This window comes from Actinoplanes sp. NPDC051343 (assembly GCF_044455125.1).
Lineage (GTDB): Bacteria > Actinomycetota > Actinomycetes > Mycobacteriales > Micromonosporaceae > Actinoplanes.
In genome coordinates, this window is the sequence record NZ_JBITEL010000001.1 from 1,196,031 (window position 1) to 1,252,916 (window position 56,886).

General features: G+C 71.5%; 55 protein-coding genes (2 of these 55 running past the window's edge). 15 read left to right on the plus strand and 40 right to left on the minus strand.

Annotated features, from left to right (window positions below):
- The 3 genes in view from ACIA5C_RS05335 to ACIA5C_RS05345 are tightly spaced (at most 8 nt apart) and all read left to right on the plus strand, a layout consistent with a single transcriptional unit that may run on beyond the window.
- Positions 1-38, plus strand: partial view of an ABC transporter ATP-binding protein gene (locus ACIA5C_RS05335; RefSeq protein ID WP_396051466.1) — the 3' portion only. It extends 688 nt beyond the left edge of the window; 38 of the gene's 726 nt are visible here — the last part of the coding sequence; its start codon lies beyond the left edge, outside the window; its stop codon occupies positions 36-38.
- Positions 35-757 (plus strand): ABC transporter permease, encoded by a 723-nt coding sequence (locus ACIA5C_RS05340; RefSeq protein WP_396051468.1) that lies wholly within the window; start codon positions 35-37, stop codon positions 755-757. Before ACIA5C_RS05335 ends, ACIA5C_RS05340 begins: the two co-directional genes overlap by 4 nt.
- Positions 758-765: 8 nt before the next feature.
- Positions 766-1,389 carry a TetR family transcriptional regulator gene (locus ACIA5C_RS05345; RefSeq protein ID WP_396051469.1) on the plus strand — a complete coding sequence of 208 codons (624 nt, stop codon included), beginning with the start codon at positions 766-768 and terminating at the stop codon, positions 1,387-1,389.
- A 58-nt stretch (positions 1,390-1,447) separates the two neighbouring features.
- Here the strand turns inward: ACIA5C_RS05345 and ACIA5C_RS05350 are convergent, their stop codons facing one another.
- Positions 1,448-2,176: a DUF2470 domain-containing protein gene (locus ACIA5C_RS05350; protein ID WP_396051470.1), complete on the minus strand. Its 729-nt coding sequence runs from the start codon at positions 2,174-2,176 to the stop codon at positions 1,448-1,450.
- Positions 2,177-2,274: 98 nt separating this feature from the next.
- Here ACIA5C_RS05350 and rpsD point away from each other — a divergent pair, with 98 nt between their 5' ends.
- The gene (gene rpsD, locus ACIA5C_RS05355; protein ID WP_396051472.1) at positions 2,275-2,883 is read left to right on the plus strand and encodes a 30S ribosomal protein S4; all 609 of its coding nucleotides are present in this window, start codon (positions 2,275-2,277) and stop codon (positions 2,881-2,883) included.
- On the opposite strand, the gene ACIA5C_RS05360 is transcribed toward rpsD, so the two are convergent.
- Positions 2,884-4,653, minus strand: a complete 1,770-nt coding sequence (locus tag ACIA5C_RS05360) for an ABC transporter ATP-binding protein (protein ID WP_396051474.1) — start codon at positions 4,651-4,653, stop codon at positions 2,884-2,886.
- Complete coding sequence (locus ACIA5C_RS05365) at positions 4,650-6,428, minus strand: ABC transporter ATP-binding protein (protein WP_396051476.1); 1,779 nt, start codon at positions 6,426-6,428, stop codon at positions 4,650-4,652. Before ACIA5C_RS05365 ends, ACIA5C_RS05360 begins: the two co-directional genes overlap by 4 nt.
- Before the next feature lie 109 nt (positions 6,429-6,537).
- Between ACIA5C_RS05365 and ACIA5C_RS05370 the strand changes: the two genes are divergently transcribed.
- Entirely contained in the window at positions 6,538-7,152 is a 615-nt protein-coding gene (locus ACIA5C_RS05370) for a TIGR03085 family metal-binding protein (RefSeq protein WP_396051478.1), read from the plus strand.
- Between the two features lie 66 nt (positions 7,153-7,218).
- A complete protein-coding gene (locus ACIA5C_RS05375; RefSeq protein ID WP_396051480.1) occupies positions 7,219-8,490 on the plus strand; it encodes an APC family permease in 1,272 nt (423 codons plus the stop codon).
- On the opposite strand, the gene ACIA5C_RS05380 is transcribed toward ACIA5C_RS05375, so the two are convergent.
- Positions 8,391-9,806: a PLP-dependent aminotransferase family protein gene (locus ACIA5C_RS05380; RefSeq protein ID WP_396051482.1), complete on the minus strand. Its 1,416-nt coding sequence runs from the start codon at positions 9,804-9,806 to the stop codon at positions 8,391-8,393. The two genes, ACIA5C_RS05375 and ACIA5C_RS05380, sit on opposite strands and share 100 nt — an antisense overlap.
- A gap of 161 nt (positions 9,807-9,967) precedes the next feature.
- Here ACIA5C_RS05380 and ACIA5C_RS05385 point away from each other — a divergent pair, with 161 nt between their 5' ends.
- Positions 9,968-11,185 (plus strand): MFS transporter, encoded by a 1,218-nt coding sequence (locus ACIA5C_RS05385; RefSeq protein WP_396051484.1) that lies wholly within the window; start codon positions 9,968-9,970, stop codon positions 11,183-11,185.
- A gap of 13 nt (positions 11,186-11,198) precedes the next feature.
- On the opposite strand, the gene ACIA5C_RS05390 is transcribed toward ACIA5C_RS05385, so the two are convergent.
- Together ACIA5C_RS05390 and ACIA5C_RS05395 are read right to left on the minus strand one after the other, a co-directional pair.
- Entirely contained in the window at positions 11,199-11,651 is a 453-nt protein-coding gene (locus ACIA5C_RS05390) for a pyridoxamine 5'-phosphate oxidase family protein (protein WP_396051487.1), read from the minus strand.
- A gap of 9 nt (positions 11,652-11,660) precedes the next feature.
- Positions 11,661-11,999: a VOC family protein gene (locus tag ACIA5C_RS05395; RefSeq protein ID WP_396051490.1), complete on the minus strand. Its 339-nt coding sequence runs from the start codon at positions 11,997-11,999 to the stop codon at positions 11,661-11,663.
- A gap of 78 nt (positions 12,000-12,077) precedes the next feature.
- Between ACIA5C_RS05395 and ACIA5C_RS05400 the strand changes: the two genes are divergently transcribed.
- Positions 12,078-12,938, plus strand: a complete 861-nt coding sequence (locus ACIA5C_RS05400) for a sigma-70 family RNA polymerase sigma factor (protein ID WP_396051491.1) — start codon at positions 12,078-12,080, stop codon at positions 12,936-12,938.
- A gap of 105 nt (positions 12,939-13,043) precedes the next feature.
- Here the strand turns inward: ACIA5C_RS05400 and ACIA5C_RS05405 are convergent, their stop codons facing one another.
- Positions 13,044-14,864 carry an AMP-dependent synthetase/ligase gene (locus ACIA5C_RS05405; protein WP_396051493.1) on the minus strand — a complete coding sequence of 607 codons (1,821 nt, stop codon included), beginning with the start codon at positions 14,862-14,864 and terminating at the stop codon, positions 13,044-13,046.
- Positions 14,865-15,026: 162 nt separating this feature from the next.
- Here ACIA5C_RS05405 and ACIA5C_RS05410 point away from each other — a divergent pair, with 162 nt between their 5' ends.
- Both ACIA5C_RS05410 and ACIA5C_RS05415 read left to right on the plus strand, forming a co-directional pair.
- A complete protein-coding gene (locus tag ACIA5C_RS05410) occupies positions 15,027-16,610 on the plus strand; it encodes a methyl-accepting chemotaxis protein (protein WP_396051495.1) in 1,584 nt (527 codons plus the stop codon).
- 10 nt (positions 16,611-16,620) lie between these two features.
- On the plus strand, positions 16,621-16,776 hold the full coding sequence (locus tag ACIA5C_RS05415; protein WP_396051497.1) for a hypothetical protein: 156 nt from the start codon (positions 16,621-16,623) through the stop codon (positions 16,774-16,776).
- On the opposite strand, the gene ACIA5C_RS05420 is transcribed toward ACIA5C_RS05415, so the two are convergent.
- Positions 16,773-18,230 (minus strand): PLP-dependent aminotransferase family protein, encoded by a 1,458-nt coding sequence (locus ACIA5C_RS05420; RefSeq protein WP_396051498.1) that lies wholly within the window; start codon positions 18,228-18,230, stop codon positions 16,773-16,775. The genes ACIA5C_RS05415 and ACIA5C_RS05420 overlap by 4 nt on opposite strands.
- Before the next feature lie 59 nt (positions 18,231-18,289).
- Between ACIA5C_RS05420 and ACIA5C_RS05425 the strand changes: the two genes are divergently transcribed.
- Both ACIA5C_RS05425 and ACIA5C_RS05430 read left to right on the plus strand, forming a co-directional pair.
- Positions 18,290-18,910, plus strand: coding sequence for a YitT family protein (locus ACIA5C_RS05425; RefSeq protein WP_396051499.1), 621 nt, complete (start codon positions 18,290-18,292; stop codon positions 18,908-18,910).
- A 25-nt stretch (positions 18,911-18,935) separates the two neighbouring features.
- Complete coding sequence (locus ACIA5C_RS05430; RefSeq protein WP_396051500.1) at positions 18,936-19,367, plus strand: hypothetical protein; 432 nt, start codon at positions 18,936-18,938, stop codon at positions 19,365-19,367.
- Between the two features lie 4 nt (positions 19,368-19,371).
- On the opposite strand, the gene hisF is transcribed toward ACIA5C_RS05430, so the two are convergent.
- On the minus strand, positions 19,372-20,133 hold the full coding sequence (gene hisF, locus ACIA5C_RS05435) for an imidazole glycerol phosphate synthase subunit HisF (RefSeq protein WP_396051503.1): 762 nt from the start codon (positions 20,131-20,133) through the stop codon (positions 19,372-19,374).
- A 14-nt stretch (positions 20,134-20,147) separates the two neighbouring features.
- Positions 20,148-21,050, minus strand: coding sequence for an EamA family transporter (locus ACIA5C_RS05440; RefSeq protein WP_396051505.1), 903 nt, complete (start codon positions 21,048-21,050; stop codon positions 20,148-20,150).
- A 72-nt stretch (positions 21,051-21,122) separates the two neighbouring features.
- On the opposite strand from ACIA5C_RS05440, the gene ACIA5C_RS05445 reads away from it, so the two are divergent.
- Positions 21,123-22,043, plus strand: a complete 921-nt coding sequence (locus tag ACIA5C_RS05445; RefSeq protein ID WP_396051507.1) for a LysR substrate-binding domain-containing protein — start codon at positions 21,123-21,125, stop codon at positions 22,041-22,043.
- Here the strand turns inward: ACIA5C_RS05445 and priA are convergent.
- From priA to hisD, 7 genes are read right to left on the minus strand one after another with little or no spacing between them, the layout of a single operon-like run.
- Entirely contained in the window at positions 21,997-22,728 is a 732-nt protein-coding gene (gene priA / locus ACIA5C_RS05450) for a bifunctional 1-(5-phosphoribosyl)-5-((5-phosphoribosylamino)methylideneamino)imidazole-4-carboxamide isomerase/phosphoribosylanthranilate isomerase PriA (protein WP_396051509.1), read from the minus strand. The two genes, ACIA5C_RS05445 and priA, sit on opposite strands and share 47 nt — an antisense overlap.
- A gap of 11 nt (positions 22,729-22,739) precedes the next feature.
- Positions 22,740-23,060 carry a hypothetical protein gene (locus tag ACIA5C_RS05455; RefSeq protein ID WP_396051512.1) on the minus strand — a complete coding sequence of 107 codons (321 nt, stop codon included), beginning with the start codon at positions 23,058-23,060 and terminating at the stop codon, positions 22,740-22,742.
- A gap of 6 nt (positions 23,061-23,066) precedes the next feature.
- Positions 23,067-23,687, minus strand: a complete 621-nt coding sequence (gene hisH / locus ACIA5C_RS05460; protein WP_396051514.1) for an imidazole glycerol phosphate synthase subunit HisH — start codon at positions 23,685-23,687, stop codon at positions 23,067-23,069.
- Positions 23,684-23,833: a hypothetical protein gene (locus ACIA5C_RS05465; protein WP_396051516.1), complete on the minus strand. Its 150-nt coding sequence runs from the start codon at positions 23,831-23,833 to the stop codon at positions 23,684-23,686. The genes hisH and ACIA5C_RS05465 overlap by 4 nt, the downstream gene beginning before the upstream one ends.
- Positions 23,830-24,441: an imidazoleglycerol-phosphate dehydratase HisB gene (gene hisB, locus ACIA5C_RS05470; RefSeq protein ID WP_396051519.1), complete on the minus strand. Its 612-nt coding sequence runs from the start codon at positions 24,439-24,441 to the stop codon at positions 23,830-23,832. Before hisB ends, ACIA5C_RS05465 begins: the two co-directional genes overlap by 4 nt.
- Positions 24,438-25,502, minus strand: coding sequence for a histidinol-phosphate transaminase (locus ACIA5C_RS05475; protein WP_396051521.1), 1,065 nt, complete (start codon positions 25,500-25,502; stop codon positions 24,438-24,440). The genes hisB and ACIA5C_RS05475 overlap by 4 nt, the downstream gene beginning before the upstream one ends.
- Positions 25,499-26,869: a histidinol dehydrogenase gene (gene hisD / locus ACIA5C_RS05480; protein WP_396051523.1), complete on the minus strand. Its 1,371-nt coding sequence runs from the start codon at positions 26,867-26,869 to the stop codon at positions 25,499-25,501. Before hisD ends, ACIA5C_RS05475 begins: the two co-directional genes overlap by 4 nt.
- 134 nt (positions 26,870-27,003) lie before the next feature.
- Here hisD and ACIA5C_RS05485 point away from each other — a divergent pair, with 134 nt between their 5' ends.
- Complete coding sequence (locus ACIA5C_RS05485; protein ID WP_396051525.1) at positions 27,004-27,714, plus strand: LON peptidase substrate-binding domain-containing protein; 711 nt, start codon at positions 27,004-27,006, stop codon at positions 27,712-27,714.
- A 74-nt stretch (positions 27,715-27,788) separates the two neighbouring features.
- Positions 27,789-28,553 carry a hypothetical protein gene (locus ACIA5C_RS05490; RefSeq protein ID WP_396051526.1) on the plus strand — a complete coding sequence of 255 codons (765 nt, stop codon included), beginning with the start codon at positions 27,789-27,791 and terminating at the stop codon, positions 28,551-28,553.
- Positions 28,554-28,586: 33 nt separating this feature from the next.
- On the opposite strand, the gene dnaE is transcribed toward ACIA5C_RS05490, so the two are convergent.
- From dnaE to mraZ, 23 genes are all read right to left on the minus strand, one after another.
- Positions 28,587-32,123, minus strand: coding sequence for a DNA polymerase III subunit alpha (gene dnaE, locus ACIA5C_RS05495; RefSeq protein WP_396051528.1), 3,537 nt, complete (start codon positions 32,121-32,123; stop codon positions 28,587-28,589).
- A gap of 76 nt (positions 32,124-32,199) precedes the next feature.
- A complete protein-coding gene (locus ACIA5C_RS05500; protein ID WP_396051530.1) occupies positions 32,200-33,771 on the minus strand; it encodes a MinD/ParA family protein in 1,572 nt (523 codons plus the stop codon).
- A gap of 170 nt (positions 33,772-33,941) precedes the next feature.
- Positions 33,942-34,931, minus strand: a complete 990-nt coding sequence (locus tag ACIA5C_RS05505; protein ID WP_396051531.1) for a hypothetical protein — start codon at positions 34,929-34,931, stop codon at positions 33,942-33,944.
- 37 nt (positions 34,932-34,968) lie between these two features.
- A complete protein-coding gene (locus ACIA5C_RS05510; RefSeq protein WP_396052035.1) occupies positions 34,969-35,853 on the minus strand; it encodes an RluA family pseudouridine synthase in 885 nt (294 codons plus the stop codon).
- Positions 35,854-35,894: 41 nt separating this feature from the next.
- Entirely contained in the window at positions 35,895-36,512 is a 618-nt protein-coding gene (gene lspA, locus ACIA5C_RS05515) for a signal peptidase II (RefSeq protein ID WP_396052036.1), read from the minus strand.
- The gene (locus ACIA5C_RS05520) at positions 36,485-36,907 is read right to left on the minus strand and encodes a TraR/DksA family transcriptional regulator (RefSeq protein WP_396051533.1); all 423 of its coding nucleotides are present in this window, start codon (positions 36,905-36,907) and stop codon (positions 36,485-36,487) included. The genes lspA and ACIA5C_RS05520 overlap by 28 nt, the downstream gene beginning before the upstream one ends.
- 489 nt (positions 36,908-37,396) lie before the next feature.
- The gene (locus tag ACIA5C_RS05525) at positions 37,397-38,419 is read right to left on the minus strand and encodes a hypothetical protein (RefSeq protein WP_396052064.1); all 1,023 of its coding nucleotides are present in this window, start codon (positions 38,417-38,419) and stop codon (positions 37,397-37,399) included.
- Positions 38,420-38,466: 47 nt separating this feature from the next.
- Positions 38,467-39,282: a DivIVA domain-containing protein gene (locus ACIA5C_RS05530; protein WP_396051534.1), complete on the minus strand. Its 816-nt coding sequence runs from the start codon at positions 39,280-39,282 to the stop codon at positions 38,467-38,469.
- 42 nt (positions 39,283-39,324) lie between these two features.
- Complete coding sequence (locus ACIA5C_RS05535; RefSeq protein WP_396051535.1) at positions 39,325-39,630, minus strand: YggT family protein; 306 nt, start codon at positions 39,628-39,630, stop codon at positions 39,325-39,327.
- Positions 39,631-39,689: 59 nt separating this feature from the next.
- Entirely contained in the window at positions 39,690-40,394 is a 705-nt protein-coding gene (locus tag ACIA5C_RS05540; RefSeq protein ID WP_396051537.1) for a cell division protein SepF, read from the minus strand.
- A gap of 211 nt (positions 40,395-40,605) precedes the next feature.
- A complete protein-coding gene (locus tag ACIA5C_RS05545) occupies positions 40,606-41,313 on the minus strand; it encodes a YggS family pyridoxal phosphate-dependent enzyme (RefSeq protein WP_396051539.1) in 708 nt (235 codons plus the stop codon).
- A gap of 26 nt (positions 41,314-41,339) precedes the next feature.
- Positions 41,340-42,467, minus strand: a complete 1,128-nt coding sequence (ftsZ, locus tag ACIA5C_RS05550; RefSeq protein ID WP_396051541.1) for a cell division protein FtsZ — start codon at positions 42,465-42,467, stop codon at positions 41,340-41,342.
- A gap of 300 nt (positions 42,468-42,767) precedes the next feature.
- A complete protein-coding gene (locus ACIA5C_RS05555) occupies positions 42,768-43,538 on the minus strand; it encodes a cell division protein FtsQ/DivIB (protein ID WP_396051543.1) in 771 nt (256 codons plus the stop codon).
- A gap of 4 nt (positions 43,539-43,542) precedes the next feature.
- Positions 43,543-44,982, minus strand: coding sequence for a UDP-N-acetylmuramate--L-alanine ligase (gene murC / locus ACIA5C_RS05560; RefSeq protein WP_396051545.1), 1,440 nt, complete (start codon positions 44,980-44,982; stop codon positions 43,543-43,545).
- 144 nt (positions 44,983-45,126) lie between these two features.
- On the minus strand, positions 45,127-46,521 hold the full coding sequence (locus tag ACIA5C_RS05565; protein ID WP_396051547.1) for an FtsW/RodA/SpoVE family cell cycle protein: 1,395 nt from the start codon (positions 46,519-46,521) through the stop codon (positions 45,127-45,129).
- A gap of 72 nt (positions 46,522-46,593) precedes the next feature.
- A complete protein-coding gene (gene mraY, locus ACIA5C_RS05570; protein WP_396051548.1) occupies positions 46,594-47,697 on the minus strand; it encodes a phospho-N-acetylmuramoyl-pentapeptide-transferase in 1,104 nt (367 codons plus the stop codon).
- Positions 47,694-49,079, minus strand: coding sequence for a UDP-N-acetylmuramoyl-tripeptide--D-alanyl-D-alanine ligase (murF, locus tag ACIA5C_RS05575; protein WP_396051551.1), 1,386 nt, complete (start codon positions 49,077-49,079; stop codon positions 47,694-47,696). Before murF ends, mraY begins: the two co-directional genes overlap by 4 nt.
- Positions 49,076-50,581 carry a UDP-N-acetylmuramoyl-L-alanyl-D-glutamate--2,6-diaminopimelate ligase gene (locus tag ACIA5C_RS05580; RefSeq protein WP_396051552.1) on the minus strand — a complete coding sequence of 502 codons (1,506 nt, stop codon included), beginning with the start codon at positions 50,579-50,581 and terminating at the stop codon, positions 49,076-49,078. The genes murF and ACIA5C_RS05580 overlap by 4 nt, the downstream gene beginning before the upstream one ends.
- An 81-nt stretch (positions 50,582-50,662) precedes the next feature.
- The gene (locus ACIA5C_RS05585; RefSeq protein ID WP_396051553.1) at positions 50,663-53,224 is read right to left on the minus strand and encodes a penicillin-binding transpeptidase domain-containing protein; all 2,562 of its coding nucleotides are present in this window, start codon (positions 53,222-53,224) and stop codon (positions 50,663-50,665) included.
- 6 nt (positions 53,225-53,230) lie between these two features.
- On the minus strand, positions 53,231-54,100 hold the full coding sequence (locus ACIA5C_RS05590; RefSeq protein ID WP_396051554.1) for a hypothetical protein: 870 nt from the start codon (positions 54,098-54,100) through the stop codon (positions 53,231-53,233).
- Between the two features lie 80 nt (positions 54,101-54,180).
- Positions 54,181-54,330 (minus strand): hypothetical protein, encoded by a 150-nt coding sequence (locus tag ACIA5C_RS05595; protein ID WP_396051556.1) that lies wholly within the window; start codon positions 54,328-54,330, stop codon positions 54,181-54,183.
- 921 nt (positions 54,331-55,251) lie between these two features.
- Positions 55,252-56,322: a 16S rRNA (cytosine(1402)-N(4))-methyltransferase RsmH gene (gene rsmH / locus ACIA5C_RS05600; protein ID WP_396051557.1), complete on the minus strand. Its 1,071-nt coding sequence runs from the start codon at positions 56,320-56,322 to the stop codon at positions 55,252-55,254.
- A gap of 221 nt (positions 56,323-56,543) precedes the next feature.
- Positions 56,544-56,886, minus strand: partial view of a division/cell wall cluster transcriptional repressor MraZ gene (gene mraZ / locus ACIA5C_RS05605; RefSeq protein ID WP_396051558.1) — the 3' portion only. The gene runs 89 nt beyond the window's last position; 343 of the gene's 432 nt are visible here — the last part of the coding sequence; the start codon falls outside the window, past its right edge; its stop codon occupies positions 56,544-56,546.

Consider the following 56,886-nt stretch of genomic DNA (forward strand, 5'->3'; position numbering starts at 1 on the left):
GGCTGATCCGGGAACAGGAAGCGGTGAGCGCATCATGATCACTCTGGCGACGGCGGCGCGCATTCTGCGCCAGTTGCGGCACGATCGGCGTACGGTCGCCCTGCTGATCGTCGTTCCGACGCTGCTCCTGGCCGTTCTGTACTACATGTACCAGGGCCGGGCGTTCGACCGGGTCGCGCTGATCATGCTGGGCATCTTCCCGTTCGTGATCATGTTTCTGGTGACCAGCATCGCGATGCTGCGGGAACGCACGAGCGGCACCCTCGAACGCCTGCTGACCACGCCACTGCGCAAGGTGGACCTGCTGTTCGGCTACGGGCTGGCGTTCGGCCTGGCCGCGGCCGTGCAGGCGGCGGTCGCGACCGCCGCGGCGTACTGGCTGCTCGGCCTCGACACCACCGGCAACGCCGCCCTGGTCGTGCTGATCGCGGTGGTCAACGCCGTGCTCGGGGTGGCGCTCGGCCTGCTGTGCAGCGCCTTCGCCCGCACCGAGTTCCAGGCCGTACAGTTCCTACCCGTGGTCGTCGTGCCGCAGATCCTGCTGTGCGGTCTTTTCGTGCCGCGCGGGCAGATGGCCGGCTGGCTGCAGGGGGTCAGCGACGCGCTGCCGCTCACCTACGCGGTCGAGGCGCTGATCCGGGTCGGGAGCAGCGCCGAGGCGAGCGCCACCCTGTGGCGCGACGTGGTCATCGTGGCGGGCGCGGCCCTGGTCGCACTCGTTCTCGCTGCCGCGACGTTACGGCGGCGGACACCTTAGGAGCTTTTTTGGTACGCAGGAGCGGGCGCCGGCCCGGCAACCAGGACACCCGGTCGTCGATCCTCGAGGCGGCCCGCACCGCGTTCGCCGAGAAGGGTTTCGACCGCGTCTCCGTACGCGCGATCGCCGCCGACGCCGGTGTCGACGCCGCCCTGGTGCACCACTACTTCGGCACCAAGGACAAGCTGTTCCTGGCCGTGATGAACGCGCCGATCAACCCGGCCGAGCTGGTGCCGCAGGCGCTGCAGGGCCCCCGCGGGCAGGCCGGCGAGCGGCTGGTCCGACTGGTGCTGAGCATCTGGGACTCGCCGGCCGGCGCGGCCGCCCTGGCCGTCTTCCGCTCGGCGCTGAGCAACGAGTGGACGGCCCGGCTGCTGCGCGAGTTCGTGATCGTGCAGGTGTTGCGGCGGGCGGTCACCGAGCTGGCGATCGACCCGGCCGAGGCCCCGTTGCGCGCCGGCCTGGTCGCCACCCAGATGGCCGGCCTGATCGTGACCCGCTACGTCCTGAAGATCGAGCCGCTCCCGTCGACCGACCCGGAGCTGCTGGTGGCCGCGATCGGGCCGAACGTGCAGCGCTTCCTCCTCGACCCGCTCCCGGCGTCGGTGGATAACCGCGCGGAATTGTCGTAGGCGGGTGCTCTACTCGGCCCCGCCCGGAACCGGGGCGGGGCGCGACGGGCGCAGGCAGCTAGTCGGACGAGCAGGTGTGGCACAGCACCGGGTGGAGCAGGTGGGCCAGGTCGTGGCGGTCGGTGACCGGGCGGGGGAAGGCCATCCTCGCCAGGCGCTCGTCGAGGCGGACGACGAAGCCGTAGCGGTCGAGCCGGACTACCCGGGGCTCACCGGCCGGCTGGGCGGCCGGGCCGAGGCGCCGGCGCACGTAGGCCGCCATCTCGGCCACGTGGTGGTCGGAGAGGTCGGCAAGCAGGTCGAACTCGATTTTGCGGAGCGGGTCCGGGGTGGCTTCGGCGTACTCGTCCGGGTCGACGTCGATCAGGGTGCCGTGCCGTTCGTAGCGGACCTCGGCGACCTCCAGCCGGTGCAGCACCTGGCCGGTGCCGATGTCGAGCAGGTCGCCGGTGGCGTCGACGGCGGCGTATTGCAGAGCGGCCTCCCGCTCGGAGTCACCGGAGAGGCGGCGAGCCCAGCCGGAGACCCACACCCGGCCGAGGCTGGGCGCGCCGGCGGTCGGCGGCACGTCGGCGATGTCGAGCACCATCGCGGTGTCGTCGGTGCCGTCCTGGGGGCGCAGCGCGGTGGCCAGGGCGGCGCCGGCCGGCGAGAGCAGCAGCATCCGGCCGTGGTCGTCGGCGACGTGGCGGACCGGGAAGGGTCCCGGGCGGCACGCCACGTACGCGGTCGCGGGCAGGTGGCCGGCGGCGAGCGTTCGGGCGACCTCGGCGGGGCTGGGCTGCATGGTGGGTACCTCCGGGAGGCGTTAGGCTTGCCTTAGTAAGGTGAGGCTAACCATAACATCGCGGGGAGGTAAACCCGCGAGACCCACTCGGAGACTTGATGAACAACTCCCGACCGAAGGCCAAGCTCTCGCGTGCGCTCGGCATCCCGCTGACACCGAAGTCCGTGAAGTACTTCGAGCGGCGGCCGTTCCCGCCCGGCGTGCACGGCCGTGGGCGCCGCAAGGCGTCGGACTACCAGGTGCGGCTGCTCGAGAAGCAGCGCCTGCGGCACCAGTACAACGTCAGCGAGGCCCAGATGCGCCGGGCGTACGAGGACGCGCACCGTGGCGAGGGCAAGACCGGCGAGAACATGGTCAGCCTGCTCGAGCGCCGGCTGGACGCGGTCGTGCTGCGGGCCGGCTTCACCCGCACCATCTACCAGGCCCGCCAGCTGGTCGCGCACGGACATTTCCAGGTCGACGGCACGAAGGTGGACCGGCCGAGCTACCGCCTCAAGCCGGGCCAGGTCGTCACCGTCAAGGCGACCAGCCGGACCAAGCCGCCGTTCGAGCTCGCCGCGGCCGGCGCCCACCTCCTCGAGCGGTCGGCGCCGTACCTGTCGACCGCGATCGAGGAGCTGCGCACGACGCTCGTCAAGAACCCGGTGCGGGCCGAGGTTCCGGTGCTGTGCGACGAGCAGCTGGTGGTGGAGTTCTACGCGCGGTAGCTACCGCGTCTGCTCGAGCCACGACGCGTACAGCTTGGCGTAGATCGAGCCTTCGTCCTGGACCAGCCGGGAATGCGGGCCGCGTTGCACGACGCGGCCCGCGTCCACGACGATCACCTCGTCGGCGGCCTGGGCGGTGGAGAGCCGGTGCGCGATCGCGACCGTCGTACGGCCCCGGGTCACCAGGTCGAGCGCCCGCTGCAGCCGCACCTCGGTGGCCGGGTCGACCGCGCTGGTCGCCTCGTCGAGCACCAGCAGGTCGGGGTCGGCCACGTAGGCCCGCACCAGCGCGACCAGCTGCCTCTCCCCCACGCTGAGCGCCTCACCGCGCTCCCCGACCGGCGTCTGGATGCCGGCCGGCAGCCCGGCCGCCCAATCGGCCAGCCCGAGCTCGGTCAGCGCGTCCTCGATCTGCGCGTCGGAAAGCGACGGTGCGGCGAAGCGGACGTTCTCGGCGATCGTCGCGTCGAACAGGAAGCCGTCCTGCGGGACCATCACGACGCGGGCGCGCAGCGAGGCGAAGCGTACGGAAGTCAGCGGGGTGTCGCCGAGCAGGACCGACCCGGAGGCCGGGTCCATCAGCCGGGTCAGCAGTTTGGCGAACGTGGTCTTACCGCTGCCGGTCTCGCCGACGACCGCCACCTTGGTCTTGGCCGGAATGGTCAAGTCGACATCGGACAGTACGGTCGGGCCGCCCGGGTAGTTGAACGACACGTCCCGGAAGGTCACCGACAGCGGCCCGACCGGCAGCGGCACGCCCTTGTCGTCCGGGTCGGCCACGTCCGGCTCGATGTCGAGCACGTCGAGCACCCGGCGCCAGCCGGCGACCGCGTTCTGCGCGTCGTTGAGCACGTCGGTGGCGATCTGCACCGGCTGGATGAAGAGCGTGACCAGGAACAGGAACGCGGTCAGCTTGCCGACGGTCAGGCCGCCGTGCAGGCCGAGCAGCGTGCCGACCACGACCACCGCGGCCAGGGCCAGGCCGGCGCCCAGCTCGCCGCTGGAGAAGCTGGTCACGCTGGTGCGCAGCGCGGTCTGCTGGGACGAGCGGAGCCGGTCGATCGAGGTGTCGAGGCGCTCCTCGGTGCGGCGCGAGACCCCGTACGCCCGGATGACCATCGCACCCACGACGCTCTCGGCGACCGCGCCGAGCATGACCCCGGTCCGCTCGCGGACCGCGCCGTAGACCGAGGCGAGCCGCTTCTGGAACAGCCGGATCACGATCACGGCCGGGCTGAACGCGACCAGCACGACGAGGGCGAGCTGCCAGGAGTACACGAACATCACCACCGTCGACACCAGCAGCTGACCCGACGAGAGCAGCAGCTGCACGCCGCCGGTCTGCAGGAACTGCGAGATCTGGTCGATGTCGCTGGTCACCCGGGAGACCATCGAGCCGCGCCGCTCGGACTGCTGGTGCAGCATCGAGAGGTCGTGGATGTGCCGGAAGGTGCGCGACCGCAGGGCGCCGAGCGCGGTCTCGCTGACCGTGAACAGGCGCCGGGTCATCAGGTAGCCGGCCGCGGTCGAGAACAGCAGCGCGACCGCGGTCAGGGCCACCACCACGACGACGAAGCCCAGGTCGGGGCCGCCGGGTGCGCTGATCCCGTTGTCGATGCCCTGCTGCACGGCGATCGGGACCGCGATGCGGCCGGCCATCTGCACGATGGCGAGCGCGACGGTGCCGGCCAGCCCGGGCCGCAGCTCGGGTGAGAGCGACAGACCCCGGCGAACCGTCGCGAAGGTCCCCTCGGCAACGACGGTCGTCACGCGTCCACCCTTTCCTGCTCGGCCTTCTCGTACGCCGTCACCAGGTCGGCGTAGCCCGGCACGCTGTCCAGCAGCTGCGTGTGGGTGCCGGTCGCCACGACCTTGCCCTGTTCGAGGTAGACCACCTCGTCGGCGAGCGCGATCGTGGCCCGCCGGTAGGCCACGACCAGGATCGACGCCCCGGCGTCGCCGCTGCGCAGCGCGGCCAGGATGTCGGCCTCCACCCGCGGGTCGACCGCGCTTGTCGCGTCGTCGAGCACCAGCAGGCGCGGGTGCCCGGCCAGCGCCCGGGCCAGGGTGACCCGCTGGCGCTGGCCGCCGGAGAGCGACGTTCCGCGCTCGCCGACCGCCGTTTCCAGGCCGTCCGGGAGGTTTTCGACGAACCGGTCGGCCTGGGCGAGGCGGATCGCCGCCCAGGCGTCCTGTTCGCTCACGCCGTCGCGGTCGAGGGTCACGTTGCCGCGGACGGTGTCGTCGAAGACGAACGGGATCTGTGGCACCAGCGCCGACGTGGACGCCAGCGCCTGTTCGGAGAGGGACGGCAGTGCGAGCCCGTCGACGGCGATGCGGCCGGAAACCGGGTCGACCAGGCGTACGGCCAGCGAGGCGATCGTCGACTTGCCCGACCCCGTGGCGCCGACCAGCGCGACCGTCTTGCCCGGGGGCACGGTGAACGAGACGTCGTGGAGGACGAGCGGCCCATCGCCGTACCGGAAATCGACGCTGTCGAAAGCAAGCTCGGCCGGACCGGAACCGGCCGGGGTGGCCGAGCCGTAGGCGAGGTCGCCGCCGGCGTCGAGCACCGCCTGGACCCGCTCCCACCCGGCGACGCTGCGCGGCAGTTCGGCGACCACCCAGCCGATGGCGCGCACCGGGAAGGCCAGCACGGTGAACAGGAACGAGACGGTGACCAGCTCGGAGACGCTGAGCGCGCCGTTCTGCAGGCGCCAGGCACCGAGCAGCAGGACGGCGAGCGTGCCCAGGCTGGGCAGGGCGTCCATGGTCGGGTCGAAGAAGCCGCGGAGCCGGCCGACCGAGATCAGCGCGTCGCGCAGTTCGGAGACGAAGACGCCGAACCGGCGTGACTCGTCCTCCTCGCGGCCCATCGTCTTGACCACCAGCGCGCCGTCGAAGCTCTCGTGGGCGACCGCGCTGACCTTGGCCCGCATCTGCTGGGCCCGGATCTGCCGGGGGGACATCTTGCGCGAGTAGATGTAGTTGAGGCCGAACAGCAGCGGGAACAGCGTGATGCCGACCAGCGCCAGCACCCAGTCGGTGAAGAACAGCGCGACCACCGCGGCGAAGATCATCACGATCGTGCCGACGGCGAACGGCAGCGGGGCGATCGGCACGAACGCGGCCTCGACGTCGGAGTTGGCGTTGGACAGCAGCGTGCCGGTGGCGTGCTGCTGGTGCCAGGACGGCGGCAGCGAGAGGTAGCGCCGGGTGACCGCGCGGCGGTAGCGGGCCTGGAGGCGGAACTGCATGAACCCGGCGCCGAGCCGTCGGCCGAAGATGCTGCCCACGCGCAGGACGCTGATGCCGAGGAACGCGGCGGCGATCAGCGCCAGCTCGCCGGTGCCGACGTGACCCTTGGCGAACGAGGGCACGACGACGTGCCCGATCACCGCGCCGACGACGTACGAGTTGGCGATGACGAGCAGGCCGAAGACGCTGCTGCCGACGGCTCCGATCACGAACAGGCGCGGTTCGGTGCGGATCGCCCGGCCGAGTACCCGCAGTCCCCGTCCCAGCACATCGCGGCTGGTGTTCATTTCCTACCCGTCCGGTAAGTGTTCGCCGGACGATCCGGCCTTACACTCCCATCCTGCCGAACCGATGGCCGCCGTTTACACCCGTGACATTGTGTCTACGATCACGTATGTGACCGACTTCGCCCGTCGCGAGCGTCTGGCTCTGGCCGACCTGCTCGCCGACCTCGGGCCTGACCAGCCCACTCTCTGCGCCGGATGGACCACCGGCGATCTCGCCGCCCACCTCGTGATGCGCGACCGGCGGCCGGACGCGGCGGCCGGCGCGGTCATTCCGGCCCTTGCCGCGCACGGCGAGCGGGTCCGCCTGGCCCAGCGCGCCCAGCCCTACGCGACGACTCTGGCCCTGCTGCGCACGCCGCCCTGGTGGAGCCCGGCCAGCCATCCACCCCTCGAGGCCCTGACCAACAACGGCGAGTTCTTCATCCACCACGAGGACGTCCGGCGCGCGCAGCCGGACTGGGAGCCGCGCGAACTGGCGGCCGAGGACGCCGCCGCCCTGTGGACTCAGGCCCGTTTCCGGGCGCGGATGGCGCTCGGAAAGATCGGCGCGCCGATCACCGTGCGAGCCGACGGCTTCGGAGAGGTCTCGATAAAGGGCGACGAGACCATCCTGTCCGGGGCACCCGGCGAGCTGGCCCTCTTCCTTTCCGGCCGCCGGCAGGCCCGGGTGGACATCGCCGGTCCCGCCGCCGACAAGATCAGGAACGCGTACCTCAACCTCTGATTGGCCCATCCGGGCGACCATGGATTGGTCCATATCGCGAGCCAATCAAGACCTAGCGTCAAGAGCATGACCAAGCTGTCCGTAGCCCAGGGCACCGCACTCAGCATCGGCGCCGTCCTGGGCACCGGCGTGATCTCGATGCCCGCCCTGGCCGCCGCCGTGGCCGGCCCCGCCTCGCTGGTCGCCTGGCTCGCCCTGATCGCCCTCTCCGCCCCGCTGGCCTGGAGCTTCGCCGCCCTCGGCGCCCGGCACCCGGACGGCGGCGGCGTCTCCACCTACGTCCGGCTGGCCTTCGGCCCGCGGGCGTCGGCCGCGGTCGGCTGGTGCTTCTACTTCGCGATCCCGCTCGGCGCCCCACCCGCCTGCTCGTTCGCCGACGGCTACGTGGCCGACGTGCTCGGCGGCGGTGAGACCACCCGGATCGCCACCTTCCTGGCGATCGTCGGCTCGGTCTTCGTCATGAACTGGTTCGGCCTGCGCGTCTCGGGCCGCGTCCAGCTGTGGCTGACCGCGACGCTCGCGATCCTGCTGCTGGTCACCGTGGTCGCCGCGCTCCCGCACGCGCACCGGGCCAACCTGCACCCGTTCGCCCCGCACGGCTGGTCCGGGGTCGGCGCGGCGGCGGCCGTCCTGGTCTGGGGGTTCGCCGGCTGGGAGGCGCTCTCGTCGCTGTCGGCGGAATATCGCCACCCGCGCCGGGACGTGCCCCGGGCGACCGGCATCGCGGTGGTGGTGGTCGGCGTGCTCTACCTGGCGGTGGCCGTGACCAGCGTGCTCGTGCTCGGCCCGGCGCTCGCCGGCAGCCCGGCCCCGCTGGCCGACCTGCTGGCCACCGGCGTCGACGGCCCGGTCCGGGCGATCACCGCGGTGGTGGCGGTGCTGCTGACCGTCGGAGCGGTAAACGCGTACCTGGCCGGCGGCTCGCGGCTCGGACCGGCGCTGGCCCGCGACGGCGCGCTGCCGAAATTCGTCAGCACACCCCGGCGCTCGCTCGTCCTGATCGTCGCCGGCAGCGTGATCGGCGTCGCGCTGCCGCTCTCCACCAACGCGGCCCTGCTGCTGGTCACCGGCTGCTTCACGCTGGTCTACGTGCTGGGCACGGCGGCCGCGGTCCGTCTGCTGCCGCCCGGCTGGTCGCGGGCGACGGCCGGGGTCGCGTTCGTGGCCACCCTGGCGCTGCTCGCGCTCAACGGGAAGCCGGCCCTGTTCAGCCTGGTGGTCGGCCTCGGCGCGATTCTCTACCGGAGCAGGCGCGTGAAGATCGCGAGTCCCTCGCCGAGCAGCGCCGGGTCGATCGCCCCGAACCCGAACACGAAGCCGGCGTGCGTCGCCGAATAAGGGGTCAGATCTTCGACCGCCACCCCTTCGGCGAACGCCGCCGCCGAGATCCGCGCCGCGTCGGCCGGCGTGCCGTCCCGCAGCACAGCGGTGACGTGCAGGCCGGCCGCCGAGGGCAGCACCCGCAACGAGGGCTGGGCGGTCAGCTCACCCAGGATGCGGCTCCGCCGATTTCCGTACGCCCGGCCGGCGCGCCGCACGTGCCGGGCCAGCTGTCCCTCGTCGATGAAGCGGGCCAGCGCCGCCTGCACCGCCATCTGCCCGTACCCGTCGCTCAGCTGGCGCGCGGCCACCACCGCTTCCCGCAAGCCGGGCGGGAGCAGCGCGAATCCGGTCCGCAGCATGGGCAGCATGGTCTTGGAGAACGTGCCGACGTACAGCACCCGTCCGACCGTGTCGAGGCTGTAGAGCGGTTCGAGGGGCCGGGCCGCGAACCGGAACTCGCTGTCGTAGTCGTCCTCGACGATCGCGGCCGGCCGCCCCCGGGCCCAGTCGAGCAGTTCCCGCCGCCGGTCGAGGCTCATCGCCCCGCCGAGCGGGAACTGGTGCGACGGCGTGGTGTAGACCAGCCGCGCGTTGCCCGGCAGTGCGGAGACGACCAGGCCGTCCTCGTCGACCGGCACCCCGGTGACCCGGGCGCCGGCCGCCGCGAAAATCCGCCCGGCGGGCGGATATCCGGGTTCCTCGACGGCGACGACGTCGCCGGGCTTCAGCAGTACGCGGGCGATCAGGTCGAGCGCGTGCTGGGTCCCGTTGGTCACCACCACGTCGTCCGCGGTCGCGCGCACCGAACGGCCGTAACCCAGCGACCGGGCGATCGCCGCGCGCAGGGCCGGATGACCGGCGGGTGCCGCGTACGTCCCGGGGCCGTTGGCCCGCAACCGTAACTCGGCCGAGACGAGCCGCCGCCAGGTGTCGAACGGGAACAGCGTCGCATCCGGGATGCCGGACCGGAAGTCGTAGCGCGGCACCGGCTCCTCGCCGCTGGTCGGCACCGGCCCGAACGTCCAGCCGGCCCGCGGGCGCAGCGGATCGGCCGGGTGCCGGCGCGGCGGCCGGGTCGCCGGAAGCGGAGCCACGAACGTCCCCGAGCCGACCCGGGCGGTGAGGAACCCCTCGGCGGCGAGCCGCTCGTACGCCGTGGCCACGCTGCCCCGGGCCACCCCGAGGTCGGACGCCAGCGCGCGGCTGGGCGGCAGCCGATGCCCGGCCGGCAGCCGCCCGTCGACTATCGCAGCCCGCAGCGCGCGATAGACGAGAACCGTTTTCTCCCCCGGCCCTTTTCCGGGACCGGAGAGTTCGATCACCACATCCACCGGCCCATTCTCGCCGGTATGGCTCAATCGGTATGACACCGGCGGCGGCATTCGTCCTAGCCTCGTCACAAGGGGCAATCGGAGGAGGACGAGATGGTTTCTCTGCTGAGCGCATAGATGAGGCGATTGCTCGGATCGACGCGGATACATACTCTCCGCAAATGAGCAGCCTCTGGCGGAACCGCGAGTTCAATCTGCTGTGGACCAGCCAGTCGTTGTCCGACCTCGGCGACGCCGTCGCTCAACTGGCTATGCCGTTGCTGGTGCTGGCCGTGACCGGTTCGGCCGTCCGGGCCGGTCTGGTCGGCACCGTGGCCCAGGTCGCGCGCCTGCTGTCGCGGCTGCCGGGCGGCGTGCTGGCCGACCGGGTCAACCGCCGCCGGGCCATGCTGGCCTGCGACGCGATCCGCCTGGTCGCGTTCGCCGGGCTGGCCGCCCTGGTCGCGACCGGCCACACCGACCTGAGCGTCATCGTGGCGGTGGCGGTGGTCGACGCGATCTGCGGCACGATGTTCCAGACCACCGAGCACGCGGCGCTGCGCAGCATCGTCGACCAGTCCCGGCTGTCCGACGCGGTCGCCCGCAACGAGGCACGGACGTACGGGACCTCGCTGGCCGGCCCGCCGCTCGGCGGGCTTCTCTTCGGCCTTGCCCCGTCTTTGCCTTTTATCGGCAATGCCGTTTCTTACCTGGCCTCGCTGGCCGGGATCAGCCTGATCCGCAAGCCGCTGCAGGGCGACACGCCGCCGGAGCCGGGCGGCCACCGGGCAGCCCTGGTCGAGGGCGTGCGGTTCGTCTTCGGCAACAGCTTCCTGCGGGCCGTGCTGACCATCGCGGCGCCGCTCAACCTGGCCCTCAACGGCACCGTCTTCACGATCATCGTGACCCTGCAGCGGCACGGCGTCTCGCCGGTCGTGATCGGGCTGACCGAGACCATCATGGCGGTCGGCGGCCTGGCCGGGGCCCTGGCCGCACCGATGCTGCAGCGCTCGATGCCGTTCCCCCGGCTGATCCGCTTCATCTGCTGGGCGGCGACCGGGGTGCTGGCGATCGGGTCGCTCTTCACCTCTTCGCTGGTCGCCGCGGTCCCCCTCGCCCTGGCCGTCTTCCTCGGCCCGGCCTGCAACGCGGCGCTGTTCGGCTACCAGGCCGCGATCACGCCCGACCGCCTGCAGGGCCGGGTGCTCAGCGTGATCTTCATGGCCGCGATGTCGGCCTCGGCCGCCGCACCCGCGCTGGCCGGCCTGATCGTCGCCCACGTCAGCAGCGCGGCGGCGGCCCTGTTCTTCGCCGCGTCGGTCTCGGTGGCGGCGCTGACCGCCACCTTCGCCTCCGGCATTCGCACGATGCGCCCCCTGGAAGAGGTGGTTGCGACGTAGGGCACCGCATGCCCTAGACCAGCCAGACCCCGTCGCGCATCAGGAGGCGGCCCCGGAGCTCGTTCTCCTCGCGCCAGGCCTCGATGCGTTCGGGGCGCAGAACGGCGAAGACGTAGGGCGGCCCGGCCTCCCGCGGGTCCCAGTCGTTCTGGGTTGCGAAGGCCTCGCCGATCCCGGCCGCCTCAGCGACCGGGATCGTGCGCTCCAGCACGGCGTCGATGCGGACGACATCCCGGGTTCCGCCCAGGGCCATCCGGGCACGGCCGTGCGCTTGGAGATTCCGTACGGTGGGAGCGGCCCCCTCGGTCGCGAGGGCGATCCGCTCCCCGACCCAGGCCATGGTCAACGGCACCAGGAACGGGCGTACGCCGTCGGTCGTCGCCACCCACACGTCGGCCACCGCGGCACCCAGCCGGGCCAGAGTGTCGGCCTTGCGTTGCTCTTTCGTGCGGGGCTGCTCCGCCATCGGCCCAGACTATTCGGCCGGACCCTGGTAGAGGCCGAACAGATTGCCGTCGTTGTCACGCAAGGTGGCGATCACCGGGCCGCCGACGTCGTGCGGGGAACGCTCGATGCTCGCGCCCTTCTCGGCCAAGGCGGCGATGGTGGCCTCGATATCGTCCACGTGGTGGAAGGCGACCGGGCCGGCGGCCACGTCACCGTGCGGGTCGAGGCCGATCTCGGGCGTGCCCTCGGGGCGGAAACCTACGTAGTAGGGGCTGGTCACGTAGGGCTCGGAGCCGAGCAACGCGCTGTAGAGAGCGGTCGACGCCTCGAGGTCCTTGACCGGGACGGTGATGGTACGGATGGTCATGGGGTTGCTCCCTGAAGTCACAGCGGACCACCGCGGTCCGTCAAAGACTATGACGGGCACCGACGCGGGAGTGTGACGATGAGTGAACTTGACTTGTTGGCCGAGCGGTTCGAGCAGGACCGGGCGCATCTGCGGCTGGTCGCGCAGCGGATCCTGGGGTCGCCGCACGAGGCCGACGACGCGGTGCAGGAGGCGTGGGTCCGGCTGAGCCGGTCGGACACCTCGGAGGTCGGCAACCTGACCGGCTGGCTGACCACGGTGGTGAGCCGGGTCTGCCTGGACATGCTGCGGGCCCGGTCGGCGCGGCCGGAGGAGCCGGCCGAGGTGCCGGCCGAGATCACCGCCGACGCTCCGGATCCCGAGCATCGGGCGATGATGGCCGACGCGATCGGGCCGGCGCTGATGCTGGTGCTCGACACGCTGGGCCCGTCCGAGCGGCTGGCCTTCGTGCTGCACGACATGTTCGCGGTACCGTTCCCCGAAATTGCCACAATCGTGGGCTGCTCTCCGGCGGCCGCGCGTCAGCTGGCGAGTCGGGCCCGGCGCCGCATCCAAGGAACCGACATATCTGATAAATCGGATAAAGGCACAAGGCAAGCGATCGTACACGCGTTCCTGGCCGCCGCACACGGTGGCGACTTCACGACGTTGCTCGAGATGCTCGACCCCGACGTGGTCATGCGGGCCGACCAGCAGTCCGTACGGATGGGCGCGGACGCCGTGCTGATGGGCGCGCGGGCCGTGGCCGGCCGGTTCCAGGGTGCGGCCGGCGCCCAGGTGGCGATGCTGGACGGGCGGCCGGGGCTGGTCTGGGCCTTGAACGGCAAGGTGATGGTCGTCTTCGAGTTCCTCTTCGACGACGAGGGCCGCATCACCCGGGTCGAGCAGATGGCCGACCGGGCAGCCCTCGCCACGATGACGATCGAGATCGACGGATAGCGCAGCCTCAGACCCGCCCGCCCGTCGCGGATCCGAGCTCGCTCAGACCCGAGCTCGCCCAGACCCGAGCTCGCCCCTGGGACCAGCTCAGACCCCAGGGCGCGCTCAGATCTGGGCGAGCGAGCCCTCGTACATCTTCTCGATCTGGTCCTTGAAGTTGGTCTCGACGCTGCGCCGCTTGATCTTCATCGACGGGGTGATCTCGCCGGCCTCGATGCTCAGGTCGCGCGGGAGGATCGAGAACTTCTTGATCGTCTCCCAGCGGTTGAGCTTGCCGTTGAGTTCCTTGATGTAGCCCTCGATGAGTTCGTGGGTCTGCGGCGCGGCGCAGACCTCGGCGTAGCTCTTGCCGGCCAGCGGACCGCTCGCCCAGCCCATGATCGAGTCTTCGTCGAGCGTGATCAGCATGGTCACGAAGTTGCGGGCCTGGCCGACCACGATCGCCTGCGACGTGTAGGGGCAGACCGCCTTGAACTGGCCCTCGATCGCGCTCGGCGCGATGTATTTGCCGCCCGACGTCTTGACCAGGTCTTTCTTGCGGTCGGTGATGCGCAGGTAGCCCTCGGCGTCGAGCTCGCCGATGTCGCCGGTGCGCAGGAAGCCGTCCTCGGTGAACGCCTCGGCGGTCTCCTTGGGCATGTCGTGGTAGCCGCGCATCACCGGCTTGCCGCGCAGCAGCACCTCGCCGTCGGCGTCGATGCGGCACTCGAGGTCGCCGAGCGGCCGGCCGACGGTACCGATTTTGAGGTGGCCGACCCGGTTGACGAAGTTGGCCGCGCTCGACTCGGTCAGGCCGTAACCCTCGAGGATCGGCAGGTTGGCGGCGGCGAAGAACTCGGCGATGTCGGGGGCGAGCGGGGCCGAGCCGCTGACCAGCACGCGCAGCCGGCCGCCGAGGCGGCTCTGCAGTTTGCTGAAGACCAGCTTCTCGGCCAGCGCGTACTGCGCCTTGAGCAGGGCGCCGACCGGCTTGCCGGCCTGTTCGAGCGCGACCTTGCGCTTGCCGGTGGCGACCGCCCAGCCGAAGATCTTGGCCTTGGCGCTGCCGCCCTCGAGCGCGGTGGTGACGGTCTTGTTGTAGACCTTCTCGAAGATGCGGGGCGCCGCGCACATCAGCGTCGGGCGGACGACCGAGAGCATGTCGACCAGCTTGTCGACCCGGCCGTCGATGTAGGTCGGCACGCCGACGTGCACGATGCCGCAGAGCAGCGTCTTGCCGAACGCGTGGGACAGCGGCAGCCAGAGGTATTGCATGTCGGTCGCCTCGAAGATGCCGAGCGACTCCTGGGCCACGCCCTCCCACGCCCAGGCGCCGTGCAACAGCACGACGCCCTTGGGCCGGCCGGTGGTGCCCGAGGTGTAGATCAGGGTGGCCACGTGGTCGGGGCCGATGCTCTCGACGACGTCCTCGATCAGCTTCGGGTTCTGCCGGAGGGCGGCGGCACCGCGTTCCTCCAGCTCGGCCAGCGTGATCTGGGGCGGCGTCGCGCCGGCGTCGGCCGGGCCGTCCATGAGTACGACGTGGGTGACGCTGGTGTCGACTCCGGCGATCTTGAGGGCCTGCCTCGGGTTTTCGGCGACCAGCACCTTGGACCCGGAGTTGGCCACGATGTACGACGCGTCCTCCGGCTCGGTGGTCGGATAGACCGTGGTCGTCGCGCCGCCCGCGCAGTTGATCGCGAGGTCGATCAGCACCCACTCGAGCCGGGTGTTGGCCAGGATCGCGACCCGGTCCTCCAGGCCGACGCCGAGTTCGCGCAGGCCGGCCGCCATCGCGGTCGCGCGCTCACCAATCTGGCCCCAGGTGTGCCAGATCAGCCCGGTGTCGCCCGGGTCGGGCACCGCGAACGCCTGACCGTTCGGAGTCGCCGCGACGCGCCGGTAGAACATGTCGGGGATCGAACGGTAGGGAACGTCGAGTGCCATCGAGAGCCGCCTTCTCAAGCAGGTCCGGGGGATTGCGCCTGTGTTACCGAAGAGTAATGGCCGCCACACCAGCGGGCCAGCCCGTCGATCCTATCGAGCCCGCCCGCGCTCGGTGATCCGGGCAAAAGCCCGAACTGACGGTATTGATAGGCACATAGTGGGATGGTGTTCGCCAACCTGAGCGTCAAAGTCAAGATTCTGTCCGCCATCGTGATCGCCTCCCTGGTGGCGGTGCTTGTCGGAATCACGGGATTGATCGGGCTCTCCAAGACCAGCGCGGCCGCCACCCTGATCTCCACCGGCAACGTCACCAGCATCAACGCGGTGGCCGACCTGCGCGCGGCGGCCGAGAAGGCGCAGTCCGACTCGGCCCACCAGGCAATGGCGCCCGACGACGCGATCGCCACGAGGTTCGCCGACGACCTCACCGCCGACCTGGCCGCCTTCGACGCCGCGATGACCGCCTATCGCGCCAGCGGTCCGGCGGGCGAGTCCGCCACCATCGACAACCTGGTCACGATCTGGCAGCAGTACGCCGACATCGCCCGGAACCGGCTCCTGTCCCTGGGCACCGCCAACCGGCTCGACCAGTGGTCCACGGTCCACGAGAGCCAGGTCAAGCCGCTTGCCCAGAAGGTACGTGCCGAACTGGCCGCGCTGGACCGGGCGGAGGGCGCCGAGGCGGTGAAGAACTCGGACGGCGCCCGGTCGACCTACCGGTTCAGCCGCACGCTGACCCTGACCATCCTCATCGCCGGCGTGCTTGTCGCCCTCGGGCTGGGCGTCATCGTGGCCCGGCGGATCGTCCGGTCGCTGGCCAAGGTGCACGCGGTCTGCGACGCGCTGGCCGCCCGCGACCTCACCCGCACCAGCGGGCTCGACAGCGGCGACGAGCCGGGGCGGATGGGCCGGGCACTCGACGCGGCGATCGCCGGCCTGCGGGAGACGGTGACCACGATCGACACCTCGGCCGCGTCGCTGGCCGGCGCGTCGGAGCAGATGAGCACCACCGCGACTCAGATCTCCGCGTCCGCGCACGAGACGTCCTCGCAGGCCCAGGCCGTCTCGGCCGCGGCCGAGCAGATCTCCCGAAGCGTCGACACCGTCTCGGCGGGCAGCGAGGAGATGGGCGCCTCGATCCGGGAGATCTCCCAGAACGCGTCCGAGGCGGCCCGGGTCGCCTCCGAGGCGGTCGCCGTCACGGCCGCCACCTCGGCCACCATGAACAAGCTGGGCGACTCGTCGGCCGAGATCGGCAACGTGATCAAGGTGATCACGTCGATCGCCGAACAGACCAACCTGCTCGCCCTCAACGCCACCATCGAGGCGGCTCGGGCCGGCGAGGCGGGCAAGGGCTTCGCGGTGGTCGCGTCCGAGGTCAAGGATCTGGCCCAGGAGACCGCGCGGGCGACCCAGGACATCTCCGGCCGGGTCGAGGCGATCCAGTCCGGCACCACCGGGGCGGTCACCGCGATCGAGGAGATCTCACAGGTCATCGCCCGGATCAGCGACTACCAGACCACCATCGCCTCGGCGGTCGAAGAGCAGACCGCGACCACCGCCGAGATGAGCCGCAGCGTCTCCGAGGCGGCGAGCGGCACCAACGAGATCGCCCGGAGCATCACCGGCGTCGCGTCGGCGGCCGGGGCGACCAGCGACGGCGTCGCGCAGACCCAGGCGGCCACCGCCGAGCTCGCGCGCATGTCACATCAGCTGAGCACGATCGTCAGCGGCTTCCGCCTATAAAGTCGGTTCCGTGGATCACGAGGAACAGCACCGCGGGCGCCATCGCAGGCACGACGATGACGAGGAGAAGGCCCGCGAGACAGAACAATCGGTTGAGGCCGACCTCCCCCCGGCCGAACTGTCGGTCGAGGAGGAAGCCGCCCGCGCCACCGAAAAGAACCGTTAGGCAATGACCGCCGGTGTGCGCCACGACGATCGGGCCGCGGCCCGATCGAGGTCGTGGTGCACGCCGGCTATCCGCCGCACGGCCTCGATGAGGTCGGTCGGCGGCAGCGAGAACGGCAGCCGCAGAAAGCGCTCCAGTGTGCCGTCGAGCCCGAATCGGGGGCCGGGCGCCAGGCGTACGCCCACGTCCTCGGCCGCCCGCGCGAGCGCACTCGAGACCGGTCCGTCCAGTTCGGCCCAGAGCATCGTGCCGCCCGGCGGAACCGCGAAGCTCCACTCCGGAAGCAGCGCGTGCAGCGTCTCGACCAGGGTGTTGCGCCGATGCCGCAGCTCGGCCCGGCGGGCCGGCACGATCGTCGCCGACTGACGCAGCAGCCGCACCGCGACCAGCTGCTCGAGCACCGGGCTCGCCATGTCGACGCCGACCCGGATCGCGGCGAGCCGCTGCACCATCGGGGCCGACGCGCGCACCCAGCCGATCCGCAGACCACCCCAGTAGGCCTTGCTCATCCCGCCGATCGACACCACCCGGGAGTGCCGGTCGAAGACGGCGACCGGCGGCGGAATCACGTCGTCGTCGAGCGGCAGGTCCACGAACGACTCGTCGACCACCAGCTCGGTGCCGGCCGTGTGGGCGGTCGCGGCAAGCCGCTCCCGCAGGGCCGCGTCCATCAGGTGGCCGGTCGGATTCTGGAACTCCGGGATGACGTACGTCAACCGGGGCCGCCCCTGCCGCAGTGCGCCGAGCAGCAGCTCGCCGTCCCAGCCGGAGCCCGCGTCCATCCCGTGGGTGTTGATGCGGGCCCGGCGGGCGGCCAGCGCGGCGAGCGCGTTGGGATAGGTCGGCGACTCGACCAGCACCGGCGCACCGGCCGGCACCGAGAGACGCAGCACCAGGTCGAGGGCCTGCTGCGTGCCGGAGGTGATCAGGATCTGCTCGGGCGAGGTGGCCACGCCGCGGGCGGTGAACCCGGCGGCGACCGCCTCCCGCAACTCGATCAGTCCGACCGGGTGATAGCCGGCGGTGCCCAGATAGCGCGGTAGGTCGTCGGCCGCCTCGCGGGTCGCGGTGATCAGTTCGGGCGGCGCGGCCGAGGCCGCCACCCCCAGGTCGATCATGTCGAGGTCGTCGGGCGCCGCCCACAACCCCGAGGTGGCGACCCGGTGACCGTTCGGCAGGGCGGTCCAGCTGCCGGCGCCCCGGCGGCTGGTCAGGTGGCCGCTCTCGCGCAGCGCCCGGTAGGCGGCGGACACGGTCGTGCGGCTCACGCTCAGGGAGTCGGCGAGTTCGCGTTCGGCCGGTAGGCGTACGCCCAACGGAAGCCGGCCGTCCGCGATCAGCCCGCGCACCGCCGCCGCCAGGGCGGCATAGTCGGGCCGGCGATGCCGGCCCGGCAAGGCATGCCATTGGCCCAGCAATCGGGTCAATTGGCTCCCGCGCACCTGAGATGTCACGTCCACCTCCTGTGAATTGGCACTTCAGCCTCGCACAATTGGCCCGCAACATGACAGTCATGAGGATCACCAGTCGCCTGGTCCGGCTCTTCGCCGGGCTCGTGCTCTACGGCGTCTCGATGGCAATGCTTGTCGAGTCGCGCCTCGGGCTCGACCCGTGGGACGTCTTCCACCAGGGGCTGTCGAAGGTAACCGGGATCAGTTTCGGCCTGGTGGTGATCCTGACCGGCATCCCGGTGCTGCTCCTCTGGATCCCGCTGCGGCAGCGGCCGGGCTTCGGCACGCTCGCCAACCTGATCGTGATCGGCCTGGTCGCCGACCGCGCCCTCGCGCTGCTGCCGCCCGGCACCAACTGGCCCGCCCGGATCGCGTACCTGGCCGGCGGCATCGTGCTCAACGCGGCAGCGACCGGCCTCTATATCGGCAGCCGTTTCGGACCGGGCCCGCGCGACGGGCTGATGACCGGCATCGTCAGGCGGTACCCGAAGTTGTCGGTCCGGCTCGTGCGCACGTGCATCGAGCTCACCGTGCTCAGCGCCGGCTTCCTGCTCGGCGGCACCGTCGGGATCGGGACCGTGGCCTACGCATTGGGTATAGGACCGCTGGTCCAGGTCTTTCTGAGGCTGTTCGACACCGCGTCACAGGTCGGTGATCATCCGGCCACATTTGCTTCCCGGTGACGCGGTCGCACGGCATCATTGCCGCATGGGGGCAGACGACGGCTGGCACTGGAACGACGCGTGGATCTTCGTGTCCGCGGTCATCGCCGAGCGCCTCGAACGCGACCGGGCCCTGCACGCCGCCCTCCCGGTGACCGGCGCCTCCCTGGCCGACGTGCTCGCCGCCGCCGACTTCCTGCACCACGCCGTGCCGACCCGCGACGAACTCGAGTTCTCGGTGCGCCGCCTGGCCGGGGCTGGCCTGCTCCGCGTCGAGGACGACCTGGTCGAGGTCGCGGCGGCGGGCGAGCAGCTGTGGCGCACCCGCCCGTTCAGTGGTCTGTCGTCGGCCGTGATGACGATGCAAACCCAGCTCAACCGGGCGAGCGGACCCGGCGAGTCGGAGTGGACGCTCGACGAGCCGACCTACGCGACCGCGCTCCGCGAATATCGCATGCGGCTCGCCGACGGCCGCTGATTTCCTACCGGACGGGGTTGCCGGCCACCCGCAGGCGGTCCTTGACCTCGCCGATCGTCAGGTCTCCGAAGTGGAACACGCTGGCCGCCAGCACCGCATCGGCCCCCGCCGCCACCGCGGGCGGGAAGTGCTCGACCGCACCCGCCCCGCCGCTGGCGATCACCGGGATGTCGACGACCGCGCGCACCGCCTCGATCAGCTCGAGGTCGAAGCCCGCCTTGGTGCCGTCGGCGTCCATCGAGTTGAGCAGGATCTCCCCCGCCCCCCGCTCGGCCACCGTCCGGGCCCACTCGATCGCGTCGAGGCCCGCACTCCGCCGGCCCCCGTGCGTGGTGACCTCCCAACCGCTGGGCTGGTCACCCGACCGCCGCACGTCGAGCGACAACACCAGCACCTGGTTGCCGAACCGCTCGGCGATCTGGAGGATCAGCTCCGGCCGCCTGATCGCCGCCGTGTTGACTCCGACCTTGTCGGCCCCGGCCCGCAACAGCACGTCGACGTCCCCGACCGACCGCACCCCGCCGCCGACGGTCAGCGGGATGAACACCGACTCCGCGGTCCGCCTCACCACGTCGAGCATCGTGCCCCGGTCGTCCGACGACGCGGTCACGTCGAGAAACGTCAGCTCGTCGGCGCCGGCCGCGTCATAGGCCGCCGCCAGCGCGACCGGGTCCCCGGCATCCCGCAGATCGACGAAGTTGACACCCTTGACCACCCGGCCCGCATCCACGTCCAGACACGGAATCACCCGCACCGCCACCGTCATGCCGTTCAGCCTAGTCAGCGGCCCACCGCACGATCGGGCCGGGAAGGAAGGGGGCGATTGCGGGCCACGGGCGCGTAGCGGACCAGCCCGAGCAGCACCCCGCCGATCACGAGGACGCCGCCGGCCACGTCCACCGGATGCACCCGCTCGCCCAGCATCAGCGCACCCGCGGCGATGCCGAAGATCGGCACCAGCATCGAGAACGGGGCGACGGTGGCCGCGCCGTACCGGCGGATCAGACAGCCCCACCCGCCGAAGCCGGCCAGCGTCGCGACCACCACCACGTAGGCCAGCGCCAGCACCGGCTTGAGCGACAGATGCGCCAACGCCGCCGCGTCCCGGGACGGCCCCTCGATCACCAGCGTCAGCAGGATCAGCGGGCCGGACGCGACCGCGCTCACCCACACCATGAAGCGCAGCGTGTCGGGCGGGGACGCCTTGCGGGTGGCGATGTTGGACAGGCCCCAGGCGGCCGCCGCGCCGATGATCAGCAGGAAGGCGCCCAGGTCCGAGCCCATCCGGCTGCCGACGACGACGATTCCGGCGAAGGCCACGGCCAACCCGGCGACCTGTTGCGCTCGCGGTCGCTCGCGCAGCAGCAGTACGGCGTACAGCACGGTGAACACGGCCTGGCTCTGGAGCACCAGCGAGCTCAGCCCGGCCGGCATCCCGGCCGCCATGCCGGCGAACAGCAACGAGAACTTCGTGACCCCGAGCGCCAGCCCGACCGCGATCACCCACCGCCACGGCACCTGCGGGCGGCCGACGAGGAACACGGCCGGGAAGGCGGCGAGCGTGAACCGCAGCGCGTTGAACATCAGCGGCGGGAAGAGGGCGAGGCCGGTATCGATCATCACGAAGTTGACACCCCAGGCGGCCGTCACGGCGACGGCCAGGGCAAGGTCACGGGGTCGCATGCCCTCAGCGTCGCCGCCGGCAACCGTTAAGCACCAGCGAAATTTGCTTCACCCAAGATGTAGCATCGCTGAATGATCGATCTGGGACGGCTGCGCGCGTTGCACGCGGTCGCGAGCTACCGTACGGTCCTCGCGGCGAGCGACGCACTCCACTGCACGCCGTCGGCGGTGTCGCAGCAACTCGCCAAGCTCGAACGCGAGACCGGCACCACACTGATCGAGAAGGACGGCCGCCGGATCCGGCTGACCGAGGCGGGCCGGGTGCTGGCCGCGCACGCCGAGCGGGTGCTCGCCACCGTGGACGAGGCCGAGGCGGCGCTGGCCGCCCACCGGGACACGGTGACCGGGCGACTGACCGTGGCGTCGTTCCCGACCGCCTGCCGGGCGCTGCTGCCGGGCGCCCTCCAGCGGCTGGAGGCCGAGCATCCGCAGCTGGCGACCGGCCTGGTCGAGGTCAACCCGCACGTGGGCCTCGACATGCTGCACCGCGGCCACGTCGACCTGGCCGTGCTCGACGACTGGCCGGAGGCCGCCCTGCACTACCCGCCCGGCATCGCCCGCACCACCCTGGGGCTCGACGTCGCCGACCTGATCGTGCCGGCCGACCACGCGATCAGGAAGCGGACCACGCTGGCCGGTCTGCGGGACGAACGCTGGATCTCGACCAACGCCGGCGACATCTGCCACGAGTGGCTGATCCGGGTGCTGCCCGGCGTCCAGCCCGACTTCCACGTCGGCGAGTTCGAGACCCAGCTGACGCTGATCGCGGCCGGCCTGGGCATCGCCATGATCCCGCGCCTGGCCCGGCCGCCGCTGCCCGCCGGTGTGCGGGTGGTGAAGGTCGACCCGGAACCCAGCCGCCGGGTGGTGATCGCGTGGCGGGAGACGGCCGCCGCACGCCCCGCGATCAAGGCCGCCGAGGAGGCCCTGCGCCACAGCTGGAAACTCAGCCCGCCGCCGCGGCCAGCGCCTCCAGCGCCTCCCGCACCGTGAACGCACCGGCATACAACGATTTTCCCGCGATCACACCCTCGACTCCCATGTGCTCCAGGGTCGCCAGCGCCCGCAGGTCGTCCAGCGTGGACACCCCACCACTGGCGATGATCGGCCGGTCGGTCGCCGCGCACACCTCCCGCAGCAACTCCAGATTGGGCCCGCGCATCATCCCGTCCTTGGTGATGTCGGTGACGACGTAGCGGGACGCGCCCGCCTTGTCGAGCCGGGCCAGCACGTCGAACAGGTCGCCGCCGTCGCGGGTCCAGCCCCGCGCCGACAGGGTCCGCCCGCGCACGTCCAGCCCGATCGCCACGCGCTCGCCGTACTCGCCCACCACCCGGTCGCACCACGAAGGGTCCTCCAGCGCGGCGGTCCCGATGTTGACCCGGGCCGCGCCGGTGGCCAGGGCCGCGGTCAGCGACGCGTCGTCGCGGATGCCGCCCGACAGCTCGACCCTGACGTCGAGCCGGCCGACCACGTCGGCGAGCAGCGCGGCGTTGGAACCCCGGCCGAACGCCGCGTCCAGGTCGACCAGGTGCACCCACTCGGCGCCGTCGTTCTGCCAGGCCAGCGCCGCCTCGAGCGGGTCGCCGTAGGACGTCTCGGAGCCGGCCGCACCCTGCACGAGGCGTACGGCTTGCCCGTCGGCGACGTCGACGGCCGGAAGCAGGGAAAGAGTCACAAGAAACCTTTCTAGGGACGCTTGCCAAGCACCAGCACCACCAGCGCCGGCACGGCAATAACGATCATGGCGGTCAGGACAACGCGCAGCGCCAGGTCGGGCACGAGCACCCACACCGCGATCGCGGCGACCAGTGGCACCACGACGATGCCGATCCGTTGTGCACGGCTCCGTCGATGCAGCCGGCCCGAGCTGGGCAGGCGGCCAGGCGTGAGGCGGCGCACCACGGCCCGCCGCCGCTGCCGCCGCGCGACCTTCCGGGCGCGGACGGCCTTCTCCCTCTCCAGCACGGCGAGCCGCTCGGCGCGCCGCCGCGCCCGCTCCTTGGACACGGCCGGTCAGAGCCCGGCGACCCAGTTGCGCAGCAGCGCGAACCCGGTGTCGGCACTCTTCTCCGGATGGAACTGGGCCGCGCTCAGCGCACCCATCTCGACCACGGCCGCGAACGGCTCGTCGTGGGTCGCGGTGGTCACCTTGGCGCCGGCGCGGTGCAGGGCATGAAGATCAGAGGCACCGTACGAGTGGACGAAGTAGAACCGGGCTTCGTCGGGCAACCCCTCGAGCAGCACCGAACCCTCGGCCGGCGCGACCGTGTTCCACCCCATGTGCGGGATGCGCTCGGCGGTCAGCCGGGTCACGGCGCCGGGCAGCAGCCCGAGCCCTTTCGTCTCGACGCCGTGCTCGACCCCGGTCTCGAACAGGATCTGCATGCCGACGCAGATGCCTAGGACCGGGCGACCGGCCGCCACCCGCTCGGCGATCATCGGACCGGCACCGAGTTGTTCGACGCCGGCCATGCACGCCGCGTACGCGCCGACGCCCGGAACCACCAGGCCGTCCGCCGCGGCAGCGACCGCAAGGTCGTCGGTGACCGCGACCTCGACGCCCGTCCGGGCCACCGCCCGCTCGGCACTGCGCAAATTGCCCGACCCGTAGTCGAGCACCACGACCGTCGTCATAGCAGCCAGGCCACCCCACCGGCAGTGGCCAGCGCGGCGAGCACACCGACCAGGCCGACCGAGAACTTCGTGGCACCCGACTTGGCCAACTGGATGACCCCGCCGACCAGGAAGCCGGCGACGATGAAGAGCAGGACCGCGATCACAGGACGCCCTTCGTCGACGGCAGCTGACCGGCGTTGCGCGGGTCGATCTCGACCGCCTCGCGCAGCGCCCGCGAGAACGCCTTGAACTGCGCCTCGACCACGTGGTGAGCGTCCGGTCCGGACCCGTCGCGGGCCGCCCGCAGCACGCTGACGTGCAGCGTGAGCCGGGCCGCGAAGCCGAACGACTCGAAGATGTGCCGGGTCATGCTGGTCGGGTAGACCGGCCCGATGTAGGGCGCCAGCTCCGGCTCGTCGTGCACGACGTAGGGCCGGCCGGACAGATCGACGGCCGCCCGGCAGAGCACCTCGTCCATCGGGATCGTGGCCGACCCGTACCGCCGGATGCCGGCCTTGTCGCCGAGTGCCCGCGCGAAGGCCTCACCGAGCGCGATGGCCGTGTCCTCCATCGTGTGGTGCGCGTCGATCTCGAGGTCACCCTCGGTGCGCACCGTCAGGTCGAACCCGCCGTGCTTGGCCAGCTGGTTGAGCATGTGGTCGTAGAAGCCGACCCCCGTACTGAGGTCGCCCTGCCCGGTGCCGTCGAGGTCGATCTCGACGAGCACCTTGGTCTCCTTGGTGACGCGCTCGATCCGCGCGGTCCGGCTCATCGCAAACCCTCCAGGAACGCGTCCGTCTCTTCCGCGGTGCCCGCCGTGACCCGCAGCCAGCCCGGCAGGCCGACATCGCGGACCAGCACGCCCGCGTCCAGCAGCTGCTGCCAGACCACCCTCTGATCGCCGCCGACCTCGAACAGCACGAAGTTGGCGTCGCTGTCGGCGACCCGGTAGCCACGCTCACGCAGCGTGCCGACGATGCGGTCACGCTGCTCCTTGATCGCCTCGACGGTCGCGAGCAGAGCGGCGCGTTGCGCGATCGCGGCGCGTGCGGCCGCCTGGGTCAGGCTGCTCAAGTGGTACGGCAACCGCACGAGCTGGACGGCGTCGACCACGGCCGGGTGCGCGGCGAAATAGCCCAGCCGGCCGCCCGCGAACCCGAACGCCTTGCTCATCGTGCGGGTCACCACCAGCCGGGGGTGATCCGGCAGCAGGGCCAGCGCGCTCCGCGTGCCCGCCCGGGCGAACTCCGCGTACGCCTCGTCGACGATCACCATGCCGCGGGCCGTCCCGAGGACCGCGGTGATCACCTCCGGGTCGAGCGCGGTGCCGGTCGGGTTGTTGGGCGAGCAGAGGAAGACCAGGTCGGGATCGTGCTTCTCGATCTGCTCGGTCGCGGCCGCCGGGCTCAACCCGAAGTCGGCGTCGCGCAGCGCGCCGATCCACCGGGTGCCGGTGCCCTGGGCGAGCAGCGGGTGCATCGAGTAGGACGGGCCGAAGCCGATCGCCGAGCGCTGCGGACCGCCGAAGGTCTGCAGCAGCTGCTGCTGCACCTCGTTGGACCCGTTGGCCGCCCACAGATGAGCCGAGGTCAGTCCGTGACCGAGGTAGTCGGCCAGGTCGGCGCGCAGCGCCACCGCGTCGCGGTCCGGATAGCGGTTGAGGTCCTTCACCTCGGCCGCGACCGCCTTGACGATCGCGTCGGCCACGTCGTCGGGCAGCGAGTACGAATTCTCGTTGGTGTTCAACCGCACCGGGACGTCCAGCTGAGGCGCGCCGTATGGCGACTGCCCGCGCAGGTCGTCGCGGATCGGGAGATCGTCGATCGTCGTCACCGGGCGAACCCCCCATCCGACCGCCCCGCCCGCCGCCCTGAATCGGACTGAAGACGAACCTTGACCGCATCGCCGTGCGCCGGCAGGTCCTCCGCGTTGGCCAGCGCGACCACGTGCCGGGCGACGTCCTCGAGCGCCGCCTCGTCGTACTCGACGACGTGGATGCCGCGCAGGAACGACTGCACCGACAGGCCGGACGAGTGCCGCGCGCACCCGGCGGTCGGCAGCACGTGGTTGGAGCCGGCCGCGTAGTCGCCGAGCGACACCGGCGACCAGGCCCCGACGAAGATCGCGCCCGCGTTGCGTACGCGCATGGCCCACTGCCGCGCGTCGCGCGTCTGGATCTCGAGGTGCTCGGCCGCGTACGCGTCGACCACCCGGAGCCCCTGCTCCAGGTCGTCGACCAGCACCGCACCGGACTGCGCGCCGGTCAGTGCGGTCCGCACCCGCTGTTCGTGCTTGGTGGCCGCGACCTGCCTCGCGAGCTCGGCCTCGACCTGTTCGAGCAGCGCCTCGGAGTCGGTGACCAGCACGCTCGCGGCCAGCGGGTCGTGCTCGGCCTGGCTGATCAGGTCGGCCGCGACGTGCCGCGGGTCGGCCGTCTCGTCGGCCAGCACGGCGATCTCGGTCGGCCCGGCCTCGGCGTCGATGCCGACCGTGCCCTGCAGCAGCCGCTTGGCCGCGGTCACCCAGATGTTGCCCGGCCCGGTGATGACGTCGACCGGCTCACAGCGGTCACCCTCGTCCGCGCCGTCGGAGCCGTAACCCAGCATCGCGATCGCCTGGGCACCGCCGACCGCGTAGACCTCGTCGACGCCGAGCAGCGCGCACGCCGCGAGCACCCGCTGGTCGGGCAGGCCGCCGTTCTCGGCCTGCGGCGGGCTGGCCACGACCAGGCCCTCGACGCCGGCCTCCTGGGCGGGCACCACGTTCATGACCACGGTGGACGGATAGACGGCCAGGCCGCCGGGCACGTAGAGCCCCACCCGGGCGACCGGCACCCAGCGCTCGGTCACCGTGCCGCCGTCGACCACCTGGGTCGTCACGTCGGTGCGCCGCTGGTCGGCGTGCACCTTGCGGGCCCGCTTGATCACCTCGAGCAGCGCCTGCTTCACGTCGTCTTCGAGCGTGTCGGCCGCGCGGGCGATCGCCTCGGCGCTCACCCGCAGCCGTTCCAGCTTGACCCCGTCGAACCGCTCGGTCGCCTCGGCGATCGCGCTGAAGCCATGCTGATGGACCGCCTCGACGACCGGGCGGATCCGCTCGACGGCCTGTGAGACGTCGAGCTGGGCACGGGGCAGCAGGCCGCGCAGGTCCTGGGGAGACTCGCTCCGACGGGAGCCGCGCAGGTCAGTCCGATTCAGCACCCGGCAATTCTAGGCTTCGACGTCGCGCGATTTCCGTCCCGGCACCGCGACGCCCAGGGCGTGGGACGGTGATCACGTGTACGGCCCCGGTCACCACGGGTTGACCAAGGTCAGCCGCCCGATAGGCTGGACCCGTGAGTGCGCGGCTGCCGGTGTTCCCGCTGGGTACGGTGCTGTTCCCCGGCCTGGTGCTCCCCCTGCACATCTTCGAGGAGCGCTACCGTGCGCTCGTCCGCGAGCTCGTGTCGAGCCCCGTCGATGGCCCCCACGAATTCGGCGTGGTCACGCTCCGCCGCGGCGCCGAGGCCCCCACCCCCGACGCGGACGACGACCTGCCCGCGGCACCCCCCGCCCCGGTCGGCGCCGACGATCTCTACCCGGTCGGCTGCACCGCCGAGCTGCGCCAGGTCACCGAGCTTCCCGACGGCCGCTTCGACATCATGACGGTCGGCCGCCGCCGGTTCTCCATCCGCGACGTCAGCCAGGGCGACGAGCCCTACCTGACCGCCGACGTCGAATGGCTGCCCGACGAGGCCACCGACCCCGTCGCCGAGCGCCTGGCCCCGCGCGCCCTGGCCGCGTTCCGCACCTACCTCGACCTCCTCCGCCCGGACACCGAGGTCCTCGACGCGGTCCCGGCCGACCCCACCGTCCTCTCCCACCTGATCGCCGCCACCGCCCAGCTGACCACCGAGGAACGCCAGTCCCTGCTGGCCGCACCCGACACGGCCGGCCGCCTCCGGGCCGAGCTCAAACTGCTCAACCGCGAGGCCGGGCTGCTCGCCCGCGTCCGCGCCGTCCCCGTGCCCCTCTCCGACCTGGCCCGCCCGGCGAGCCCCAACTAGCGGTCAGACAATTCCCAGCCGCTGTTGAGCGGCCACGGCGGACGATCGGCATCCCGACCTGGCAGGATCGGGGGGTGAATCCGAGTCAGGAGCCGGCCCTGCCGCATGGTCCCGATCCCACGGCCGATCCCACGGCCGTTCCCGGGACCGGCAGCAGCCCCAGCCCGTGGGCCCCCGGCGCCGACCCGGACGGCTACGGCCTGGCCCACCCCACCGGCCTCGACGACCCGCACGCGCTGCCCCCCGAGGCGTACGCCGAAGGCTGGGAGCAGCCCCGCCCGAGCCGCCGCCCGTGGCGCCGCACCGTCGTGGTCGCCGTCGTGACCGGCCTGGTGATCTTCGCCCTGGGTGGCCCGCTCGGCCTGCTCTGGCACTGGCTGGCCCCGAGCGTGCCGGTCCTCGACGCGGGAGCCGGCGGCATCGTCGTCAACGACCCGTCCCCCGAGCAGTACATTGCCGCCGACGGGTGGTACGCGATGCTGGGCTTGGGTTTCGGTCTTGTCGTGGCGGTCGTCGCGTGGCTGGTCATGCGTAAGGACCGGGGGCCGTTCCTGCTGCTCGGCGTGGTTCTGGGCACCTTCGGGGCGGGCTATCTGATGGGTCCCTGGATCGGCGGGCTGATCGGCCGCGGCAGCTATCACCATTGGGAGCAGACGGCGGTCCAGGGGGCTACCTATCTGGCGCCGCCCCAGGTCCACTCGGTGGGGCCGCGGTTGGTGCCCGCTTTTGCGGCGGCGATCGTGTTGACGCTGTTGGCCGGGTGGTCCAATGATCCCGATCTTGACGAGCCGGGTGCCAAGCCAGGGCAGGGTCCTAACACTGACTTCTCCGACGCCTGAAGACCCTTGGGGCCTCTGCCCCCAGAAGCCGGATCAGCCTACGGCGCTCGGGCCGAGAATCATCTTGAGGTCGGCCCGCAGGGCAGGAGTCGGAGCGACCCTCACCGCAGGTCCCAGGCGCATGACCGTGGTCCGGGAGCCGTTCTGCAAATGGACGTGCACCTCGGCGTCGCCCGGGTGGCTGGACAGGATCTCCTTGAGTTCCGAGACCAGCGGGGGCGTGCAGCGGGTGATCGGCATGGTGAGGGTGACCGGCTTGCTGTCCGGGTTGTGGCTGATGTCGGGGAGCGACATGTCCATCGCCATGATCCGCGGCGTGTCGTCCCGGCGGTCGACCCGGCCCTTGACCACCACGATGGCGTCCTCGGCGATGAACTGGCCGATGACCTCGTAGGTGTTGGGGAAGAACAGCGCCTCGACGCCGCCCGCCAGGTCTTCCAGCGTCGCCGACGCCCACGCGCGGCCCTGCTTCGTGATGCGCCTCTGCACTCCGGTCAGGATGCCGGCCAGCGTGACGATCTGGCCGTCGGGGACCGAGCCCTCCTCGTTGAGCGCCGCGATCGTCGTGTCGGCCGAGGCCTGCAGCAGTTGTTCGAGGCCGGCCAGGGGGTGGTCGGAGACGTACAGGCCGAGCATCTCGCGTTCGAAGGCGAGTTTGTCGCGCTTGTCCCACTCGTCGTCGCCGATGGTCGGCATGGCCACGGTCGCGGCCGAGCCGCCCTCGGTGTCGCCGAACGCGCCGAACAGGTCGAACTGGCCGGCGGCCTCGTTGCGCTTGACGTCGGCGTACGCGTCGATGGCCTCGGCGTGTACGGCGAGCAGGCCCTTGCGGCTGTGGCCCATCGAGTCGAAGGCGCCGGCCTTGATCAGGGATTCAATGGTCTTCTTGTTGCAGGCGACCGCGTCGACCTTGGACAGGAAGTCGTAGAAGTCCTGGTAGTTGCCTTTTTCTTGGCGACAGCGGGCGATCGCCTCGACCACGTTGTGGCCGACGTTGCGGACCGCGGCAAGGCCGAAACGGATGTCCTTGCCGACCGGGGTGAAGGGGCCGGCGGACTCGTTGACGTCGGGCGGGAGGACCTGGATGCCCATGCGCCGGCACTCGGCCAGGTACATCGCCATCTTGTCCTTGTCGTCGCCGACGCTGGTGAGCAGACCGCCCATGTATTCGGCCGGGTAGTGCGCCTTGAGGTAGGCGGTCCAGTAGGAGACCAGCCCGTACGCCGCGGAGTGGGCCTTGTTGAACGCGTACCCCGCGAACGGGACCAGCACGTCCCACACCGCCTGGATCGCCTCGTCCGAGTAGCCGTTCGCGCGGCAGCCGTCGCGGAACGGTACGAACTCCTTGTCGAGGATCTCCTTCTTCTTCTTGCCCATCGCTCGGCGGAGCAGGTCGGCCTGGCCGAGGCTGTAACCGGCGAGAATCTGCGCGGCGCGCTGCACCTGCTCCTGATAGACGATCAGGCCGTAGGTGGGTTCCAGGATCTCCTGCAGAGCTCCCTTGAGACCCGGATGAATCTCGGAGATCTCCTGCAGCTTGTTTTTCCGCAGCGCGTAGTTGGTGTGCGACTCGACGCCCATCGGGCCCGGCCGGTAGAGCGCCAGGACGGCGGAGATGTCCTCGAAGTTGTCGGGCTTCATCAGCCGCAGCAGCGACCGCATCGGGCCGCCGTCGAGCTGGAACACGCCGAGCGTGTCGCCGCGGGCCAGCAACTCGTACGAGTCGGCGTCGTCGAGCGGCAGAGTGAGCAGGTCGAGGTCGAGCGAATGGTTGAGCTTGATGTTCTTGACCGCGTCGTCGAGGATCGTCAGGTTGCGCAGGCCCAGGAAGTCCATCTTGAGCAGGCCGAGCGTCTCGCACGTCGGGTAGTCGAACTGTGTGATGATGACGCCGTCGGAGGCCCGCCGCATGAGCGGGATGTGATCGATGATCGGCTCGGCGGACATGATCACGCCGGCGGCGTGGACGCCGGTCTGCCGGATCAGGCCCTCGATGCCCCGCGCGGTGTCGATCACCTTCTTGACGTCGGGGTCCTGCTCGTACATCGTGCGGATCTCGCCGGCCTCGTTGTACCGCTTGTCGTCCTTGTTGAAGATGCCGCCCAGCGTGATGCCCTTGCCCATGACGTCCGGCGGCATCGCCTTGGTGATGCGGTCGCCGACCGCGAACGGGAAGCCGAGCACCCGCGCCGAGTCCTTGATCGCGGCCTTGGCCTTGATCGTGCCGAACGTGGCGATCTGCGCGACCTTGTCCTCGCCCCAGCGGTCGGTCACGTACTTGATGACCTCACCCCGCCGGCGCTCGTCGAAGTCGATGTCGACGTCGGGCATCGAGATGCGCTCGGGGTTGAGGAACCGCTCGAAGATCAGACCGTGCGGCAGGGGGTCGAGGTCCGTGATGCCCATCGCGTACGCCACCAGCGAGCCGGCGGCGGAGCCGCGGCCGGGACCCACCGCGATGCCGTTGCGCTTCGACCACTGGATGAAGTCGGCGACCACCAGGAAGTAGGCCGGGAAGCCCATCTGGATGATCACGCCGAGCTCGTATTCGGCCTGCTTGACGTGGGTCTCGGGGATGCCGTCGGGGAACCGGGCGTGCAGGCCCTCGTAGGCCACGTGCCGGAAGTATTCCTCTTCGGTGTAGCCGTCGGGGATCGGGAACCGGGGCATCAGGTTCTTGAACGTGAACATGCCCTCGGTGTCGACCTTCTCCGCCACCAGCAGCGTGGTGCGGCAGCCTTCCTGCCAGGCCTCGGAGGAGTCGACCGCACGCATCTGGTCGGCCGACTTCACGAAGTAACCGTTGCCGTCGAAGCGGAAGCGGTTGGGGTCGGCGACGTTGCTGCCGGTCTGCACGCACAGCAGCACGTCGTGGGCCGCCGACTGGGCCTCGTAGGTGTAGTGCGAGTCGTTGGTGACCAGCGGCGGGATGCCGAGCTTCTGCCCGATCTCGAGGAGGCCGTCACGGACCCGCTTCTCGATCGACAGACCGTGGTCCATGATCTCGAGGAAGTAGTTGTCCTTCCCCAGGGCCTCCTGGTATTTCGCGGCGGACTTCAGGGCCTCGTCGAACTGGCCGAGCCGCAGCCGCGTCTGCACCGTGCCGGACGGGCAGCCGGTGGTGCCCATGATGCCCTCGGCGTGCTCCGCGATGATGTCGAAGTCCATCCGCGGGTACTTACCGAGCTGGCCCTCCATCGACGCCCGCGAGTTGAGCCGGAACAGGTTCTTCAGGCCGACCGCGTTGCGCGCCCACATGGTCATGTGGGTGTAGGCGCCGTTGCCGGAGACGTCGTCGCTCTTCTGCTCCGGCCGGCCCCACTTGATGCGGGCCTTGTCGAGGCGGGACTCGGGAGCGACGTACGCCTCGACGCCGATCACCGGGACCACTTCGGCGGCCTTGGCCTGGGTGTAGAAGTCGTACGCCCCGTGCATGTTGCCGTGGTCGGTGATCGCGGCGGCGGGCATGCCCAGCCGTTTGGCCTCGGAGAGCAACTCCTTGACCCGGGCCGCCCCGTCGAGCATCGAGTACTCGGTGTGCACGTGGAGATGCACGAACGAGTCAGACACCCCGGGACCCCCTTAAGTTGTGACGACCCAGGGGACTTTAGTCCGACCCGCCGACAAGGACGAGTGCCAACTCGCCCTATTCGGCGAATGGCTCGATCATCACAGCGGCGGCCTTGAGCCACGCCGTGCGCGTCTCCTGCTGGAGGTCGGCGTACTCGATGGAGGAGCCCACCTCGAGCGACGGGTCGTAGGGCACGATCGCGACCGCGCGGGTGCGGGTGGCGAAGTGCTTGGCGAAGTCGTCGAGCATCGGCAGCGGTCCCGGCGACGGGCACGAGATCAGCGTCACCGCGTTGCTGACCAGGTCGCCCATGCCGCTCTCGTCGAGCACGTCGAGCATCCAATCGGCGGTGAACGCGGCGTCCTCCCGCGGCACCGTGGTGATCACCAGCTGGTCGGCCTGGCGCATCACGGTCTGCCAGTTGACGCTCTCGACGTTGTTGCCGGTGTCGACGCAGATCACGTCGTGGGTGCGGCGCAGCAGGTCGAGGACCCGGCGCACGGTGGCCTGGTCGAGGCGCTGGGCGAACCGGGGGTTCTCCTCGCCCGCGAGCACATCGTAGGACCCGTCGGAGGCATGCCGCAGATAGCCGTCGAGCTCGCCCAGCAGGGCCTCGCCGTGCAGCGACTCGATCTCGATCAGGTCGGCCAGCAGGTGGCGGATGGTGCGGGCGTGCCGGGCGCTGCCGGCCCGCAGCCCGAGCGTGCCCCGCAACTCGTTGTCGTCCCAGGCGAGGACGCCGCGCCCGCGCACACTGCCGATGGTCGCGGCGGCGAGGACGGTCGCGGTGGTCTTGTGTACGCCGCCCTTGGGGTTGGCGAACGCCAGCACCCGCGGCGTGCCGAGCTTGCGTCTCAGGATCGAGACGGCCCGCTCGAGCTCGTCGGCGGGGCGGCTCTGCCGCCACTCGATGCGCGCTCCGGTGCTGCCCGGCGAGACCGGCTGGGCCGCAAGAGGCTGAGGCGCGACAGGCTGGGCTGCAAGAGGCTGGGGCCCGAGAGGCTGGGGAGGCGGCGGCGCCTGGCGGACCGGCGCGACCGGCGCGACCGGCTGCGGGGCGAACTGCTGAGGCGGCGGCGCGACCGGCGCGGCGGCCCGGCCCTGCGGGTAGTCGGCGCGGCCCCGGGACGGGCTGAAGAAGCTGTTGGGGTCGGCCCGGCGGCCGTTGGCGGCCGGCTGGGCCGACGGAGCATGGGCCGACGGAGCATGGGCCGAAGCGGCACGGGACGGAGGGGCCTGAACCGGCGCGAGGGGCTGCACCGGAGGCGGCTGCGGCGCCGAGGGCGGAGCGGGCGGCGGCTGTGAACGCGCCTGCCACCGCGGGTCGAGCGGATTGACCGGACGCTGCGGTAACGGCCGTTGCGCCGGCTCGGCCGGCCGGGCCGGCGGCGGTTGCTGCGGGGGCGCCTGGTCGAACGGCCGGCCGTCGTAGGCCGGGCGCTCGGACAACGGATTGTAGGGCCGCCGGGTCGGCAACGGCTGTCCATATTGCTGGGACTGCGGGTCGGCGGGAGACGCCTGGTCGTCGGCTTCGGCCTGCTCGTCGCCGGAGGCGGCGCGGGACCCGTGCCGGGCACGGTCGAGCAGCGCCCGCCAGCGCGGGGCTGGTTCCGCAGGCCGGCCCCAGCCGGTCTCGGTCCCATCCACGGCTCGTCCTCCCTGCGCGTTACTCTCGGTGATCCTTCAGCGGAGTTGCTCGCCCCGGACAGGCTACGGATCAGAACTCTATGCGGGCCACTGCCGAGCGACCAGACCCGTTGGATCACGCGCTGGGTTCGGTGGCCGACCGGACGAGAGATCTAACGTCCGGATCGGGCTCAAGATGCTACCGGCGTCGTGCCGGGGACAGCCTGAGCAGCGCTCGCGCCGGGTGCTGAGACTACGGCACTACGCTCCTCCGGTGCCGTGGCGGACGGGTCGGGCGCAACTGGGACCGAGCCCCGCGGTGAGTCTGATTTCACAGGTTTCACCGGGAGCCCGAGCGACGACACTAACGGCGTGGCGGCCGGTGAGGCAATGCCCGGGGTGCCGGTTGGCACAGGCGTCGGGGTCTGGCTCGGTTCGTCGGGCACCGTGCCCGTCTGCTCGGGCAGCGGGGCGCGGAACTCGGTGCTGTCGAGGCTGTGCACCTCGGGGGCGGGATCGACGACCCTGACTCCGGGCCGGTCCGCGATCTGCTGCAGCACGGCCGGGGCGGCGCGGATCACGGCCGCGAAGGCACAGGCACACCCCGACCGGTACGCGGTGGCCTCCGCCGCCGCCGCCTCGGCGGCCGCCTCGTACGCATGACGGGCCCGTTCCGAGGTCGGCCCGTCGCCGGCCAGCTTGCCGCTCAGCCGCAGGTATTCGGCCTGCTCCTGGTCGCGTTGCTCGGCTGCCGCGGCCATTCCGGCGGTGACGTCCTGCGGAAGCCGGTAGACCGGAATGCGGACGACCTGGGTCTGCACGCCGGGCAGCGGCACCCGGGCGTAGACCTGGGCCACCCCGGCCCCGTCCAGCAGCCCGGGCAGCCGGCCCGGCGGCACGTAGCTGTCGAGGCTGGCCAGGGCCCAGGTGTCTCCGGCCGGCGGAGCCGACGGGTCGGTCATGGCGGCCAGCTCGTGCCGCGAGGCGGCCAGGTAGGTCGGGATCGACTGGCCCTGGACGACGCCCACCTCGACGAGGTCGCCGGAGTCGCCCGGGGTGGGCACGCCGTCGTTGCGGTGAGCCGTCCAGACCACGCCCAGTGACAGCGCGACCACCGCCACCGCGGCCACGGCGATAGAGACGCGCAGCCCCGCGGGGCCGCGAATCGTCAGTGCCCGCATGCGCTCCGCGGGACCCACTGGCCTGTTTCCCCCGACATCAGCTCGCGTCCTGAAGCACGTCCAACGCGTACTTCAAATCGTCAGGGTAATCGCTGACGAAGCGAACCTCATCGTGCGTTCGGGGATGGAGGAACCCCAATTCTCGGGCGTGCAGCCACTGCCGGTTGAGGTGCAGGCGCGCCGCGAGGGTCGGATCCGCACCGTACGTGAGGTCACCGACACACGGGTGCCGCAGCGCCGAGAAGTGCACCCGGATCTGGTGGGTGCGCCCGGTCTCCAGCTTGACATCGACCAGGCTCGCCGAGCGGAACGCCTCGAGGGTGTCGTAGTGGGTGACGCTCGGCTTGCCCCCCGTCATGACCGCGTAGCGGTAGTCGGCGGTCGGGTGCCGGTCGATCGGGGCGTCGATGGTGCCGCGCAGCGGGTCGAGGTGGCCCTGCACGACCGCGTGGTAGCGCTTGTCGACCTCGCGCTCCTTGAACGCCCGCTTGAGCACGCTGTAGGCGAGCTCGCTCTTGGCGACCACCATGAGGCCGGTCGTGCCGACGTCGAGCCGGTGCACGATGCCCTGGCGCTCGGCCGCACCGCTGGTGGCGACGTTCTGCCCCATGGCGGCCAGGCCACCGAGGACGGTCGGGCCGGTCCAGCCGGGGCTCGGATGGGCGGCCACGCCGACCGGCTTGTCGACCACCACGATGTCGTCGTCGCTGTAGATGACGGCGAGGCCGTGCACCGGCTCGGCCACCACGGACGGCGGCGCGGCCGGCGCGGGCAGGGTGACCTCGAGCCAGGAGCCCGCGGTGACCTTGTCGGACTTGGGGCGGGGATAGCCGTCGACCAGGGCGTCGCCGGCTTCGACCAGGCTCGCCGCGGCGGTCCGGGAGAGCCCGAAGAGCCGGGAGACCGCCTGGTCGAGGCGCATGCCGTCGAGCCCGTCGGGGACGGGCAGGGAACGCTGAGAGCTCACTTCGCCTTCTTCACCGCTGTGTTTTTCGGGGCTCGCAGGCCGTCCCGCTGCCGGCCGGTCAGCTCGAGCAGCACGGCCAGCGCCACCCCGACGGTCAGGCAGCTGTCGGCCACGTTGAACACCGCGAAGTGCTCCCCGTACGGCTCGAACAGGCTGATCATGTCGACCACGTGCCCCTGGAACGGGCCGGGCGCGCGGAACAGGCGGTCGCCCAGGTTGCCGAAGGCGCCGCCGAGCACGAGCCCGAGCGAGACCGCCCACGGGACCGAGCGCAGCCGGGTCGCCATCCACCCGATCCAGCCGATCACCACCAGCGTGATGACCGGGAAGAGCCACGTGTGTGCGCTGCCGAAACTGAAGGCCGCCCCGCTGTTGCGCAGGAGCGACAGATAGATCAGGCCACCGAGGATCTTGACCGGCTGTCCCTCGGTGAGGTGCTCGGTGCAGAGCCATTTGACCCACTGGTCGAGCGCGACGGCGACCAGAGCGGTGGCGCCGAGCACCGACACGGCGCGCGCGGAGAAGCCGGGCCTGGCGCCCGGCTCCGTCTCGCTCACCGCGGTCGTGCCCGCTGCCTCATCGGCGTTCAGCGTCGTTCCTCCAGCTGCTTGCAGGACACACAGAGAGTCGCGGAGGGGAACGCCGCCAGCCGCTCGACCGGGATGGCGTTACCGCACCGCTCGCAGTAACCGTAGTTGCCCTCGCCGAGGCGGTCGATGGCGCGTTCCACCTGTGTGATCCGCTCCAGCAGATTGTTGGCGAGAGTGATCTCCTGCTCGCGCTCGAAGGTCTTGGTGCCGGTGTCGGCCTGGTCGTCGCCGGCCGAGTCGGCCAGGCGGTCACGCTGCAGCTCGGTGATCTCGGTGAGCGACTCGTCGTACTCCTGCTGGAGCTCGTCCCGGCGCCCGGTCAGAGCCACCCGGATCTTCTCGGTCTCGGCCGCGCTGCGGGTCCGCTTCGCAGGCGCCTTGGTGGTGGAGGCGGTCCTGGTGTCGGTTGCCTTGGCCATCGTCGCTCCCTCAGCCGCGTCGTGCGCGGCGGTCAGCGTTCACGAGACCCGCGGCCGGTCCCCGCGGGTCTGCCTGTCGATTCGTCGCCGGGCGTCACCCACTTCCGGCCCGGCCTCGAGCGCCGCAGCCTCGAGAAGGTGGTCTTGCCCCGCCCGGCTGATTTATACGCCGGGCGAGCCTCGCCCGGCCGGTTATCCGCCGATCGCCGGGCGATCGGCCGGTGTAGGTCGCCGGCCGGCCGCCGGCTAACCCTGCTTCACCTGCACAAGAGGCTCGCAAGGATACGGACTGTGTCCCCTTGGCGACAACCAGGCGCGCCTGATCTTCGCCGGGTAATCGTCACAAATCTCGCGTAGGTCCGGTCAGATACCCGACCGTTCCGGATTCATTCGCGCACGCAACTCGGCGAGCCGGGTTGCTATCGCGCGTCCGGTCCGGGCACCGAAATATTCACCGTGCGCCCGAGAAGTCGGAATGGGCAGATCGTGTCAGCGGCGGGCCGCGGCGGCGACCAGACGGTCCACCGGGCGGCACAGACCGCACGGGCTGAAGCCCAGTTCGACCGCCTCGTTGACCGGGATCGGCTCGGTGAGCCGGCCGACCAGGTGCGAGCAGTCGGCCACGTGGTAACGCGGGCGGCCGTCGACCACCAGCACCTCGGCGTCCATCCGGGCGACCCGCACGGCGTCGGCCGGCTGCACCGCCTGGGGCAGCGGCTCGTCGTCGGGGTCGTCGGCGTCCGGCTCGGCGAAGTCGTCCTTCAGCCCGGCGTGCGCGGCCGCCTCGGCGTGCGCGTCGCGGCGCCACGCGTGCTCGTCGGGGCTTTCGCTGCGGGCCGCGTGGATGGCCGAGGCGGCGCGGTCGTAGTCGGGGGCGGTCGCGGCCGCCACCTCGGTGTCGAGCGTCGCCCGGGTCCGCCAGGGCGGCTCGTCGCGCCCGAAGTCGATCTCTTCGGTCGACGCCGCGACGGGCGCCGGCGGTTCCTCGGTGTAGGTGACCGATTCGGCTGCGGGCGGCGCGGCCGGCGCGGAAAAATCGGGAGCCGGAGGCGCGGCGAAGCCGGGAGCAGGCGGCCCGGAGAACTCGGAGGCAGGCGGCCCGGAGAACTCGGAAGCGGACGGCCCAGAGAACTCGGAAGCAGGCGGCGCGGCGAAATCGGCCGCCCGGGAGGGCTGGGCGGACGCCTGCGCGGCCGCGAACTCAGCTTCGAAGTCGGGCTCGGCGTCGAACCCGGGCTCGGCAAGGAACCCGGACTGGGCCTCGAAACCGCCGGGCTGGGCCTCGAAACCGGACTGGGCCTCGAACTCCGGCTCGGCGGGGGCGGCCGGGCGGGTGGCGGAGGAGGCCGAGCGGCGGGCGCCGGCGTTGCGGCGGGCGCCGATGACCAGCGCGACCGCGGCCAGCAGGCTGGCCGCGATCGATGTTATGAGAAGGCCGCTCGAGCCGCTGGTCAGGCCGAGGGCGAGAAGCGCTACCGCGACGAGGATGAGCAGCAGGCTAACTGGGATCATGGCTCATCCTCGCCGAGGTTTTCTTGAGGTGGGGAGATGGCCCGGGGTCAGCGCCCGGACTCGATGGAACCGGCTCGGCTGCCACCGTAGGAACCGGCGAGACCGGCCGCGGCGAGACCGCCGCTGCCGCCGACGGCACGCTGGGAGTCGGCCCGGCCGAGTTCGGCCTCGAGGCCCTGGCCACGACCGTCGAGGTCGCGCAGCTGGCTCTCCAGGTAGGCCTTGAGGCGCGTGCGGTATTCCCGCTCGAACTGCTTGAGCTCCTCGATGTGCTTCTGCAGCGCGGAGCGCTTCGCATCGAGACCGCCCATGGCCTCCTGGTGGCGCTGGCGGGCGTCCCGCTCGAGAGCGTCCGCCTTGGCCCGCGCCTCGCGGGTGACCTCTTCGGCCTTGCCACGGGCGTCGGAGAGAAGCTTGTCGGCTTCCCGACGAGCGTCCGCAACGTGGTCGTCGGCGGTGCGCTGGGCCATCATCAGGACCCGCAGGGCCTGCTGCTCGCCGTCGCCACCGCCCGCGGCTCCACCACCGACGGGGCCTGCCGACCGGACCTGCTCGAGCTCGGCCTGCATCTGACGGGCCGCCTGCTCGGCGGAAGCCTTGTCGCGCTGGACGCGGTCGAGCTGCGCCTTGACGTCGTTGAGCTCGGCCGCGAGGCGGGGGTCGGTGCTCGGGCCGGCTGGTGCGCCACCCCGTCCACCGCGCTCCACCTGGGCGCGCAGCTCGTTGTTCTCTTCGATCAGACGGGCGAGCTCGCGCTCAACCTCGTCCAGGAAAGCGTCGACCTCCTCCTCGTCGTACCCCCGCTTGCCGATAGGGGGTTTCTTGAAGGCGACGTTGTGCACGTCGGCCGGGGTCAGCGGCATCGAAACTCCTCGGGTCAGTCGCGGCCGCGGTTGGGGCTGCTGTCAGGCGAAGCTGTAGATCAAGTTTTGCAGCACGAACCTCATGAGCACGAACAGGATAACCAGCAGCACGATGGAAGCCAGGTCCAAACTCACGTTACCAATGCGCAGCGGTGGGATCACACGCCTCAACGCCTTGAGGGGAGGATCAGTGACGCTCCACACCGATTCGAGTGCCGCAGACGCCCCCCGCCCCGGCTGCCACCGGCGTCCGTACTGGAGGACCGCGGTCAGAACGAACCTGGCCAGCAGCACGAGGAAGAAGACGTAGACCAGAAGATAGAGAATCTGGAACACGATCGACAGCACGGCTGGACGATCCCCCCAATGGGTTACTCAGCGAGCCGCCGCCCGATCGGGCCGGGCGGTCAGCTCTGGGTGAAGAACCCACCCTCAGCGATCTTGGCCTTGTCCTCCGCGGTGACCTGGACATTTGCCGGAGAGAGCAGGAAAACCCGGTTGGTCACGCGCTCGATCGTACCCCGCAGGCCGAATGCCAATCCCGCTGCGAAGTCCACCAGTCGGCGGGCGTCCCCTTCATCCATCTCGGTGAGATTGATGATGACCGGAGTGCCGTCCCGGAAGTGCTCCCCGATGGTGCGCGCCTCGCGGTACGTCGTCGGGTGCAGCGTCGTGATCTGGTAGCGCTGCTCCTCCTCGGCCGGGCGCGGATGCGCGACCGGCTGGTGCACCGGCTGCGCGGCCAGGGCCAGATTGTCGCGGGTCGAGTAGCCTCCCGAGGAGGCGGTGTCGTTGCTGCGGGTGATCGAACGGACACTAGCCCGCTCCGGGCGTTCCACCCGATCGTGGTCGTCGAGATCGGCCCGAGCGGACAACCGGTCCGAGATCCGGCTGCGCTCCGTACGCGCCCGGGGTACCGAGCGTTCCTCGTCGACGTCGTCGTCCTCGTCGGCGAACTCGTCGGCGTAGCGATCGCCCGAGTACCGGTCGCGATCACGGTCACGGTCACGATCGCGGTAGGAGCTCTCCCGGTAGCCGCGGTCGTCGTACCCGCGGTCGTCGTCCTCCTCGACGAGGCCCAGCCAGACGCCCGCCTTACGAATAGCGCTCATGCCTTCACCCCGTCTCGCGCGTCCTGCACCCGACCAGCCATCTGCCCCCAACTTTCGTCCGCTTCGCGGCCCGCGCCCCCTCGGCGTACCGCATCCCCCCTTGCACGGGCCGTTCCCAGCCCGCGGCGACGCTGCGTCGTCGGACGCTTCCGGCCGTAAAACGGCTGGTCGCGTAAAACAACACCTATGTAGTTTGCTGCCCGCCGCAAGGCTACCGCAGCAGGTTTCGCATCCCGAGCAAAGAAGAGCCGATCCGCACGTGTGTCGCTCCGTGCCGGATCGCCGCCTCCAGGTCCCCGCTCATGCCGGCCGACAGGGTGGTCGCGCCCGGATGGGCCGCGACCACGCCGGACCTGAGTTCGGCCAGCCGGGCGAAGGCGCGGTCCGGTTCCCAGCCGAGCGGCGCGACCGCCATCAGGCCGCACAGCCGCAGGCCGTCCGACGAGGCCACCGCGTCGGCGATCGGCCCGAGGTCGTCGCCGGCCGCGCCGCCTCGTTCCGGATCTCCGTCGATGCTCACCTGGATCAATACTTCGAGTGGCGCCGGGCGGCCGGCCGCCGCCTTGCCGAGCGCGGCGGCCAGCCGGACCGAGTCGACCGACTCGACGACGTCGGCATAGGCCGCCACCGATTTAGCTTTGTTGCGCTGCAGCTGACCGATGTAGTGCCAGCGCAGTTCGACGCCGGCCGCACGCACCTCGGCCGCCTTCGGTGCCGCTTCCTGGTCGCGGTTCTCCCCCACGTCGGTGACCCCGAGCCCGGCGAGCAGCAGCACGTCGCTCGCCGGGTAGGTCTTGGTCACCGCGGTCAGTGTCACCGAGCCGGCCGGACGGCCGGCTTCGGCGCAGGCACGGTCGATCCGCTCGCCGACCTCGGCGAGCGAGGCGGCGAGTTCTGCGCGGCGCGCACCGTCGTCCACTTGCGCTTCCCTGGCGTACGCGGTGGTCAGGAGCCGTTCTTGAGGAAGTCCGGCACGTCCACGTCGTCGAACAACACCCGCCGCGGCGGCGGGGTGGTGACGGCCGGCGTGCTGGCGACCGGGGCCGGCGAGGACGGGGCCGCGGCCGGCGGGGCGGCCGGCTGGGTGACCACCTTGCGGGCCGGCTCGGCCGGCTTGTAGGAGGGCGTGCCCCCGTCGAAGCCCGCCGCGATCACCGTGACCCGCACCTCGTCGCCGAGCGCGTCGTCGATGACCGCACCGAAGATGATGTTGGCGTCCGGGTGGGCCGCGTCGGTGACCAGCTGGGCCGCGTCGTTGATCTCGAACAGGCCGAGGTCGGAACCGCCGGCGATGGAGAGCAGCACGCCGCGCGCGCCGTCCATGCTCTGCTCGAGCAGCGGGCTGGAGATCGCCTTCTCGGCCGCCTCGACCGCGCGGTTGTCGCCGCGGGCCGAACCGATGCCCATGAGCGCGCTGCCGGCGCCGCTCATCACGCTCTTGACGTCGGCGAAGTCGAGGTTGATCAGGCCCGGCGTGGTGATCAGGTCGGTGATGCCCTGCACACCGGAGAGCAGCACCTGGTCGGCCTGGCGGAACGCGTCCATCATGCTGATGCCGCGGTCGCCGAGCGCCAGGAGCCGGTCGTTCGGGATGACGATCAGGGTGTCGCACTGGTTGCGCAGCTCGTCGATGCCGGCCTCGGCCTGCACCTGGCGGCGCTTGCCCTCGAACGAGAACGGCCGGGTCACCACGCCGATGGTCAGCGCGCCGAGCTTGCGGGCGATGTTGGCGACCACGGGCGCGCCGCCGGTGCCGGTGCCGCCGCCCTCGCCGCAGGTCACGAACACCATGTCGGCACCCTTGAGGACTTCCTCGATCTCGTCGCGGTGGTCCTCGGCGGCGTTCTTGCCGACCTCGGGCTGCGCGCCGGCGCCGAGGCCCCGGGTCAGTTCCCGGCCGACGTCGAGCTTGACGTCGGCGTCGCTCATCAGCAACGCCTGGGCGTCGGTGTTGATGGCGATGAACTCGACGCCCTTGAGCCCAACCTCGATCATGCGGTTGACGGCGTTGACGCCGCCCCCGCCGATCCCGACGACCTTGATGACCGCCAGGTAGTTGTGTGGAGGTGTCATCGGGCTCAGCCTTCCCTTCGGGGTTGGCGGATGTCGCTGGCCCCTTCGCGGTCCCGGCCAGGCCCGCTACTTCAGACATCCGCTGCCGTACAAGGGAGGGCGAGGAAACCCTCACCCTCTACTAGAGGCTTATGGTTATGTCAACCACTCAACCTCTGGTGGCAACGTAAACGCCTGCCATGCGTCAACCAAAGACCCGGCGCGGCGTGTCGGCGTCCGCTTACGTGGCGAAAATCCGACGCAGCCGTAACCTCAACCAAAATAAGCCGTTTCCGCCACGATGTCCGCTTAGCAGGGCTTTCAGCGGATGGTTACCACGGTGGGCGCGCTGACGTCGATCTCACTTCCGGCCCGGCGCAGCAGAACGGTCGCCACCTGGCTCTTCCGCTCGCTCTGGGTGTCGTCGCCCCACACCACGGTGCGGTCCTTGCGCAGCTCCAGCTTGATCTGCGCGGGCGCGGCCACCGACACCGCCACCAGCTGCTCGCGCAGCTCGTCGCTGAGCGACCCGAGCACGGTCAGCCCGGAACGGGTGTCCTGATCGGCCGGCCCGGGCCGGGTGAGCCGCAGCAGCGGCAGGTCGGCCGGCTTGTCGGCGACCGTCTGATAGGGCACGCCGGAACGGTCGATCAGCGTGAACTGCCGGCCCGCCGGAACCGCCGCGACCGGGGTGCGCTCGACCACCTCGACGACCAGGGTGGACGGCCAGCTGCGGCGCACCACCACCCGGTCGACGGCCGGGATCGCCCGCACCCGGTCCCGCACGTCGTCGAGGTCGACCCGGGCCAGCGGCTCGTCGGCCGGCACGCGGACCGCCGCCTGCACCTGCTCGGGGGTCAGCAGCTGGGTCCCGACCACCTTCACGTCGCGCACGCCGAGCACCGGCGTGCCGTAGATCATCCAGGTCAGGCCGCCCAGCACGAGCAGCACGCCGAGAGCGACCGCCCAGGGCAGCGCGGCGCGGAGCCGGCGCTGCCGGGCCCGGGCCATGAACCGGCGCACCGAGGGCGGCACCGCGTCGGTGTCCGCCCGCACCAGCCGCCAGTTGCGGCCGCCGCCCCCGCTGCTCACCGTGTCAGTCGCCCAGCGTCTCGGCGTCGGCCTCGGTGAGAGCGTCCAGCAGCTCGTCGCCCATCATCGAGATCGGCGGCGCGCCCATGGTCACCACCACGTCGCCCGGCCGGCTGCGGCGCACTACCTCGGCCGGCACGTCGTCCCAGTCGGGCACGAAGACCTTGGCCCCGGCCGGCAGGTCGATCGCCGCGGTCAGCGCCACGCCGCCCTCGCCCGGACCGCGCACCTCGCCCGGCCCGAAGACCTCCATGACCACGACCTGGTCGGCCAGCGCCAGGCCCTCGGCCAGCTCGGCCTGCAGGTCGCGGGTGCGATAGACGCGGTACGGCTGGAAGACCACGAGCAGCCGCCCGTCGCCCGCCACCTCGCGCAGGGTGCGCAGCGCCGCCTTGACCGAGGTCGGGTGGTACGCGTACTCGTCGTAGACCCGGACGCCGGCCGCGATGCCCTTGCGCTCGAAGCGCCGCCGCACCCCGGGGAACGACTCGAGCGCCTCGACGATCTTGTCGAGCGGCAGGCCGAGCCGCAGCGCGGTCAGCACCGCGGCCGCACTGTTGAGGCCCATGTGCTTGCCCGGCAGCGCGAGCTTGATCTCGCCGAGCGGCTTGCCGTCCAGCATCGCCTGGTAACGCACGCCGCTGGCGGTGGACACGACGTCGTTGATCCGCAGGTCGGCCGCGTCGGACTCGCCGTACGTGTAAACCGTGCGCCCCGCGGCCCGCAAGGCCGCGATGAGGTCCTGGGTCCCCGGGTCGTCGGCGCACGTGACCACGAAGCCGTCGGCCGGCGTGAGCTCGGCGAACTGCTGGAACCCGGCCTTGAGCCCCTCGAGGTCGCCCCAGTTGTTGAGGTGGTCGCCCTCGATGTTGGTGATGATCGCGACGTGCGGCCGGTAGATCAGGAACGACTTGTCGCTCTCGTCGGCCTCGGCCACGAAGTGCGGCCCGGTGCCGTGGTGGCCGTTGGAGCCGGCCTCGGAGATCTCGCCGCCGATCACGAAGGACGGGTCCTGCCCGGCATGCTGCAGGATCACGGTCATGATCGAGGTGGTGGTGGTCTTGCCGTGGGTGCCGGCGACCGCGATCGTCTGCCGGTTGGTCATCGCCGCGGCCAGCGCCTCCGACCGGTGCATGATCCGCAGGGACCGGCGGCGCGCCTCGACCAGCTCGAGGTGGTCGGCCGGGATCGCGGTGGAGTAGACGACCGTGTCCACGTCGTCGAGGTTGGAGGCCTCGTGGGTCATGTGGATGGTGCCGCCGAGCGCCCGCAGCGCGGACAGGGCCGGCCATTCCCGCAGCTCGCTGCCGGAGACCGGCACCCCGCGGGTGAGCAGGAGGCGGGCCAGCCCGCCCATGCCCACCCCGCCGATGCCGATCAGGTGCACGCTGCCCAGGTCCTCGGCGGTCAACTCGCCGGCCGGGGTCAGCTCCGCCGTGTTCACAGGTCCGCTCCCTCGATTGTGGCTTCAGTGATCATCGGCCGGTCGCCACCGCTTCGGAACCGGTGAGCTCGGCGTCGCCGACCAGGATGCCACCGCCCGGTTCGACGCCCGGCAGCGCGGGGGTGACCACACGGGCGGGCACGCCTAGCGCCTTCTCCCGGCACCGGCCGGGGCCGAGGACGGCGCGGGCCGCTGCTGCTGCGGGCCCGGCCGCCGCGCCGGGGGAAGCGGCGGCAGCGGGGCCCAGACCACCCGCACCCACCGGGGGGTCGGACGGGCGTTCAGGGCCCGGGCCGCGTCCGGCTCGGCGCGGGCGAACGAGGCGAGCATGCCGATCGCCGCCATGGTCACCACCAGGGCGCTGCCACCGGCCGAGATGAACGGGAGCGGGAGCCCGGTGATCGGCAGCAGGCCGACCACACCACCGATGTTGATCACCGCTTGGGCGACCAGCCAGGTGGTGATCGCGGTCGCGGCCAGGCGGCGGAACGGGTCGGCCGAGCGGCGGGCGATCCGGAAGCCGGTGTAGGCGAGCACCGAGAACAGGGCCAGGACGACCGTGCAGCCGACCACGCCCAGCTCCTCGGAGATCACGCCGAAGATGAAGTCGTTGTCCGACTCGGGCAGCCAGTCCCACTTCAGCGCGCCCTTGCCCAGGCCGACCCCGAACCAGCCACCCTCGAAGATCGCCGACCGGGCCTGCAGGATCTGGTAGCACGGGCCCTGCGGGTCGCACTTCTCGATCGGCTGCATGAAGCTGGTCAGCCGCTCGAGCCGATAGTTGGGACCGTCGCTGGAGCCCGATCCGGCGCCGCCCGAGGCGGCCGCGATGAGCAGGCCGACGCCGGCCATGCCGATCACGCCGAGCGCGGCGAACACCCGCAGCCGCACCCCGGCCGCCCAGAGCAGGCCGACGATCAGCGCCAGCAGCACCAGCATGGTGCCCAGGTCGTTGTAGCCGACCAGCACGAAGAGCAGGCCGACGACCGGGAACAGCGGGCGGGCCAGCTCGCGCCAGTGGCCGAGGGACGGGCCCTTGCGGGCGATGATGTCGGCGCCCCAGAGCACCATGCCGAGCTTGGCCAGCTCGGCCGGCTGCAGACCGATCGGGCCGAGGTAGAGCCAGAGCAGGCTGGTGTGGATCGGGCCGATGCTGGGCTGACCGATGATGCCGACCGAGTTCAGGGCGCCGATCAGGTCGAGCAGGGCGAGCAGCACGATCGCGGCGCCGAGGACGTACTTGCCGACGTAGCGCAGGGTCATCGCGGGCAGGCGCTGGCAGATCCAGAACGCGACCAGGCCGAGCAGGGCATAGAACGCCTGGTTGATGATCGCGTGGAAGGCGCTGCCGGTCTCCGCGTACGCCTTCACGCTGGTCGCCGAGAAGACCATGGTGAGGCCGATGAGCAGGAGCAGGCCCGAGCTCGAGATCAGCAGGTAGTACGAGGATAGGGGCCGGGCCAGCAACCCGTGCACGGCGGGCAGCAGTTGCCGGCTCAGCGACGGGCGGGCCGCCCTCGGGTTGCTTGCGTCCGCCATGGACACATCATCGTCGTGCGGGGACGTGAGTCCCCGTCACGACGACGGGCGTGTCGCTGTGAAATAGAGCCCTCAGCCCATCACGGCGAGGAAGTCGCTGTAGAACAGTCCGAGGCCGATCGCCACGCAGATGCCGGCGACGATCCAGAACCGGACCACGATGTTGACCTCGCTCCACCCCGCTAACTCGAAGTGGTGCTGCAGGGGTGACATGCGGAAAACACGTTTACCGGTGGTCTTGAACGAGATGATCTGAATGACGACCGACATCGTGACGATCACGAACAGGCCACCGATGATGATCGACAGCAGCGTGGTGCGGGTCGCGACCGCCAGGCCGCCGATCAGGCCGCCCAGGCCGAGCGCCCCGGTGTCGCCCATGAAGATGCGGGCCGGGTTGGTGTTCCACCACAGGAAGCCCACGCAGGCGGCGGCCGCCGCGGCCGCGATCATCGCGATCTCCAGCGGATCTCGCACCTGGTAGCAGTACGCGTTGTGCAGCGCGTAGTCGGTGTCGCCGCACCAGTGCCGGTATTCCCAGAACCCGATCAGCGAGTAGGTCGCCAGCACCAGGATCGACGCGCCGGTGGCGAGACCGTCGAGGCCGTCGGTCAGGTTGACACCGTTCGACATCGACATGATGACGAAGACGAAGACGATGACCGCGCCGACCTTGCCGACGTTGAGCCAGCTGATGTCGCGGATGAACGAGATGTGCTCGCTGGCCACGGTCTGGCCGTTGGTGCTCGGCACGTAGAGCGCCGCCCAGCCGAAGCCGACCCCGACGATCAGCTGGCCGAGCAGCTTGCCCTTGGCGCTCAGGCCGTCGGAGTTGCGACGCCGCACCTTCAGGAAGTCGTCGAGGAAGCCGACCACGCCGCAGAAGACGAACAGTCCCAGGAGCACCAGGGCCGTCATGGTCGGGCCCTCCTGGGCAATCTGCCGTTCGGGCAGCGTCGTGAGGGCGATATGGCCCGCGACGTACGCGAAAACCGTGGCCACGATGAACGCGACGCCGCCCATCGTGGGCGTGCCCCGCTTGCCCATGTGGCTCTGCGGTCCGATGGACCGGATCGGCTGGCCGGCCTTGAGAGCCGCGAAGACGCGGATCGCCACCGGCGTGCCGAACAGCGAGATGATGAAGGCGACCGCGGCCGCGACGATGACTGCCCTCACCGGGATTCCTCCTCGGGACGCAGTGCGTCCACCACGTCCCACGTGCGATAGCGCGAACCCTTGACCAGCACGACGTCGTCGGCGCGCAGGTCGGACTTGACGATCTCGATGGCGGCGGCCTGGTCGGCGGCGAACAGAGCCTCGCCGTCCCAGCCCTCGAACCCGGTGGCGCCGTCGAGCACCGGACGGGCGTTCTCGGCGACCGCGATCACCCGGTCGACGCCCAGTTCGGCGGCGAGCCGCCCCATCTGTTCGTGGCTGGAACGCTCGAAGTCGCCCAGCTCGGCCATGTAGCCCAGCACCGCGATGGTGCGCCGGCCGCCCGCCATCGAGGCCAGCGCGCGCAGGGCGGCCGCCATCGAGGACGGGTTGGCGTTGTACGAGTCGTCGATCACCGTCACGCCGTCGGGACGCTGGAACACGTCCATGCGGCGGGCCGAGGCGATGCCGACCTCGCCGAGCGCGGTCACCACGTCGTCGAACTCCATGCCCAGCGACAGGGCCACCGCGGCCGCGGCAAGCGTGTTGCCGACCTGGTGGCGCCCGGCCACGCCGAGCCGGACGGGCCCGCTGCAGCCGGCCGCGGTCAGTTCGTAGGACGCGCGGCCCTCGCCGTCGAGCGTGACCCCGCTCGCCCGCACCGCGGCGTCCGGGCTCTCGCCGACCAGCAGCACCCGGGCCCTGGTGCGCGGGGCCATCCCGGCGACCCGCGGGTCGTCGGCGTTGAGCACCGCCACGCCCTCGGCCGGCAGCGCCTCGACCAGCTCGCCCTTGGCCAGCGCGGTGCCCTCGAGGGATCCGAACGTGGCGATGTGGGACTGGCCGACGTTGAGCACCACGCCGACGTCGGGCCGGGCGATGCCCGCCAGGTAGCGGATGTGGCCGACGTTGCGGGCGCCCATCTCTAGCACCAGGAACCGGGTCTCCGTGGTCGCCTGCAGCACCGTGTAGGGAAAGCCGAGCTCGTTGTTGAGCGACCCGGCCGGCGCGATCGTCGGCCCGAGGCGCGACAGCAGCTGGCCGACGTAGTCCTTGGTGGTGGTCTTGCCGGAGGAGCCGGTCAGCCCGACCACGGTCAGCGCCTCGAGCCGCTCGACGACCACGTGCGCGAGCTTGGCCAGCGCCTCCAGCGGCGCCTCGACCACCACGCCCGGCTCGCCGGTGTCGCGGGTGCTGAGCACCGCCGCCGCCCCGGCCTTCATCGCGGTCGCGGCGTAGTCGTGGCCGTCGACTTTCTCGCCCTCGAACGCCACGAACAGGCCGCCGGGGGCGATCTTGCGGGAGTCGAACTCGACCGGGCCGGTCACCGTCACGGGCGTCGGAGCGTTGACGAGACGCCCCCCGGTGATGCGGGCGATCTCATCGAGCGTCATCGCGATCACGCGCGGCCCCCCAGAGCGGCCGCCAACTCGATCCGGTCGTCGAACGGCAGCATCTCGCCGTTCACCTCCTGGCCTCGCTCGTGTCCCTTGCCCAGCAGCGCGATGACGTCGCCGGGGCCGGCCCGGCGTACCGCCTCGCCGATGGCGTCCCGCCGGCCCGCCACCTCGATGATCTCGGCCGGCGTCTCCGCCTCCTCGGCGCCCGCGCGCACCGCGGCCCGGATGCCGGCCGGGTCCTCGGTGCGCGGGTTGTCGTCGGTGACGATCACCAGGTCGGCGCCGCGCGCGGCGGCCGCGCCCATCAGCGGCCGCTTGCCCTTGTCGCGGTCGCCGCCCGCGCCGATCAGTGCCAGCACCTTGCCGCCCCGGCCGGCCGCCAGTTCGCGCAGCGCGGTCAGCGCGGCGACGATCGCGTCGGGCTTGTGCGCGTAGTCGACCACGCCGAGGACATCACCCGGCGCCTCGACCGGCTCCAGCCGGCCCGGCACGCCCTTGCAGGCGGCGATGCCACGGGCCGCGGTCGCCGGGTCGATCCCAGCCGCGACCAGCGAGGCCAGGGCGAGCAGCGCGTTGGCCACGTTGTGCCGGCCGGGCAGGGCGACGCCGGCCTCGACGCGGGCGCCGCCGGGCCCGTTGGCGACGAACCGCTGCCCGAACGCGGACGGCCGCACGTCGGAAGCCCACCAGGTGGCCGACTGGTCACCGGCCGCCGAATAGGTGATCGTCTCCGGCTTGTAGAGCGCCTTGAGCGCCGGGTCGTCGTGGTTGAGCACCTCGAACCGGGACCGGCCGTCGAACAGCTTGGCCTTGGCCGCGAAGTAGTCGTCGACGTCGCGGTGGAAGTCGAGGTGGTCGAGGCCGAAGTTGGTGAAGCCGCCGACCGCGAACCGGATGCCGTTGACCCGGCCGACCGCCAGCGCGTGGCTGGAGACCTCCATGACCACCGAGGTCACGTCCTGCTCGACCGCGGCGGCCAGGATGCCCTGCAGGTCGGGGGCTTCCGGGGTGGTGCGCACGCTCGCCACCACCCGGTCGCCGAGGCGGGTCTCGACCGTGCCGATCAGGCCGGTGACCTCGCCGGCCGCGCGCAGGCCGGACTCGATCAGGTAGGCGGTCGACGTCTTGCCGGCGGTGCCGGTGATGCCGATCATCCGCAGTTTGGCCGAGGGGTCGTCGTAGATGGCCGCGGCGGCCGCGCCGAGCACGGCCCGCGGGTCGTCGGTGACGAGCACCGGCAGGCCCGCGCTTTCCGCCGCCGCACGACCGGCCGGGTCGGTCAGAACGGCCACCGCTCCGGCCGAGGCGGCGGCGGGGACGAACTCGGCGCCGTGCCGGTTGGCGCCGGGCAGGGCGGCGTAGAGATCACCGGGACGAACCGACTGACTGCTGTTCGTGATGCCGGTGACCTGCGCGTCAGCGCCGGTCAGCGCGGCCGGCAACAGCTCCGCTAACGCGGTCAGCCGGCGCGGCGCGACAGTCTGGGGGCGGGGAATGCCGGGCACGGCGTCAGACCCTACCCCGTGCCCGGCAGTCCGCAGAAAACGCCATCCAGCCACAGCCAGAAACCCGCCAAGAGGGGGCTATCACGGGTGGATCTTGAATTTAGGCGGTTTGGTGGTCGACGGCGGCACCTGGTAATGCCACAGCGCGTACGACATCATCTTGCTGAACGCCGGCGCGGCCACGTCACCACCAGTGCCGTGCGGCACGTCGGCCGAGACCGCGATCACGAACCGCGGGTTCTCGGCCGGGGCCATGCCGATGAAGGAGCCGTAGTTGTAGCTGGTGTACTTGCCGTCGATCAGCCGCTTGCCGGTACCCGTCTTGCCCGCCACCCGATAGCCCGGCACCGATGCCTGCGTGCCGGTGGCGCCGGTGTTGTCGACCACCGCCTCCATCATGGTGCGCAGTTCGCCGGCCACGTCCGGGCTGAGCACCGGGTGGCTCTCCGGCTTCGGACCGGGCGACACCCGGCCGTCCTTGCCCGAGATCATCTCCTTGACCAGGTGCGGCTGGATGTACGTGCCGTCGTTGGCGATCGTCGCGTACGCCGCCGCCATCTGCACCAGGGTCGCGTCGACACTCATCCCGATCGGCACCGAGCCGGACGCCGACGGGCTCCAGTCGGACGGCGCCAGCAGCCGCCCCGGCGACTCGCCGAGCGTGCCCTCGTCGGACGCCCGGCCGAGCCCGAACTTCTGCTGGTACTCGTACAGCCGGTCCTTGCCCAGCTTGTCGGCGATCAGAATCGTGCCGACGTTCGACGAGTACGCCAGGATGCCGGGAATCGTCATCTTCGTGCCCTTGGGCTGCACGTGGCTGTCCTTGAAGAAGTACCCGCCACGCTCCAGCGCCGGCCCCACCACCTGGTAGGAGTCCGGCTTGATCACGCCCTCCTGCAGCGCCGCGCCGATCGTGATCGCTTTGTGGATCGATCCGGGGTCGGCGATGATGCTGCTCGGCACGTCGTCGCGGGACGACGGCGGATAGTCGTCCGGGTTGGCCGCGTCGTAGCTCGGATAGCTGGCCTGGGCCAGCACCTCACCGGTCTGCACGTCGATGACCACCGCGCCGCCGATCGTGGCGTGCACCTTGTCCATCTGGTCCTTGAGGATGCGCTGCACCTCGAACTGCACGTCCGAGTCGATGGTCAGCTCGACCGAACTGCCCGGCTGCGGCTCGGTGTAACGCTGGAAGCCCCCGGGGATCGGCTTGTCCAGATCACCCTTGCCGATCTCGTAGACCCGCTCACCGTCGGTGCCGTGCAGCAGCGAGTCGTACTTGGCCTCCATGCCCTCCAGCCCCGAGTTGTCGGCGCCGGTGAAGCCGAGCAGGTTGGCCGCCAGGTCGGCGCCGGGCACGTCGCGGCGCTCGTCCCGGTCGACCACGATGCCGCCGAGGCCCATCGCCTCGATCCGGTCTCCCACCCCGACGTCGACGCCCTGGGCCAGGAACTCGAACCGCGACTGCCCGCCACCCGGCCGCTTGTGCGGCGTCATCAGCGGCATCAGCTTGGAGACCGGCACGCCGATCAGCGGCGACAGCTTCGCCGCGGTCAGCGCCGGATCCTTCACCAGCATCGGGTCGGCCGCGATGTAGCGGGCCTCGACGCTGTGCGCGAGCACGTTGCCGTTACGGTCGAGGATGCTGCCGCGCGGCGCGGGCAGAACGACCGTCGTGGTGCGCTTCTCCCGCAGGTCGATCAGCCGCGCCTTGTCGGCCGGCGACGACGCCACCTGCAGCACGACCAGCCGCACGCCGATCATCACGAAGAGCGAAAGAGCGAGGACGGTGCCGAGCCTCAGACGCCGGGTTCCGCTGGCCAGTTTCGGCGGCTCCGCCGCATTTTTTGTACGCGGGGAAGCCGGCGCCAACCGCAGACGAGGCGAACCCGCCCTTTCCGGTCGCTGCGCGCGGCCCGAACGCTCGGCCGGCGCGGTGCGCCCCCGCCCACGGCTCCGACTCCGCGAACCGGACCGGGCGGGCACCCGGCCGTCCTCGTAGTCCTCGTCGCCCCAAGGGTCCTTCCGCAAAGCCGCCCGGTCGTCGCCGGCACCACGGCGCGGCCGGAGCCGCGCAACCCCGTGCTCGTCGACCTCAGCCCGGCGCCCGCCTTTGCGCGGCACATCGCCCTCGGCCGGGCGCCCGCCTTTGCGCGGCACATCGCCCTCGGCCCGACGCCCACCCTCACGCACCACGTCGCCCTCGGCCCGACGCCCACCCTCACGCAGCACATCGCCCTCGGCCCGGCGGCCACCTTTGCGCGGCGCGTCGTCCTCGGCGTCGGCCGGGTGCATGCGGCGGCGTTCGTCTTTCCGCGTTCCAGCCGGTGGCGCCGCGTGGTCGTCCTCGTCGTCCGGCGCACTCCCGGCCGCCCGCCCCCGCCCGCCCGGCTGCCCGCCGTCGAGCACCTGAAGCGCGGGCCGGAACGGGTCGGCCGTACGCCCGGCCCGCGGCGACCGCGTGCGCTGGTCGCGCTCGGCCATGGTGCGCCCGCGCGGCGTGTAGGCCCGCGCGTCCCCGATCCCCCCGAACCCCCGGCTGCTGTTCTCCCGCGACTCCCCGCCACCGTCGGCGGGGAGGTCGGGAGACGCGCCGCGCCGGGGAGTACTGCCCCGGCGCGGTGTTTCGTCCCCCCGAGCCATGCCGGCCTACTGCCCGGTGCCGGTCGCCGCGCCGTTCGCGCCGGTCCCGTTCGACTGCCCGTTCCCGGCCTGCCCGTTCCCGGCCTGCCCGTTCCCGGCCTGGCCGTTGCCGACCGACCCGTTCGTGCTCTGGCCGTTGCCGGTCTGGCCGTTCAGCGTCTGGCCGTTGCCGACCTGCCCGTTCCCGGCCTGACCGTTGCCGACCTGGCCGTTGCCGACCTGACCGTTGGTGGCCGCGCCGGTGCCGTTAGTAACGGCACCGCCCGTGGCCGTCCCCCCGGCGGCCGGCGTGGTCCCGCTGACCCCGTTCGGGCTCAGGCCGGGCGCCGACGGGTCGGGCACGATGTTGGCCGCGCCCTTGTCCCCGTCGGCCGCCGCACCCTGCGCGGTCACCGACGTCTTGCCGTCGGCCGGCTTCAGCATGCCGATGACCCGGCCGTCGGGCAGCCGGATCAGCGCCGGCGTCGCCTTGACCAGCCCGAGCCGCCGGGCGGCCGCGTCGAGGCTGCCCGGGCTCGACACGATCGCCAACTGGTTGTCGAGATCCTGCTGCTGCGCGTCGAGCGCCGAACTCTGCTTCTGCAGGTCGGCGATCTCGAACGAGTTCTCGTTCGTCTTGGTGTTGATCAGCAGGATGCCGAGCACCCCGGCGATCACCACCCCGATCACCCCGGCCACGAACGGCGCCCGCGGCACGCTGATCGGCGCCGGCGGCGCGACCTGCAGCCGCGGCCGGTCCAGGTCGATGACCCGCGCCGGCTCCGACTCCGCCCGCAGCGGCTCGGCCTCGATCCGCAGCGCCTCGGCGTCGACCTGGAGCGCGGCGGTGCCGTCGACCGGCGCGTCCGCACCGTCGACCCCCCGCCGCCCCAGCATCTCGGCCCGCCGGCTGCGCAGCGCAGCCCGAGCCCCGGCGGCCTCAGCCCGAACCGCCCGATCCAGCCGCTCAGCCCGGTTCAGCCGTTCAGCCCGCCCAGCACGATCCAGCCCAGACCCCCGCCCGACCCGATCCAGCCCGGAAGCACGCCCAGCACCGTCCGGCCCGGTCCCGCGCCCAGCGCGGTCCAACCCGGACGCCCGCCCGACCCGATCCGACCCGGACACACGCCCAGCCCGATCCGACCCCGACACACGCCCAGCCCGATCCAGCCCGGAAGCACGCCCAACGCGATCCAACCCGGATGCCCGCTCGGCCCGCTCCAGCTTCTCGGACGCGGCCAGCCGCTCAGCCCGCGCAGTACGGCTCGCACGGTCCGGCCCGGACTCGCGCCCCAGCCTCTCCGTGACCCCCCGCCGCTCGGCCCGATCGGATCCGGTCCCCCGCTCAGCGCGCACCGCGCGGTCGGATCCGGCCCCCCGGCCGGACACCGTCTCCCGCTCGGCCCGCTCCAGCTTCTCCGAACGGCCCACCCGCTCGGCCCGCACGCTGCGGCCCGCACGGTCGAGCCCGGTCCCCCGACCGGCCTCGTCCGGCTTCGGCCGGCCCGCGTCGCGCTCGCTCCGGGCCGCCCGGCCCAGACCGGCCTCGCGGTAGAGACGGCCCTCCCCCTGCTCGCGGTCGCTCCCGGTCCCCCGACCGGTCGCCTCGGCACGGCTGGAGCGCCCGGTCCCCCGACCAGACACCTCTTCACGGCCCGCGCGCCCGGTCCCCTGACCAGACGCATCCGAACGGCCCCCGCGCCCGGTCCCCCGACCGGACGCATCCGATCGGCCCGCGCGGTCGGCCCCCCGACCAGACACATCCGATCGGCCCGCGCGGTCGGCCCCCCGACCAGACACATCCGAACGGCCCGCGCGGTCGGCCCCCCGGCCGCTCGCGTCGGTGCGGTCGGTGGCGCGGCCTCGCGGCTGCCCGCCCGACCGGCGGCGCTCGGCGGCCGTGGAACGGTCCTCCGCGCGTACCGAATCGGCGTCAGCCGTGTCCTGCTCGCGCCGCATCCCTGAACGTCGCGTGTCGCCCTGGCCGGCGCTGCCGGCCCGCGGCTCCGCGGCCCGGCCCCCCGACCGCGGCGCGTAGGTGCGCTCGCTCATGCTTCCCCCTCCCCCTCCTGATGCCCGCGCGGGCGGCGTGGCCGCCCGCGTCCCCCCTGCGGTGCCGACATCCGGGGCCGTTCGCGGTCGGCGCCCGTTGCCTGCTCGTCTATTCGCTCGGCCGCGCGCAGCTTCACGGAAGCCGCTCGCGGGTTCTGCGCGACCTCGTCGTCGCTGGGCGGCTCCGACCCTCGGGTCAGGAGCCGCAGTGTCGGACCGGTTCCGGGCAGTTCGACCGGCAGGTCGACCGGCCCGGTGCTGCGCGACCTCGCGGCGAGTTCACGCTTGACGATCCGGTCCTCCAAAGATTGGTAGCTCATCACCACAAGGCGGCCTTTCGGCGCCAATGCGTCCAAAGCGGCCGGGAGGGCTGATTCGAGCGCGGCGAGTTCGCCATTTACCTCAATGCGTAGCGCTTGAAACGTTCTTTTGGCGGGATTTCCACCCGTTCGTCGCGCGGCGGCCGGGATAGCCGCTTTGACCAGGTCGGCGAGCTTCGATGTCGACGTGATCCGCGCCTGTGATCTCTCCCGCACGATCGCCGAGACGACCCGTGGGGCGAATTTCTCCTCGCCGTACTGCCTCAGGATGCGGACCAGGTCGCCCGGCTCGTACGAGTTGACGACCTCTTCGGCGGTGACGCCGCGGCTCTGGTCCATCCGCATGTCGAGGGGCGCGTCCTGCGCGTACGCGAAGCCGCGGTCGGCCTCGTCCAGCTGCAGCGAGGAGACGCCCAGGTCGAACAGCCCGCTGTGAAATCGGGTCAAGCCAAGAGAAGACAGAACGCGCGGCAGTTCGTCGTACACCGCGTGCACCAGGTGGACCCGGTCGCCGAAGCGGGCCAGACGCCGCCGGGAGTGCGCGAGCGCCTCGGTGTCGCGGTCGAGACCGATCAGCGTGACGTCGGGGTGCCGCTCGAGAACCGCCTCGGCGTGCCCGCCGAGGCCCAGCGTGAAGTCGACGTGCACGGCGTCCGGCAGGCCGAGCGCGGGGGCGAGCAGCTCGAGGCAACGCTCGAGCAGCACCGGCACGTGCGTGCCGCGAAGCTCCCCCATCTCGACCCCCATCGCCCCTATCGGTCGTTACAGACACCACACGGCCCGAACGTCGTCCGTACCGCCAGATCCCCATCCGCTCGTGCCCGGTTGCCAGCGGGCGCGCCCTTAAGACACGCGCCTGGCGCCGGGGAAGAGGCGCCAGGAGCGGGAGCGGCTGGAGATCTCGCAGTACGGCGGCAGTGACGTCCGGACCGTTGTTGTGGTGCACGGCTCCGACCGAATGCCACGCCTTACAGTCCGCCGGGCAGCACCCCCTCCTCGATGTCGGCGAACTCGTCCTCGCTCGCCGAGAGGTACTCATCCCAGGACTGCCTGTCCCAGATCTCCACCCGTGTGCTCGCCCCGATCACCACGAGTTCGCGATCCAGCGCCGCGTATCCGCGGAGGTGCGCCGGGATCGTCACCCGCCCCTGCTTGTCGGGGATCTCGTCGTGGGCACTGGCGAAGAACACCCGGCTGTAGGCCCGGGCGGCCTTGTTGGTGACCGGCGCCTCGCGTAGCTGGCCGGAGATGCGCTGGAACTCCGGCATCGGGAACACGTAAAGACAGCGTTCCTGCCCCTTGGTGATCACG

Coding starts and splice junctions, on each gene's coding strand:
- ACIA5C_RS05340 (WP_396051468.1), top strand. CDS start 35: ATGATCACTCTGGCGACGGCGGCGCGCATTCTGCGCCAGTTGCGGCAC.
- ACIA5C_RS05350 (WP_396051470.1), bottom strand. CDS start 2,176: ATGCAGCCCAGCCCCGCCGAGGTCGCCCGAACGCTCGCCGCCGGCCAC.
- rpsD (WP_396051472.1), top strand. CDS start 2,275: ATGAACAACTCCCGACCGAAGGCCAAGCTCTCGCGTGCGCTCGGCATC.
- ACIA5C_RS05365 (WP_396051476.1), bottom strand. CDS start 6,428: ATGAACACCAGCCGCGATGTGCTGGGACGGGGACTGCGGGTACTCGGC.
- ACIA5C_RS05375 (WP_396051480.1), top strand. CDS start 7,219: ATGACCAAGCTGTCCGTAGCCCAGGGCACCGCACTCAGCATCGGCGCC.
- ACIA5C_RS05385 (WP_396051484.1), top strand. CDS start 9,968: ATGAGCAGCCTCTGGCGGAACCGCGAGTTCAATCTGCTGTGGACCAGC.
- ACIA5C_RS05390 (WP_396051487.1), bottom strand. CDS start 11,651: ATGGCGGAGCAGCCCCGCACGAAAGAGCAACGCAAGGCCGACACTCTG.
- ACIA5C_RS05395 (WP_396051490.1), bottom strand. CDS start 11,999: ATGACCATCCGTACCATCACCGTCCCGGTCAAGGACCTCGAGGCGTCG.
- ACIA5C_RS05400 (WP_396051491.1), top strand. CDS start 12,078: ATGAGTGAACTTGACTTGTTGGCCGAGCGGTTCGAGCAGGACCGGGCG.
- ACIA5C_RS05405 (WP_396051493.1), bottom strand. CDS start 14,864: ATGGCACTCGACGTTCCCTACCGTTCGATCCCCGACATGTTCTACCGG.
- ACIA5C_RS05410 (WP_396051495.1), top strand. CDS start 15,027: ATGGTGTTCGCCAACCTGAGCGTCAAAGTCAAGATTCTGTCCGCCATC.
- ACIA5C_RS05425 (WP_396051499.1), top strand. CDS start 18,290: ATGAGGATCACCAGTCGCCTGGTCCGGCTCTTCGCCGGGCTCGTGCTC.
- ACIA5C_RS05430 (WP_396051500.1), top strand. CDS start 18,936: ATGGGGGCAGACGACGGCTGGCACTGGAACGACGCGTGGATCTTCGTG.
- hisF (WP_396051503.1), bottom strand. CDS start 20,133: ATGACGGTGGCGGTGCGGGTGATTCCGTGTCTGGACGTGGATGCGGGC.
- ACIA5C_RS05440 (WP_396051505.1), bottom strand. CDS start 21,050: ATGCGACCCCGTGACCTTGCCCTGGCCGTCGCCGTGACGGCCGCCTGG.
- ACIA5C_RS05445 (WP_396051507.1), top strand. CDS start 21,123: ATGATCGATCTGGGACGGCTGCGCGCGTTGCACGCGGTCGCGAGCTAC.
- hisH (WP_396051514.1), bottom strand. CDS start 23,687: ATGACGACGGTCGTGGTGCTCGACTACGGGTCGGGCAATTTGCGCAGT.
- hisB (WP_396051519.1), bottom strand. CDS start 24,441: ATGAGCCGGACCGCGCGGATCGAGCGCGTCACCAAGGAGACCAAGGTG.
- ACIA5C_RS05505 (WP_396051531.1), bottom strand. CDS start 34,931: ATGCGGGCACTGACGATTCGCGGCCCCGCGGGGCTGCGCGTCTCTATC.
- ACIA5C_RS05510 (WP_396052035.1), bottom strand. CDS start 35,853: ATGCGCCTCGACCAGGCGGTCTCCCGGCTCTTCGGGCTCTCCCGGACC.
- ACIA5C_RS05520 (WP_396051533.1), bottom strand. CDS start 36,907: ATGGCCAAGGCAACCGACACCAGGACCGCCTCCACCACCAAGGCGCCT.
- ACIA5C_RS05525 (WP_396052064.1), bottom strand. CDS start 38,419: ATGATCCCAGTTAGCCTGCTGCTCATCCTCGTCGCGGTAGCGCTTCTC.
- ACIA5C_RS05530 (WP_396051534.1), bottom strand. CDS start 39,282: ATGCCGCTGACCCCGGCCGACGTGCACAACGTCGCCTTCAAGAAACCC.
- ACIA5C_RS05540 (WP_396051537.1), bottom strand. CDS start 40,394: ATGAGCGCTATTCGTAAGGCGGGCGTCTGGCTGGGCCTCGTCGAGGAG.
- ftsZ (WP_396051541.1), bottom strand. CDS start 42,467: ATGACACCTCCACACAACTACCTGGCGGTCATCAAGGTCGTCGGGATC.
- ACIA5C_RS05565 (WP_396051547.1), bottom strand. CDS start 46,521: ATGGCGGACGCAAGCAACCCGAGGGCGGCCCGCCCGTCGCTGAGCCGG.
- ACIA5C_RS05585 (WP_396051553.1), bottom strand. CDS start 53,224: ATGGCTCGGGGGGACGAAACACCGCGCCGGGGCAGTACTCCCCGGCGC.
- ACIA5C_RS05590 (WP_396051554.1), bottom strand. CDS start 54,100: ATGCTGGGGCGGCGGGGGGTCGACGGTGCGGACGCGCCGGTCGACGGC.
- rsmH (WP_396051557.1), bottom strand. CDS start 56,322: ATGGGGGTCGAGATGGGGGAGCTTCGCGGCACGCACGTGCCGGTGCTG.